Raw genomic sequence first — 57,671 nt, 5'->3', positions numbered from 1 at the left:
GCCAACCCGCTCGAGGCGGCGGCCAAGGAGAAGAACCTCAACTACGTCAAGCTCGACGGTGAGGTCGGCATCATCGGCAACGGCGCGGGTCTCGTCATGAGCACCCTGGACGTCGTCGCGTACGCCGGTGAGAACCACGGCAACGTCAAGCCCGCCAACTTCCTGGACATCGGCGGTGGCGCCTCCGCCCAGGTCATGGCGAACGGCCTCGAGATCATCCTCGGCGACCCGGACGTCAAGTCCGTCTTCGTCAACGTCTTCGGCGGCATCACCGCGTGCGACGAGGTCGCCAACGGCATCGTCCAGGCCCTCAAGCTCCTCGAGGACCGCGGCGAGAACGTCAGCAAGCCGCTGGTCGTCCGCCTCGACGGCAACAACGCCGAGCTCGGCCGGCAGATCCTCACCGACGCCAACCACCCGCTGGTCCAGCGCGTCGACACCATGGACGGCGCGGCCGACAAGGCCGCCGAACTGGCTCACGCCGCCAAGTAAGCACTCAGGACGAGGACACAACACACCATGGCTATCTGGCTCAACAAGGACAGCAAGGTCATCGTCCAGGGCATGACCGGCGCCACGGGCATGAAGCACACCAAGCTCATGCTCGGTGACGGCACCGAGGTCGTGGGCGGCGTCAACCCGCGCAAGGCGGGTCAGACCGTGGACTTCGACGGCACCGAGGTACCGGTCTTCGGCACCGTCAAGGAGGCCATCGAGAAGACCGGCGCCAACGTCTCCGTCATCTTCGTGCCGGAGAAGTTCACCAAGGACGCGGTCGTCGAGGCCATCGACGCCGAGATCCCGCTGGCCGTCGTGATCACCGAGGGCATCGCCGTGCACGACACGGCGTCCTTCTGGGCGTACGCCGGCAAGAAGGGCAACAAGACCCGCATCATCGGCCCGAACTGCCCCGGCATCATCACCCCGGGCCAGTCGAACGTCGGCATCATCCCGGGCGACATCACGAAGCCGGGCCGTATCGGCCTGGTCTCGAAGTCCGGCACGCTGACGTACCAGATGATGTACGAGCTGCGCGACATCGGCTTCTCGACCGCCGTCGGCATCGGTGGCGACCCGATCATCGGCACCACGCACATCGACGCGCTCGCCGCGTTCCAGGCCGACCCCGACACCGACCTGATCGTCATGATCGGTGAGATCGGCGGCGACGCCGAGGAGCGCGCGGCCGCGTTCATCAAGGAGAACGTGACGAAGCCGGTCGTCGGCTACGTCGCGGGCTTCACCGCGCCCGAGGGCAAGACCATGGGTCACGCCGGCGCGATCGTGTCCGGTTCCTCCGGCACGGCGCAGGCGAAGAAGGAGGCCCTGGAGGCCGCGGGCGTCAAGGTCGGCAAGACCCCGACCGAGACGGCGAAGCTGGCCCGCGAGATCCTCGGCGGCTGACCTCGGTCACGGCTGTCCGTAGTGAGCCGGTGGGCCCGTTCCCTCTGTGGGGGCGGGCCCACCGGCGTTCTCGCCCGCCCGGGCCACGGCGGTCATGTGACCTGCGGTACGAGCCGCTCCGGGCCGGCCTGCATCTGTGTGCGCAGCTTCTCCCGCAGCTCCAGCTCCTTCTCCGACAGCGGCCCCGGCGCCATCCTCGGCGGCACGCCTCGCACCGTCGTGCCCGGCGGCACCGGTGGCTCGTACTGCGTGGGAGCCGTGCGCAGCGTCAGTGCCGTCGTGCCGATGAGCGCCACCGTGAAGGCGATCGCGGCCCGGGTCCAGAAGCGGGCGCGGCGTTCGCTGCCGTCGCGCACCTCGACCGGCTTGGCCGCGCGCAGCCGCTCCGTGGAGGCCAGTTCGGCCAGGCGCCGATGGAGAGTGCCGGGGTCGGACAGGTCCGGCAGGCGGGCGGCGACCGCGGTGCGCGCGTCCAGGAGACGGTTCGCGGCGGCCGGGGTGCTCGCCTCCGTCTCGGCGGCCGTCTCGGGCAGGTCCAGGCCGACCCCGTCGTAGAGGACGAGCGTGCGGCGCTGGGTCGGCGGCAGCCGGAGCAGCACGTCCAGCAGGGCGCGGTCGAACGCGTCGGACGGCGGCGGTTCGGGATGCCGGTAGCGGGGGCGGAACCGGTGCCAGGGGGAGAGCGCGAAATCGTACGCCGTCGCCCGCACCCAGCCCGCGGGATCGCGGTCCCGGGCCACTTCCGGCCAGCGCTGCCAGGCGTGCTGGAAGGCCCGCTCGACGGACTCCCTGGCGAGCTCGCGGCGCCCGGTGAGCAGGAAGGTCTGCCGTACGAGGGCGGGAGCGCAGAAGGCGTACAGCGCGTCGAAGGCCTGGGCCGGGGTGAGCCGCCTCTCGTGCGGTGGTTCCCCGTCGTCCGGAAGGGCGGTGTCCGTGTCCTCGGGGGTGATCTGAAGTGCCGTCATGTCATCGACTTCCTCGGGTTCCTGACCCTCCGTCTTGTCGGCGACGGTCCGCAGCAGTTGGGCGTACGCCTCCCTCCTGCGGCCCCGCGGTGTCGTGCGGCCGCTCTCCCACGCGCGAACCGTCTCCCGGCTGACGCCCACCCGTTCCGCGACCTGAGCCTGCGTCAACGAGGCGGCCTCGCGCAGGCGTCGGCGCTCTTCGGGAGGGGGGAGCTGGGCTGCGGGGGTCTGCGTCACCGGGCGCCCTTTCGTACGAAAAAGTACATAAACATATATTGAGCGACACATCGGAGGTTCGCCTGTTACGACGGGAAAGCGCGTGTCGTTGGGAGCATGGCGAACGTGATCGAGATGACCGCTCGCAGAACGCCCCTGCTCACGCGCTTGCGCCGCCATTCGCCCGGCCTGGGCGCCAGCCTCTTCAGCGGTGCGGTGGCGGCCGGACTGGGGCTCGGTGTGTTCGCCGTGGTGGTGATCGTGCTGTGGATCAGTTCGCCGTACTCGGACAGCGGACCGGGCGGAGCGCTGCGGACCGCCTCCGTGCTGTGGCTGCTGGCGCACGGCGCGGAACTGGTCCGCACCGACACGCTCTCCGGCGTCCCCGCGCCGGTCGGTGTCACCCCGCTGCTGCTGCTCGCGCTGCCGGTGTGGCTGGTGCACCGGGCGGCACGGGACGCGGCGGCCGACGGCGGCGAGGGGGTGCCGCTGGCGTCGATCCGCACGGCGTGGGCCGGTGTCGTCCTCGGATACCTCGGGGTCGGCATGGCGGCCGCCGTGTACTCCGCCGGGGGCGAACTGCAGCCGTCCTGGCTGTGGACGGTGCTGCGGGTGCCCCTGGTCGCGATGACGGCGGCGGGCGTCGGGGTGTGGACGGCCTGCGAGCGGCGGCCCGAGGTCGTGGACGGTCTGGTGCTCGTGCTGCCGGCCCGGGTACGCCGACTGGTGCCCGGGGTGGAGGGGCGGGCCCGGGTCGGCACCGCGGCCCGGGCGGCCGGGGCGGGGGTGGCGGCGCTCGCCGGTGGCGGGGCGTTGCTGGTGGGCGGGGCGCTGCTGTGGAACGGCGGTGCCGTGCGGGACTCCTTCCTGGAGCTGACGCAGGGATGGTCGGGACGGTTCGCGGTACTGCTGCTGTGCGCGGCGCTCGTGCCGAACGCGGCGGTGTGGGCGGCGGCCTACGCGCTCGGGCCGGGGTTCGTGCTCGGGTCGGGGCATGTGGTGGGGCCGCTGTCCTCGGCACCGGCACCGCTGCTGCCGCCGTTCCCGCTGCTGGAGGCGGTACCGGAGACGGCCGTGGCCGGGCCGCTGCGCTGGGGGGTCGCGGTGGTGCCGGTCGTGGCGGGCCTGGTGGTGGGCTGGTTCGCGGCGGGATGGGGGGACGGCCTCGACGAACGGTCCGGCGGCGGGGACGGGTCCGCCACCGCTCGGCACCGGTCCGGCGGCGACACCTCCGCCATGGCGCGGACCCGGAGTGGACAGGGCTCGGCCTCGGACCGGTCCCGGGCCGGGCTGGGGTCCTCGACGGGCCGGTTCCACGCCGGGGAGCCGGCCCCGGCCGGCCGCGGCGGGTCCGCGGCTGCGCCGCCCGCCGTGACCTGGTCGCCCGGCCGGACCGCCATCACGGCGGTGCTGGCGGCGGGGTTCTGCGCACTGGCGATCGCCGTGCTGTCCACGCTGTCGGGCGGTCCGCTCGGCGTGGGGGCGCTGGCGCGGTTCGGGCCGGTGTGGTGGCAGACGGGGGCGGCGACGTTCGGGTGGGTCGCCCTGGTGGCGGTTCCGGTGGCGGTGCTGGTGCGCGGCTGGCGGTGCTGGGCGTGGCGGTACCGGGCGGAGTCGGTGGGCGACACGCAAGGCGCACGGATCGGCAAGCCCCGGGTGGGAACGCCGGGGGAGAGCGGCCCGCAGGACTCGGACCGTCCGCTGCGGGGCCGGTTGCCGCTGGTCGGTGGGTGGTTGCCGGGATCGGCGGAGCCGGGGGGTGCGGACGAGCCGGACGGAGCGGCGGCGGCCGGAAAGGGCGAAGGCCGGCCGACGGACGCGAACCCGGCGCCTTCGGCGCACGGTCGCAGGACGCCGGTACAGGACCACAAGGGTGCGGACCAGGCGGACGGCAAGGGCGTTCGGGCCACGGCGTACGGCGAGGACGCCCGGTACGAGGCGCTCACCCAGGACCTCCCGTACGCCACGTACGACCACGACACGACCTTCGAGCCGGACGACTTCCCCCTCACCGGCGCACCGTCGGTGCCCCCGCCGCCGGCACGGCGGGACGACGAGGCTCCGCGGCCGGCGGCGGCGCCCGGGGAACCCGACGCGGGGGACGGAGACGCGTCGGCGCCGCCGGCACCGAATCCGTCAGAGGCCCCGGCGGGACGGAACCAGAAGCCGGTCGTCCTGCAGAAGACAGGGAAGGGGCCGCAACAGAAGCCGCTCGCCCGGAAGGCAGTCAAGGAGCCGCAACAGAAGCCGCTCGCCCGGAAGGCAGTCAAGGAGCCGGAACAGAAGCCACCCGTTCCGCAGAAGGCAGCCGAGGATCAGCAGCCGAAGGCGCCGGTCCCGCACACGTCACCGGAGGCGGAGGAAGGACCCGCGGCAACCGGCGTGCCGGACGCACCCGTCACGGGGAAGGCGCCGGAACCGACCCCGGAAGAGACACCGGAGCCGGCCGCACGGGAGACCCCGGACTCACCGGACGCCCCGTAGCCACCCTTCCGGCGTCAGCTCTCCCCGCCCAGAACTCCCCGCAGTTCCTTCGGCAGATGCTCGTTGCACGACTGCTTCGCCTCATGGGTGAGCGCGTCGTCCCGGCAGGTGTAGTAGTCGCTGTAGACCACCTGCGCCGCGAACCCGGCCGCGACCACCGCGATGGCGAGGGACGCCGTGACCAGACCGCTCACCGCCGCCGTCGTCTGGGGGCGGCCGTTGTTCTGCGGGGCCGGGGTGTCCGGATCCGGGGTGCGCGGCTTGGCGCGGAGGCTGCTGATGCCCCAGTACAGGGCGAGCGCGCCCAGCAGCAGCGCCATGTACGGCCAGCTGAACAGGGCGAAGAAGAAGGCCCACATGCCGGACAGCAGGGCGTAGCGAGCCCGCCGCTGGGTCGGGTCGGTCGGGTCCCAGCGCATGCCGCTGCCCGGGCCGCCGTTTCCTCCGGGGCCGTCCTGTCCGCGCCGGGGGTTCTCGCCGAACCCGCCGGAGGAACGGCCCGGCTGGCGGTCGCTCCACTGGTTGCCCCACGGGGAGTCGCCGTTGCCCCGGTCGGAGCCCTGCGATTCGTCGTCGCCCGACGGGCGGCGCGGCTGCCACGGGCGGTCGGGCGTGCCCTCCGGCGGCGGTGCGAAGGGGTTGTCGTCCTGCCCCTGGCCGCCGTTGCCCTGCTGGTCGCCGTTCTGCCCGCCCGAGGGGGCGTCCGGCGGCGAGGTGGGGCGCTCCCGCAGCAGCACGCCGCTGTGCTCCCCTCCCGGCAAGGACTGCGGGCGGAGCGTGAGGAGTCCCAAGCTGCGGTCCGGCATCAAGTGAGCGTCTTCCCCTTGGTGAACGACTGATCCGACATGAGCTGTCATTTCGTGAACGCACAGCACCGCAACCGCGTTCCCGGGCCCAGCTCCCCCCAGACGCTACCTCCCGGCCACGCCACCGTCCCGTGGGGGCTCTCGGGAGTGCCGGTATCGTTGCTGACGGTCGGCCGCTTCGTAGACTTCCCCGTATCCCGGGGCGTGATGCATTCGTACGAATATACAAAGCGTCGGCCGCATGAAGAACGCACCCCCGAGAAAGGGCCCCACCGTGGCCGCCAAGCCCGTGGCCAAGCGCCTCGTCGTGCTGGTCTCCGGATCCGGCACCAACCTGCAGGCGCTCCTCGACGAGATCGCCTCCGTCGGTCCCGAGGCGTACGGCGCCGAGATCGTGGCCGTAGGTGCGGACCGCGAGAACATCGAGGGGCTGGCGCGGGCCGAGCGTGCGGGGCTGCCGACCTTCGTGTGCAGGGTCAAGGACCACGCCGGGCGTGAGGAGTGGGACGCCGCCCTCGCCGAGGCCGTCGCCGCCCACGAGCCCGACCTCGTGATCTCCGCCGGGTTCATGAAGATCGTGGGCAAGGAGTTCCTCGCGCGCTTCGGCGGCCGGTTCGTCAACACCCATCCGGCCCTGCTCCCCAGTTTTCCCGGCGCCCACGGCGTCCGTGACGCCCTCGCGTACGGCGCCAAGGTCACCGGCTGCACCGTCCACTTCGTCGACGACGGCGTCGACACCGGGCCGATCATCGCTCAGGGCGTGGTCGAGGTCCGCAACGAGGACGACGAGAGCGCTCTGCACGAGCGCATCAAGGAAGTCGAGCGAAGGCTGCTCGTCGAGGTCGTGGGGCGGCTCGCCCGCAACGGCTATCGCATTGAGGGACGAAAGGTAGTTATCCAGTGACCGCCGAGAGCAACAAGCGGGCCATTCGACGGGCGCTCGTCAGCGTCTACGACAAGACCGGTCTCGAAGACCTCGCGCGCGGCCTGCACGAGGCGGGCGTCGAGCTCGTCTCCACCGGCTCCACGGCCGCGAAGATCGCCGCCGCCGGCGTCCCGGTCACCAAGGTCGAGGAGCTCACCGGCTTCCCCGAGTGCCTGGACGGCCGCGTCAAGACGCTGCACCCGCGCGTGCACGCCGGCATCCTCGCCGACCTGCGTCTGGAGGACCACCGGCGGCAGCTGGCCGAGCTGGGCGTCGAGCCGTTCGACCTGGTCGTCGTCAACCTCTACCCGTTCCGCGAGACCGTCGCCTCCGGCGCCACCCCCGACGAGTGCGTCGAGCAGATCGACATCGGCGGTCCCTCGATGGTGCGCGCCGCCGCCAAGAACCACCCGTCGGTCGCGGTCGTCACCAGCCCGGCCCGCTACGCCGACGTCCTCGGTGCCGTCCGCGACGGCGGCTTCGACCTCACCACCCGCAAGCGGCTCGCCGCCGAGGCCTTCCAGCACACCGCGGCCTACGACGTGGCGGTGGCGAGCTGGTTCGCCTCCTCCTACGCCCCGGTCGACGAGTCGCAGTTCCCCGACTTCCTCGGCGCCACCTGGGAGCGCGAGAACACCCTGCGCTACGGCGAGAACCCGCACCAGCCGGCCGCCCTGTACGTGGACGCCGAGGGCGGCGGCCTGGCCAGGGCCGAGCAGCTGCACGGCAAGGAGATGTCGTACAACAACTACACGGACACGGACGCCGCCCGCCGTGCCGCGTACGACCACGCCGAGCCCTGCGTCGCGATCATCAAGCACGCCAACCCGTGCGGCATCGCGGTCGGCGCCGACGTCGCCGAGGCGCACCGCAAGGCGCACGCCTGTGACCCGCTGTCGGCGTTCGGCGGCGTGATCGCCGTCAACCGCCCGGTCAGCAAGGAGATGGCGGAGCAGGTCGCCGAGATCTTCACCGAGGTCATCGTCGCGCCGGACTACGAGGACGGCGCCCTCGAAGCCCTCGCCAAGAAGAAGAACATCCGCGTGCTGCGCTGCCCCGAGGGCCCCGGCAACCCCGTCGAGATCAAGCCCATCGACGGCGGCGCCCTCCTGCAGGTCACCGACCGCCTCCAGGCCGACGGAGACGACCCGGCGAACTGGACCCTGGCGACGGGCGAGGCCCTCTCCGCCGAGAACCTGGCCGACCTCGCCTTCGCCTGGAAGGCATGCCGCGCCGTCAAGTCCAACGCGATCCTCCTCGCCAAGGACGGCGCCTCGGTCGGCGTCGGCATGGGCCAGGTCAACCGCGTCGACTCCGCGAAGCTCGCGGTCGAGCGGGCCGGCGCCGAGCGCGCGCAGGGCTCCTACGCCGCCTCCGACGCCTTCTTCCCCTTCCCCGACGGCCTGGAGATCCTCACCGAGGCCGGCGTGAAGGCCGTGGTCCAGCCGGGCGGTTCGGTCCGGGACGAGCAGGTGGTCGAGGCCGCGAAGAAGGCGGGCGTCACGATGTACTTCACGGGGACGCGCCACTTCTTCCACTGACACGGAGCGCCGGCCTCGGCTGGACATCCGACCTGGGCGGCGCTGCGCGCCGATTCGGCTGCTACGTCGAACTGCGCAGCGCCGCCCAGGTGTTGGGGCCGACCTCGCCGTCCACCTCCAGGCCCTTGGCCCCCTGGAACTGCTTCACGGCGGCCTGCGTGGCGGTGCCGAACTCGCCGTCCACCCCCGACGAACCGACGCTGTAGCCGCGCTTGGTGAGCATGCACTGCACCTGGACCACGCGCTGGCCCTTGTCGCCGTAGTCGGTCAGCTCGGTACCGGAGTAGTACGTGCACTGGGAGTTCCAGGGCGGGGTGGCGGGCGTGGTGGGCGCCGTCGGGGTGGGAGTGCCGGCCGGGGTGCCGCCCCCGCCTCCGCCGTTGCCGGACGTGGCCGAGGCCGTGTCGCCGGGCGTCGGCCGTCCGCCGCCCTCGCCCGCGGCGGACGTCGCGCTCGCGCTCACGGACGCGACGGTTTCCGACTCCCGGGGCGCGGCCTTCTCCGACTCCTTCTTCTTGCCGGAGGGCGAGGCGGACTCGCCGGGCGGCGCCAACGCCTGCGCGCCGCCGGGGGCCGCGCTGTCGGTTGCCGTGGGCGGCGCCGAGGCCGTCTCGTCCATGGGCGGCCGGGTGAGCAGGAAGGCGCCGGCGGCGACGGCGCACACGGCGAGACTCGCGGCGACGGCGAGAAGAACCTTGCGCTTGCGGCGCGGACCGCCGCCTCCCTGGGCCGGGGTCCGGTCGGGTGTGGGGTGCTGCCAGGCCGGCGTGGGCGGAGTGGGCGATGCGTGTGCCGCGGGCACCGTGTGTGGCGTGGGTGACGTGGGCGTTGTGGGCTGCCCGAGCACCGGCCCCGCCCCGGAGGTGGAGCCGGGGAACATCGGCGGTGCCACCGGCGTGCGCAACTGCACGGTCTCCTCGACGGCGACCCGCTCCAGCACCTCGCAGGCCTGCTGCCGGCCGAGCAGCCGGGCGCTCAGCGCTTCGTGCCAGGCGGGCGGGGTGCCGTGCCGGTGCCCGGCGGCCGTGGCGGCCTCGATCAGCTGCCGGGGAAGGGGCCGCGCCGCGGGATCCTTGGCGAGGCACGCGGCCATCAGGGCGGCCAACGCCGGGTCCACGGCGGAGAGTTCGGACATGATGTCGCGCTTGGGCTCCTCGAACGCCACCCGGTGCATCACGTCGACGCCCGTGCCGTCGCCGAACGGGGCGTGCCCGGTGGCCGCGTAGATCAGGCTCCCGGCCAGCGAGAAGACGTCCGAGGCGGTGTCGCAGTGGCCCTCGCGGAGATACTCCGGCGCCATGAACGCGGGCGTGCCGACCCGGCTCCCGGTCGAGGTGATGGCGCTGCCGTCGGCGGCCTGGGCGATGCCGAAGTCGATGACGTACACGCCCTGCAGGGACAGGACCACGTTGGACGGCTTGAGGTCCCGGTGCACGACGTCGGCGGCGGCCAGCGCGGCCAGGGCCTGCCCGAGCTCCGCGACCAGCCGCCACACCCCGGCGCGCTCCAGCCGGCCGCACTCGCGGACCGCCTCGGCGAGGTTCAGGCCCGGCAGGTACTGCGTCGCCATCCACAGCAGCGAGTCGTCGAACCCGGTGCCGAGCAGCTGCGGCGTGCGCGGGGTGTGCACCCGGGAGTGCACGGCGGCCTCCCGTTCGAAGCGCCGCCTGAACCGGGCGTCCTCGGCGTACTCGGGCCGGATCACCTTCACGGCGGCGAGCCCGGCGGCGTTGTCGGCGGGCCGGGCGAGATAGACGTGCCCCATCCCGCCGCTGCCGAGCAGCCCGAGCGGGATGTACGGCCCGATGCGGCTGGCGTCGGACGGCCGCAGCGGCGTGGCACCCGCCTGCGCCAGGGCGGCGTCGGCGGATGCCGGGGCGGGCGACGGCGTGGACTGCCGCTGGTCTGTCATCGATCCCCCGACCGCTCTTCTTCCTCAACGTGCTCCGGTGTCACTCCGGTTGACGTGAGGCTACCGTGCCGGGCCGGGGCGGGAGCCCGGATACGGGACGCTCGGGGGAGTGGAGCCGGCCACCCTCCGGCCGCCCCGGCACGACGCGGGGCGACGGCTTCGGCGCGACAGGGCGCGTGGCGGCCTGCGGCCTTCCTCCGAGCGCGCGTGGCGGCCTGCGGCCTTCCTCCGAGCGCGCGTGGCGGCCTGCGGCCTTCCTCCGAGCGCGCGCGTCGGCCTGCGGCCTTCCTCCGAGCGCGCGCGTCGGCCCGCGGCCTTCCTCCGAGCGCGCGTGGCGGCCCGCGGCCTTCCTCCGAGGGCGCGCGTCGGCCTGCGGCTCTCCCTCGAGGGCGCGCGTCGGCCTGCGGCCCTCCTCCGAGGGAGCGCGTCGGCCTCCGGCCCTCCCCCGAGGGAGCCGGAGGCCGCCGGGCCGGCGAGATCGCGGGAAGGTGCGCCGGCCGGGAGCGCCCGTGGGGGGTACCCGACCACGGTGGCGCCGGTTTCCGGGCGAGCGGTACCTGAGAACTCCCAGGGTCACTTCTTGCCGGGCGGCGTGTACTCCTTGAGGTAGTGAGCGACGCGGGTGGCGTAGTCGCGGTACTTCGGGGGAACTCCACCCGCGTTGTTCACGACCTTGGTCGAGGTGCGGTAGGCGGCCGCCAGCAGGATCTGACGGTCGCCGGACAGACCGTTGCGGTGCAGCAGCGGCTCCATGTAGCAGAGGTAGCGGCCCACGGCCGGGATGGACTCGGCCGGGGTGAGGGGAGGCCGGGGGGTCTCCTGCGCGGGGACGCCGTCCGAACGGATCCACCAGCGCAGCAGGCTCGGCGTCCAGCGGGCGATGCCGTACTCGCCCTCCTTGCCCGCGGACGGGTCCGACAGGTCCGGGTCGAAGTTGCTCTCCGCCTTCAGCAGGGCGGCGATCAGCGCGGGGGTGACCTGGGGCCGGACACAGTCGTGGGCCGAGTCGACGATGAGGCGGCGGTAGGACACCGGGATGCCCTTGTCGGTGCGGAGTTCGGCGGCGCCGTACGTGGCGGCCGTGACCTTCGTGCCCGCGCCGCCCGGCGTCCCGCCGTCACCGCCGCCGTCGGCCCAGGAACTGATGCCGTACCCGAGGGCGGACACCGCCACCATCGCGGTCGCGGCGGCCAGCACCGACGTACGGCGGGAGCGGCGGCGGCCCAGGAGGGTCCGGGGCAGGCGCGGTGAGCGGCCCGTGCCGGCCGCCGCCTCGACCCGGCGCAGCAGGTCCCGGGTGCCGACGCGGCCCTCGTGCGTACGGGTGAGGCAGTCGCGGACGATCTCCCGCCAGAGGTCCGGGAGTTCGGGGGACAGTCGCAGGTCGTCGGTGCCGCGCGCATAGGCGGCGGCCGCGTCGCGGCGGGCCGTCGGGGTGCCGCCGGGCAGCGGGAAGGAGCCCGTCAGCAGCAGATGCGCGAGGACCCCGAAGGCCCAGACGTCCGCCGAGGGGCGGATCCGGCGGCCCCGCTCACCGATCTCCGACCACAGCAGCTCCGGAGGTGTGTAGTCGGGTGTGGAGAACGCGGGCGTGTACGCGTGCGTGCCCTCCAGCTCCGCCGCCATGTTGAAGTCCGCGAGCCGGGCCGAACCGTCCGCCATCAGCAGCACGTTGGCGGGCTTGAGGTCACCGTGCACCCAGCCCGCGTGGTGCAGCTGTGCCAGCCCCTCGCAGATCTGCGCGAGCAGCGCGGGACCGGCGGCGGGGCGCGAGTCCGCCGCGAGCAGGGTCGACAGGGAGCTTTCCGCCTTCTCCAGTACGAGGACGGTGGCGCCGTCGAGCGGAGGGTGGGCCGGGTCGTCGACGACGAGGGTGCCGTACATCCGGATCAGCCGCGGCTGCTTCAGCCGGCGGTACAACTCGACCTCGCGCTCGACGAGTTCGCGCAGGTGGGTGAGCTGGCGGGGGGTGCCGGTGCCGGTCGGCAGGAACTTCAGTGCCGCGGTGCGCGGCAGGTCCTCGGCGTCCCCGGTGCGTCTGGCCTCGTAGACGCTTCCGAACGCGCCCGTGGCGATCGGCTCCCGCACCTCCCACTCGCCCACCCGGTACCCCCTGGGCACCGGCACGGCGTAGGGCTCGGTCACCGGGCGACCCGGCCGGTCGCGGTCTCCCGGAGCACGACGAGGTCGTCCTCCCGTACGAGATCGAACCGGAGCGCCAGGGACACCAGTGACTCCTTCTTGCCGTTGAGGCGTGGGCCGGTGTCGGCCGTCTCCGGGCCGGGCTTGAGGCGCAGCTTCACGGCGAGGTAGTCGATGTTCCACTGCACCGACGTGCGCGAGGCGGCCGGCCAGGTCGGCCGCAGCCGGTCCACGACCTGGTCGACGGTGGGCAGCGCGGCGTGCGGTTCACCGCGCAGGCGGGGTTCGCACAGGGCGGCGAGGACCGCGAAGTACCGCTTCGTACGGTCCACCGAGAAGGCCGGTGCGGTGGTCGCCCCGTCCGGGCTGCCCTCGGAGCTGAGGTAGTCGTGGCGCGGCGCCCACACCTCGATCGCCAGCAGGTCGCCGGCCGCGGGCAGCACGATCCGCGAGAACTCGAACGGGATCGGCGCGTCCAGCCGCCCCGGCCCCACCTTGATGTGCTCGCCCGCGCCTTCCGGGTTCTCGACGACGTACGTCTGCTCCCGGCTGAGGTTGCTCAGTATCCAGAAGGCGCCCTGCGCGGTGATCTCACCGGCTCTGCGGGACACCCCGTCGTGCGGGATCGTCAGGCCGTTGTCGGAAACGGCTCGCCCGAAGCCGAGCCGCTCGCCGGGCGCGAGCCTGTGCTGGGTGGGTCGGTTCTCGTCCTCCGTGGTCGGCGGAGGTACCACGATGATGCTGTACAAGGTGCGTCTCCCCGTGCCTGACGGCTACCCACGTCAGAGTAGGACGACGCAGCCGGGCCGCGCCCCCCTCGAACAGGTGAGACACGGCCCTCGGCTGTTATTGGCGTGAAACCGTGCCCCGGCTACCACGGTTTCCGTGAAGGTCCGGTGTGCCTCAGTAGCGCGGGCGGTTGAACCACGCGGACGCCGCGCTGTTCACCATCGAGGCGAGGATGATGCCGGCGATGGCGAGGGAGATCAGACCGCCGAAGGTGGCGGAACCGTTCGCGCCGTTCACGATGTTGACGATGCCGCCGAGGATCATCAGCGACGCGTACACGATCGTCGTGACGCGGATGCCGCTGCCGCCGTTCTTGAACTTCACGCCCAGGAAGATGGACAGCGCGCCCAGGCCCAGGAAGAGAGCCGCGAGCAGGAAGCCGAGACCGGCCAGGCTGTCGGTGCTGTCACCCGAGCCCACGGTGTTGGAGGCGTCCTGGAGGGCGCCGACGGCGATACCCGCGAAGAGGCCGCCCAGGATCTGGAAGCCGGCGAGGATGAAGAGGAAGACACGTGCCGTCTTCATGAGGCCCGGCATCTGCATCGGCATCATGTTCCCGCCCGGGTAGCCGGGGTAGGCGGGCTGGCCCTGCGGGTAGCCGTAGGCAGGCGGCTGCTGCGGGTAGCCGTAGCCGGGCTGGCCCTGCGGCGGCTGCTGCGGGTATCCGGGCTGGCCCTGGGGAGGCGGGCCGTAGGGGTTGTTCGGGTCGCCGAAACTCATGGCGGTCTTTCCTCCGTTGTCCGAGTGCGGGGACGCGCGGCACGGTGCGGAGGAGAGTTGACTGAATGCGGTTCGTCCCCCCGGTACAGCCCGCGGCACTGCAGTCACATCGTTCTTTAGTCGGCTCTTACTTGTCCAGCCGCATTCCCTATGTGTTGTGCAAGTGCAACATCACTGATCATGGGCGGATACGGGCGCAGATGGGGTGACGCAGGCCACGCGGGACCCGGATTGGAACCGGGAGGGCGTCATCCAGGAAGATGGGAGTCATGACCGCCCAGATTCTCGATGGCAAGGCCACCGCAGCCGCGATCAAGTCCGACCTGACCGCCCGCGTGGCGGCGCTGAAGGAGAAGGGCGTCACGCCCGGACTCGGCACGATCCTGGTCGGGAACGACCCCGGCAGCCAGAAGTACGTCGCCGGCAAGCACCGCGACTGCGCCCAGGTCGGCATCGCCTCCATCCAGCGCGAACTGCCCGACACGGCGACCCAGGAGGAGATCGAGGCCGTCGTCCGCGAGCTGAACGAGGACCCGGCCTGCACCGGCTACATCGTCCAGCTGCCGCTGCCCAAGGGCATCGACGAGAACCGCATCCTGGAGCTGATGGACCCGGACAAGGACGCGGACGGCCTGCACCCGATGAACCTGGGCCGTCTGGTCCTGAACGAGCCCGCTCCCCTTCCGTGCACCCCCAACGGCGTCCTGACGCTGCTCCGTCAGTACGGCGTGGAGATCAAGGGCGCCGAGGTGGTCGTCGTCGGCCGCGGCGTGACCATCGGCCGCCCGATGCCGCTGCTGCTGACCCGCCGCAGCGAGAACGCGACCGTCACCCAGTGCCACACCGGCACGCGTGACCTGGCCTCGCACCTGCGGCGCGCCGACATCATCGTCGCCGCCGCGGGCTCCGCCCACCTGATCCGCCCCGAGGACGTCAAGCCCGGCGCGGCCGTCCTCGACGTCGGTGTCTCGCGCAACGCCGAGGGCAAGATCGTGGGCGACGTCCACCCCGGCGTCGCCGAGGTGGCCGGCTTCATCTCCCCGAACCCCGGTGGCGTGGGTCCGATGACCCGGGCGCAGCTGCTGGTCAACGTGGTGGAGGCGGCGGAGCGCAGTGTCGGCTGAACGGGGCGGCGGAAAGGCGGACGAGATCCACGACGTCGAGGAGAGCGAGAACACCGGGGACGTCGAGGAGATCGAGGACGTCGAGGACGTCGAGGAGATCGAGGTCCGGGATCCGGTGAGCGCGCCGGACGCGGAGGGGCGGCCCCGCCGGACCACCCGTCGCTTCCCGCTGTTCACCCGCGACACGGCACGCCCCGAGGGCGGCGGCCGCGCGGCGTCCGGTGATCTGCCGGCCCCCGCCCGGCAGTGGCCCGTGCTCCTGGTCCTCGGACTGGTCGGGGTGGGCCTGCTGGTCACCGCGCTCGACGTGTTCCGCGTCGGCACGCTGCTGATCGGCGGCGCTCTGCTGGCCGGTGCGGTGATGCGGTGGATGCTGCCGAGCGTCGGCATGCTCGCCGTACGGTCCCGGTTCACGGACATCGTGACGTACGGCGTGCTGGGCCTGACGATCGTGCTGCTGGCGCTGATGGCGCAGCCGGATCCGCTGCTGAGGCTGCCGTTCCTGAAGGACGCGCTGCACTTCACGGTGGAGAACTAGGAGAACCGGGACGGGCTTCCGTCCCTCACGCGTGACGGCGGCCCGTCCTCTCCCCCGAGGAAAGACGGACCGCCGTCTGCGTCAACCCTCGGGCACGCCTGAGGCGCTGTTCAACGCCTGTCAGTGCGCTGTGGCACGGAAGTGACCGTTCCGCTACGTCGGACTCGTCGGGGAACCAATGCGCCGTGTCGTGTCGTCACCCGATCGGGTCCGGTTCGGAGGTGAGCGATGGGTGCGTGGCAGCCGCTGCCCGACGATCTGCCGTCGGAGGTACGGCACTTCGTGGAGCAGTTGCGGCAGCTCAAGGACCGTACGGGCCTGAGCCTGGTCGCGCTGGGCGCGCGCACCGCGTACAGCAAGTCCTCCTGGCAGCGCTATCTCAACGCCACCCAGCCACCGCCCCGGCAGGCGGTCGTCGCGCTGTGCCGGGTCGCGGGGATCGGCAAGGACGAGGCGGAGCGCTTCGGGGTCCGGTGGGAACTGGCCGTGCAGGCGTGGCCGAAGCCCGTCACGGTGCCGGGGAAACCGGAGGGTGCGGCACGGGACGCCGGCGGCGCGGAGGTCCCGGGGGAGCCGGCCCGGCCGTCGGGCGGGCGTGAGGATGACGAGGAGTACGAGGACGACCCCACGCTGCCCTGGTGGGACGCGCCGCCGAAGAAGTCGGAGCCGCCGTCGCGCCGGCTGCTGGTGGTGGCCGTGGCGCTCGCCGTGGCGCTGGTGCTGGCGGCCGTGCTCGGGGCCGTTGCGCTGGGGTGAGTCCGCCGGGGCCGACGCGTCCGACTTGCCCGGATGTCATGCATGTGGCGTGAGTGCTCTTTTATGTGCCTTCTGTGTGTCGATGTGTTGACAAGTTCGCGGATTTGCAAGGAATTCGTTCGGTAAGCGGGCTAGCGTGGTCGATCGGGACGTCCGGGGCGTCCCGCTTGTCTGTAAGGGCTTACTGCCAGGGTTGTGTCCGCCGGCGAGGGGAGCCGATGGAACACTGGACGCGGTCCTGCGGGCGTGCGACGGTGCATGCCCACGGTCCCAATGCTCCCGTGCGCCCCCACCCCGGGAACTGAGATCCTTACCTGGCGCATCCCTGTGGGTAGCCACATCGGGGACTCGGCAGAGGGCACCACGCGCGGGGAAACGCGAGAAACACCAGCACGAACCGGGGGGAAGAGGGGGGAAGCAATGCCTCGTTGGAAGACCTTGCCGGATGAACTCGATCCGCAGGTCAGGGAGTTCGCGAGCCAGCTGCGTCGGCTCGTGGACCGCAGTGGTCTGAGCATCGCGGCGCTGGCCGACCGCACGGGATACAGCAAGACGTCCTGGGAGCGGTACCTGAACGGGCGGCTGCTCGCGCCCAAGGGTGCCATCGTGGCGCTCGCCGAGGTCACCGGCACGAATCCCGTTCATCTGACGACCATGTGGGAGCTCGCCGAGCGTGCCTGGAGCCGCTCGGAGATGCGTCACGACATGACCATGGAGGCGATCCGGATCTCTCAGGCCCGCGCGGCGCTGAGCGAGTTCGGGGCGCCGCCCGCGGGCGCGAAGGTGAGCAAGCCCGCACGGCGCGGCGGCAGCGCCACGGCCGTGCCCACGCCCGGCGTGGCGGGTCCGGCCGGTGTGGCGCCGACCGTTCCGCCGTCCGTGCCCGTGCAGCCCACGGCGCCCGAGACGCGTGACGCCGCGGTCCGCGACGCTCCGGCACGGGGTGCGGGCGGGGACGACGTCCGTGACTCCGGAGGCAACTCGTGGGGTCTGGCGGGGTATCGGGGCCCGTCGCCGACGGGCGGCACCCGTGCGACGGGAGCGGCCACGGCGTCCGGCGCGTCCGGTGTGTCCGGGCCGTCCGCCGCGGAGTCGGGGGCCGCGTGGACGCCGGGGACGCCGAGTCCGTACGGCGAGCCTCCGCAGGGACCCCGCGGGCGGGCCGGGTCCTCCGGCGGGGGCGGCGGGAAGCGCCGGCTGACGATGTTCCTCGCGGGCGTCGTCGGGGTCCTCGTCGTGATCGCGGCGGTGTTCTACCTCACCGACGGCGGCAGCGGGAAGAAGGACGAGGAAGCCACCAAGTCGCCCTCGCCGACCGCCTCGGCCGACACCGACCTGCCGGTCGGCGTGAAGTGCAGCGGCGCCTCCTGCACCGGCAAGGACGCGGAGGCCATGGGGTGCAGTGGTGACCTCGTGACGACCGCCAAGACCGCGACCGTCGGCACGGCCGTGGTCGAGGTGCGCTACAGCAAGACGTGCGGCGCGGCGTGGGGGCGCATCACGCAGGCCGCGCAGGGCGACGAGGTGGCCGTGACGGCCGGCAAGGCGAAGGAGACCGGGTCGATCACGGTCGCCGGCGACACGATCGCGTACACGCCGATGGTGGCCGTGAAGGACGCGGGCGAGGCGATCGCCTGCGCGACGCTGGCGGCGGGCCCGGAGGGCTGCACGCCGTAGCCGGCCGAGGACGACGACGAGGTGACCGAGGGGGCGCGGCCCCTTCGGTCACCGTTCGCGTTCCAGGGGGTGCCCACGGGGCTGCCCCGCGGGCGCTCCGTCCCCTCGCCGCGGCCGTTCCGTACCGGCGAAAAGAATTCCGGTGAGGCAGGAATGCGACGGCGCAGAGTGGGCACGCGCACCGTACCCCCACGGGAGTCCGGCATCGGTACCCCCACCGGGCGGCCGCCCGGGAATTCCTCTCCCGAACCGGGCGGCCGCCTTCTTTTGTGGGACCCGCGGACGTTCTGTGGGGTGGGCCACACCGACCCGGCCGTGCGGGATCCCGGAGGCGCGATAGCCTGACCGGTGGATCTCTCGACGCCAAGAGATCGATCATCTCTACGTCCCGCACCCCTGGGGCAGAGCCGCCCCACCGCCAGCTGTCATACGGAGAACGCCATGACCCGCACTCCCGTGAACGTCACCGTCACCGGCGCGGCCGGCCAGATCGGTTACGCCCTGCTCTTCCGCATCGCCTCCGGCCAGCTGCTCGGCGCGGACGTGCCGGTCAGGCTGCGACTTCTCGAGATCACGCCGGCGCTCAAGGCGGCCGAGGGCACGGCCATGGAGCTCGACGACTGCGCGTTCCCGCTCCTGCAGGGCATCGACATCAGCGACGACCCGAACGTCGCCTTCGACGGCGCCAACGTCGCCCTCCTCGTCGGCGCCCGCCCCCGCACCAAGGGCATGGAGCGCGGTGACCTCCTGGAGGCCAACGGCGGCATCTTCAAGCCGCAGGGCAAGGCCATCAACGACCACGCCGCGGACGACATCAAGGTCCTCGTCGTCGGCAACCCGGCCAACACCAACGCGCTCATCGCGCAGGCCGCCGCGCCGGACGTACCGGCCGAGCGCTTCACCGCGATGACCCGCCTCGACCACAACCGCGCGCTGACCCAGCTCGCGAAGAAGACGGGCTCGACGGTCGCCGACATCAAGCGCCTGACGATCTGGGGCAACCACTCCGCCACCCAGTACCCCGACATCTTCCACGCCACCATCGCCGGCAAGAACGCCGCCGAGGTCGTGAACGACGAGAAGTGGCTCGCCGAGGACTTCATCCCGACCGTCGCCAAGCGCGGCGCGGCGATCATCGAGGCCCGCGGCGCCTCCTCCGCGGCCTCCGCCGCCAACGCCGCCATCGACCACGTCCACACCTGGGTCAACGGCACCGCCGACGGCGACTGGGTCTCCATGGGTATCCCGTCCGACGGTTCCTACGGCGTGCCGGAGGGTCTCATCTCCTCCTTCCCCGTCACCACCAAGGACGGCCAGTACGAGATCGTCCAGGGCCTGGACATCAACGAGTTCTCCCGCGCCCGCATCGACGCCTCCGTGCAGGAGCTCGCCGAGGAGCGCGAGGCGGTCCGCTCCCTCGGTCTCCTCTGACGGCCACAGGCCGGCTCTCACGTGTGATCCCCGGGTGGCTTCCGCCGCCCGGGGATCATTGCGTCCAGGTCCTCACGTCCGCTCGCCTCCCTCTCCTACGACCAGCTCCGCCAGGTCCAGGAACGCGTTCAGCGTCGGTGTCCGCAGTTGGTCCAGCTGCCGGAAACCCGGAGCGTGCAGGGTCTTGTCGAACGGGACGGCCACCACCTGGTCGGCGCCGATGTCGAAGCGTGCGGCGAGGTTGGCCGGCACAGGGCGCCCGGACAGCCCCTCGACCTGGGTCACCACCACGATCGCCTCGTCCGCCAGCTGCCGGCGGCCGCCGGCGCGCAGCCGGTCGAGGATGCGCCACGCGGCGTCGAAGAACCAGCCGGCGGTGCCGCAGCACAGGATCAGCCGGTCGGTGAGATCGAGGACCGTGTCGGCCGACCGGTCGAGCCGCAGGGGAGCCCAGTCGGTGAGGACGAAGGAGTAGTAGGGCGCGACGCGCGTCAGAGCGTGTGTGTACGCCTGGGCGTGGACGAGGTTAGGACGGACGTGGCCCGGCGGGTACGCCGCGACCTCCAGCCCCGACGACAGTCGCGTGGTGTGGGAACGGACCTCCTCGTACGACGCCCCGGTCGGCAGGTCGGCCAGATCGCGCACAGTGGCCGGGTTCCGTGGTGTGAGGAAGGCACCGAGCGCGGCCTCGTCGGCCGCCCCGTCGAGGGCGAGTACGGGCTCGCCCCGGACGGCGGCGAGCAATGAGCCCAGAGCCATGGTCGTGGTGGCACGGCCGCTGTAGTGGTAGGCGCCGATCAGGGTGACGCGCCGAGCGTGACTTAGTGGCCTGCGCAGACGGGCCAGCCGCGCTTCACGTTCGCGGCGTGCGGTGGCGAACCTGGGCGAGCGGATCGGAGGTGCCGCGGGGGGCGGCACGGCGGCCGGCGGGAGGGCGAGTGGTACCCGCGCGGCCCGTTGGGCGCTGGAGCCGGGCTGCCGTGCCGGGACGTGCTCGTGGGCGATGTAGTTGGCCAGAACGTCCGCGACCTCGCCGGCGGTGGGGCGCTCGGCCGGCTCCGTGCCGAGGCAGCGCAGCACGACCCGCCGCAGCGGCGCCCAGGTGTCGCCCTGCCACAGGTGCATGCCCTCGGGCTGTCCGGGCAGCTCCCAACCGGCCTTGCTGCTGACCAGTTGGAGCAGTTCGCCCAGCGCGCGCACATTGTCCTCGGAGGTCGGCATGGGGCCCGTGCCCAGGTACCGGCCGGCCACCGCACAGTCGGACAGGTCGGCGATCATGACGGTCCGCCGCAGCACGAAGATGTTCTCGGCGCTGAGATCCACCGGCACGATCTCGTGGACGTGGCACAGCGCCAGGGCGCTCGCCAGATGCCAGCCGACGAGGAGCGCGGTGAGTTTGTCGAAGGGGGCGGAGCCGGTCCGATGGGCCTGGTTGAAGAGCTCCGCGAGTCGCGGCGGCGGCCGCGTCCCGGTGTCGCCGTGGACCGGGGCCGTGGCCAGCCAGAGTGTGTCGCCGTCGCTCCCTCGGGCGAGCACCGCGGGAGCGTAGTGCCCGTCGAGCGCCTGCAGAGCCGCAGACATCTGCATGATCAGCTCGGATGCGTCCAGAGGGAGATCAGGGCGCGCGAGGTGGACCATGGCCTGGGTGCCCCGCCGGTCGATGGCGTCGAACTCCACCGTCCGCCGCAGCCGTCGACGGGCACGGAGCCGGTACTGGCCCAGCCGTCGGGGATCGTCGTCGGTCAGTGGCTGCCAGCCGTCCGGGGAGGTGTTCCGCTGTTCCGGGCCCCGCTCCAGCCCGTGTACCCCCGGGTCGAAGGACACCCCGAACCGGGTCAGCAGACGCCGCTCGACGCTCGTGAACGGACGGTGCGACCCGGGCAGCTGTGCGGAGCCGTCCGGATGGGCGAGCCAGGCCGGGAAGTCGGGTGAGTTGCCCGCGAGTTGCTCCAGACGCCGGCCGATGCTGCGGCTGGTGCGCAGGAGTTCGGACTGCGGGACCGCGTCGAGGAGCACCGACCGCGACGCGTCGGAGAAGTCGAAGACCTGGTGCTTGGCGGGCAACGGGCCCGGCACCGGTGCGGGATGCGGCCGCATGAGCCCGCCGAGGAAGACCTCCGCGAGGTGCGAGGTCCGCGCTCGCCACGGGACCGCCGTCTGCACGAGTCGCATGACCGGCACCGTGAGCGGCGACACGGCTGCCAAGTGGGCGGCGAGCCGGTACGCCTCCGGGCTGGCCGCGTCCCGGAAGTGCTGGGCGTCACCCGGGCCGGAGGGCGCGGTGACCGTGTCGCCGTACCGGCGCGGTCGGGTCAGCAGCGGCAGTTCGACCGTGGCGCCGGGTGAGGCGAGCAGGTGGGACCAGTTGCGCAGGGACCAGGCCGTCGGTTCCAGAACCGGGACCGGTACGCCGTCGAAGCGGGCGAGGTCGGGCGGCAGGACCGGATCGGTGATCTCCCAGGAGGTGTTGGCGCCGCCGATCCGCCGGGTCGTGGCCTGCCAGCGCTCCGCCTGAATGCCGGATCCCTCCCACAGGTCGGGCGGCAGGGTGTGCAGGAGGGCGGTGGGGCCGCGGGAGGCCCAGAGGGACAGCAGTTCGTGCAGGGCGCCACCGCGCCAGGCCGTGCCCATGCCGTCGCTGACGACGAGGACGAGAGTGCGGCCCGACGGGTCGCCGACCGCGCTCAGCGGTACGGGGGTGCTGTCGCGGCGGAACGGGCGGGCGCGCAGACGTGGCTCGTCGGAGCTGCGCGTGTCGAGCCCGAGGACGCGAGTGATGGCGAAGGCGCCGAGGCGTTCGAGGAGGGTGCGGAGTTCGGCCCCGAGGCGGTGCCACAGCAGCATCGACAGACCGTCGTCGATGAGGAGCACGAGATGGAGCCAGCGCTCCTGTACGGGGCGCAGCACCACATCGGGAAGCAGGGTCTCGGCGAGTTCGGTGGCGGTGGCCTCCTCGTCGATCTCCAGCCGGTGCGGGCTTGCCTGGCGGCGCCGCAACGGCCGCAGCGCACGGCCGAGTTCGAGCTCACCGGTCAGGGCCTTGTCCTCGGGGACACGTACGGGGAGCGCCTTGCTCGGCCCGGGTTCCGGCCGCAGCCGAATCTCCGGGATCGTCGGCAAGGGCTGCCGGGCGGCGGCGTAGAGGGAGGGCGCGGTGAGGTCGGGCAGGTCCGGGTCGTCGGGATCGGGGTCCGGCGCTGACCGGGACGGCACGGTCTCGTCCGGTGTGTCGGAGGCCGGTGACTGCTGCGGCGGCTGCTCCGCGCGTACGGGCCGGCTCAGCGGGGCCTGCGTCCCACCGGGCAACCGCCGTGCCAGCCACAGCACGTCCAGCACCTGATCAGCGTCGAGATCCTGTCCGGCGGCCGCCAGCACCCGTAATGCCTGGGTGAGCCGCGCACCACCTCCGCCCGCACTCACGGCGCCCCCACCCGCCTGACACCCATGACCGTCACAGTGCCCCGGTCAGCTGGTGCAGAACGGCGTCCAGCAAGCCCTCCGCGTCCAGATCGATCCCACCGTTGCGCAGGAACACCGCGTTGAGCAGTTGGTCCGTGGCCAGTTCGCCCGGCGCGCGGCGGCGCAGGAAAGCCTCGATCAGGTCGTCCGCGTCGCGCAGGGCGTCCTCGCCGAGGTGGGCGGTGACGATGGCGCGCAGGCGGGCCTCGTCCGGTACCGGGAGGGCGAGCCGGACGCAGCGGCGCAGGAAGGCGGGCGGGAACTCGCGTTCGCCGTTGCTGGTGATGACGACGACCGGGAATTCGGCACACTGCACCCGGCCTTGATGGACCATCACTGATCCCCGGTGGTCGGCGGTCCGGACCTCGATGTCGGCCATGTCCTCCGGAAGACGGGTCAGTTCGGGGATGTCGAAGTAGCCCTCCTCGAAGACGGTGAGCAGGTCGTTGGGCAGGTCGACGTCACCCTTGTCCATCTCGTCGATGAGCAGCGCCCTCGGGGACGCGGACGGGACGAGCGCGGAGCCCAGCGGGCCCAGCCGGATGAACGTACCGATCGACGGCTCGCGTTCGCCGCGGTCGCGGCTCAGGGTCGTCTCCCGCAGACGGCCGATCGCGTCGTACTGGTAGAGCGCCTCCCGTACCGTCGACCGGCTGTTGATGGACCAGCGCAGCAGCCCGCCCAGCCGCAGCTCGTGCGCGACCGCCCGGGCCAGCGACGACTTGCCGGTGCCGGCCGGGCCCGTCACCAGCAGGGGGCGGCGCAGATGCAGCGCGGCGTTGACGATGTCGGCGTGCTCCGGCTGGATCAGATACGGCAGTTCGGGGCGGACGGCCGGTGTCGGGCTGAACCGGCGCCAGGGCGGCGCCGAGGGCAGAATGACGTCGCGGGGGACGCCGTCGCCGCGGAAGAGGCGCCAGTCGGCCTCGGAGGCGGAGGTCATGCGCTCTCCTGTGGTTCGCTCAGGTGCAGTCGGGGCACGGTGCGGTCGGCGTCCGCCCAGGCGAGGACCGGGCGGCCGGGGAACTCGGGGGCGCGGGTGCCCCGGGCATTGGCCCGGTAGACCCGTACCCCGTCGGGCAGTTCACGGGTGGCGACATCCGCCATGTGCTTGGTGACGTGCGAGGGCGTGTCCCGGCCGCGGTCCCACACCACCACCGGTATGCCCACCGCGAGGCAGATCTGAACGATGGCGTCGCGCGGCCCCGGCGGCACGTCGACCGATACCCGGACCGTGTCCAGTCGGCCCATCAGCTCGTAGTAGACCTGGTGCGGGTCCTGCGTCGGGTCCGAGACGACGAGCGTCTCGCCGGAGTCCAGCTGTCTCCACCGCTCTCGCCAGTCGGGAAGGAAACGCTCGTGCCGGCGCAGGAGTTCCGGACAGTGCACGACCAGGGGGAATTCCACGCCGAGCACCCCGGGCACGACCTCGCCGGGTACCTGGGCCGCCCACTCGTCGACCGGCAGGTTCAGATCGGCGCGGTCCACCAGCACCTCCACCAGCGGCCGCCCGCCGTCCTCGGCGGACGGCGTGAGCGCCTCCAGGACGCGCAGCAGCTCACGGGCAGCCTGGGACGCCGCGTACGAGGCGCTGCTGTCCGCCGACACCTGCCGGAGCCCGGTGCCCTCGTCGCACCAGATGCGCAGCCGGTGCCGCCCTCGCCCGGCTCGCGCCACCTGGACCAGGACCCGCTTGCGCGGGGCGCGGCCGCGCAGCATGCGGGCCCAGTCCTGGGCGTCCGAGCGCCGCTCCCGAAGCGCTGCCTCCGGGATACCGAGCCGTACCCGCACACCGTCCGACCACAGCCGCAGCTCCGCCTGCCGGGGCGGCGGGCACAGCACGGCGACGTACTCGACGACCCTCAGCAACGCCGGGACCCGGACCTCGCCGTCGTCGGAGTAGCCGTCCCCGGACAGCTCCTCCAACCTGTCCAGCAGCACGTCCAGGGTGCCTCCGTCGGCCGGGACGGTGACCCGTTTGGCGGCCTCGCGCACCGCCTCGGGGATCCGTTCCAGCACCGGACGGTCGACCTTGCGCAGCAACTGGTGCATCCGGTGGCGTTCGCGTGGGGAGAGCAGCAGCGGGATCCGGGAGAGCCGGCCGGCGATCAGCACCCGGTCGGTGGCCGCCGGGTTCCTGGGCCGCAGGATCTCGGTGAAGGCCGCCAGGGCGCGTGGGTGGCGGAGGAGAAAGGTCACGAACTCCTCGATGGGCGGCGGGCTGACGGGGCTGCCCTGCCCGACGTCGCACGCGAGCGCCAGCTGGCGGGCGGTGTCACCGAGCGAGTACGGCGACGGCAGGGCGTTGCGGACCGCGTTCACGAGCATGCCGAAGGCGGGATCGTCCGGGTCGGTGTCCTCGGTCTCCCCGGCGCCCTGGCCGAGGAGGACGCCGAGGGGCCGCAGCTCGGCCTCGATGCGCTGCCAGGGGATGCCCCAGCTGCGCCGGATCAAGTGCTGTGGGCTGTGCGGCAGCGGGACGCCGCCCGCGTCGCAGGGCGGCATGAAGTGCGCGGCGACGAGTCCTACGACGGCTCCGTCCTGCTCGGACCACAGGGGGCCGCCGCTGTAGCCGGGGCCGACCGCCATGCCCGTGCCCTCGCCGTCGAGATAGCCGATCGGGCCGTCGAGGGCGGCGACTCGCAGATCGGCGAACGTCGCGCTGTGCCCGCTGCCGTGCCAGGCGCGCACCTTCTGGCCGGGGACCATGGCCGTACGGCGATCGGGCGCGGGCGCCCAGCCGGGCGGCGCGTCGATCCGCAGCACCGCCAAGTCGCCCTGCCACTCACCGGCGCCCTCCCGCACGGCTCCGCCGTCGCGGGCACGCGGCTCGATCCAGTGCGCCACGCGTGCGGGGTACCGCTCGGTCTTCCGCACTCCTTGCACCTCGACGAACAACTCGTCGAGTCCGGGCGGCCGAGGCTCGAACATCGACCTGCCCAGAGCGTCGTTGACGACATGGGCGCAGGTGAGCACCGTGTCGACGCCGAGTACGACCGCCGCGCCCGCCGTCTTGCCGTCGGCCGTCCGGCGCAAGGTCGCCACCCGAGGTCGTGCCTCGTCTGCGGGCACCGTCCCGATCTGCTTGAACCACCCCACGGTCACTCCGCGCCGGGCGTCGGCTTCCAGCTGGCGCTGACGGTGAGGTGCGCCTGCCCGTTGCCGCCGACGATCCCGAGCTTGAGGTCCTGTCCCACCTGCACGCCGAAGGTCACACTGATCTCGCTGGGCGGATTCGGTACGGCCGACGCGGCGTCGTGCACCTCCTGCAGCAGCGGCCCGAGCGGTCTGAGCGCTCCGCGCAGCGCCCCGGCCGCGAGATTGGCGACGGTTCGACTCCCGCCCGTGGCGACGGGGACGGCCTGCCCCATGCCCTCGGGGAGGTCGTCGTCCCGCACGGGCCGGGGTTCGGGGGCTGCCGTCGAGGGAGCGAGCAGGAACCTTACGGGCGTCCCGTCGTCGAACTCTGATTCCAGATAGGTGGACACGCCGACATTGTGACGTAAGTCCCCTGTCCGGAAGCAGAGTTCACCAGGGCCGACGATTTCTGCGTTCGGCAGCTGCTTGCGGGTACGCCGCATGGTCACGCGGCCGACCGGACGAGCGGTCGGCCGCGTGACCATGCGGCGTACCGCACCGCTCACCTCGCCCGACGCACCGTCCCCTCACCTCGCCCCCACCACCCCCTCACCCCGGCCACAGCCCAAACCCGAGTTTTCGCCAACTCTCCATCCGCTGACCGAATCCCGGTGTCGGCGCGAGTCCTTGTTCGAGTGTCGGTTCTGACCTCACGATCGTTCCCCCGGGTGGGGGCGCGGCGGGCGGCGGCGGGCGTGGGTGGCGGCGGGTGGCGCTCGACGGGGGCGCGTGGTGACGAGGCGACCAACCTGGCATTCCGTAACTACCGGCCAGTACCCCCGCTATGGCGCAATCCGCTCGGCGTGAACCTTCGCCCTGCCACCATCGACACCCATCGAAAATCCAGGCGTCAGGACTGCGGGGGACTGGCCATGGGGCTGCTCGGAAATGAGCTGGCGTTCGCACAGACGCTGACTCCCCAGGAACACGAGGGCGTCATGGCTCTCGGCCATCACAAGCGCTATCCGGCCGATGCCCATCTCCTCACCGAGGGCGACCGGTCCAGTCACGTCGTGATCATCATTCGGGGGTGGGTGACCGTGTCCGTGGCCACGGACCGTGGGGCCACCCGGCTGATACTCGGCCTGCGCGGCCCGGGTGAACTGCTGGGCGAGATGGCCGCGCTGGACCAGCATCCCCGCAGCGCCACCGTGCGCGCGCTGGGCCCCACGGAGGCCCAGGTCATATCCGGGGACGCGTTCCGCCGCTTTCTCGCCCTGCACCCCCGGGTGAGCGGTCTGGTGATACGCCAGCTCACCTTCCGGCTCCGCAGCGCCGACCAGGAGCGGTCCGCGCTCGCCTCGCTCACCGTGCTCCAACGCCTGGCCGGCCGGCTCATCGAGCTCTCCGGAGCCGACACCTCCGGCCCCTACGCCCCGTCCGCGGCGGCCCCGTCGGGCGGCACCGCCGTCTCCGGCCCCGTCGTCCAGCTGGCCCAGGACGAACTGGCCGCGACGATAGGCGCCACCCGAGAGGCCGTCGCCAAGGCCCTGCGGCTGCTGCGCACCCAGAACATCGTGCGCACCGGCAACCGGATGGTGGAGATCCTCGACCCCGCGCTGCTCGCCCTTCTCGCGGACGGTCATCAGGAGTAGACCCACACCCCGCCGTGTGTAAACGGCTACAGACGCCTCCCCGTCCGGGACCCACCCTGAGAGGGCGGACCCTTCCGGACCCATCCGGACCTTCGCCGGCGACCCGCCACGGGCCGTCCGGACGGCCGTCACCGGAACCCCCGTCGCCGCGGCCGATCGCAACGGACCGGCTCACCGGCACGGGGCACGAGCCGGCACCGGGCACGACCCGGCACCGGCCTCGGCTCGGGACCGGTGGTCGGTATCGGTCAGCGGCACCGGCCGTCGGCACCAGCCGTCGGCACCAGTCATCGACAGCACTCATCGGCAGCACTCTCCGGCAGTACGAACCATCTCGTCGGCAAGCGAACAGACCATGCAGGGGGCACGGGTGAACCACGACGCAACCGAACTCAGCGAGGCGCACTACGAGTTGGTGATCAGCGTCGACGCCAGACGTTCCGGCGAGTACGACGACGTCGACAAGCCGCGTATGCGCGCCCGGATCTACCGGGTGCTGGAGACGGCCTTCACCCACGCCAAGGTCGCCCGGGACGCCCTGCACCTGGAGGACCGCGGCGACGGCGTCCTGGTGTCGGTCGCCGGGCGGATCGCGGCGAGCCGGCTGCTCGGCCTGTGGCTGGTCGAGGTGCACGAGAAGCTGCGGGACGAGAACCGCGACCTGGCCGTCCCGCTCGGGCTGCGCGTCGGCATGCACGTCGGCCCGGTCCGGCACGACGAGCGGGGCATCAGCGGCCGTGCCGTCGACCTCGCCTGCCGGCTGGCCGACTCCTCCGTCGCCCGGCGCCTCCTCGACGCCGAGAAGGCGGACCTCGTACTGGTGACCTCACAGTCCCTGTACGAGGACGTGGTCAGCGCCGGCGGCAAGTTCATCGAGCCCGCGCACTACGCCCCGGCCCGGCTGGAACTCAAGGAGGGCGAGGTCACCGCCTGGTTCCAGCTGCCCGGGCGGCCCGCCCCGGCCATCCCCGAGGCCGCGCCGCCTGCGGCGCCCACGGGGGCCGGACTTCCCGTCGCGGAGAGCCCCCTCGACGAGGGTGACGAGGACGACTTCGAGGCCGTGGCCATGGACGGCCACAGGCCCGGTCACGTCGGCATTCATCAAAACGTCAGGCGCGACGCCTTCCATAACGAACACAACGTCTACCACGGCACCGTGCAGATGGGCGGGTCCGGCAACCAGGCCACCGAGCAGGGGAGGGGCTGAGCCGAGTGAGCGACGACGAGCAGGGCGGCGGGGCCGACGACGCCCCCGAGCAGCCCGCCGGGGGACGGTCGTCCGACGACGGAAGGAAGGGCGACGACAAGAAGGGCGAGGACCGCAAGCGGGACCGGGACGACCGCAGGCGCGACCGGGACCGGGACGGCAGGAAGGGCGGCGACGACCGCAAGCAGCAGCGCGAGGACCGGGACAAGGACCGGGACAAGGACAGGGGCCGGGACCGGGACGACGACGGCGACTCCGACGAGGAGAAGTCCGCCGAGGACGAGGAAGCGGAGAAGGAGAAGGAGCGCGAGAGGGAACGCGAGCGTGCCGCGGGCCGGTTCAAGGAGCGCACCCGTGACCCCCTCGCCGACGACGAGGGCGAGGAGGGGCCCACCGACCTCGCCGCCGCAGCGCGCACCCGCCGGGCCACGCGGCAGCTGTTCGACGTCCGCCGGGACCTGATCAGCTTCGCCCACTCACGGCTCCAGAGCGCCCACATCGGCGACAACATCAACCTCATGCTGGGCGCCCGCCGCCCCGGCGCCGGCATGCGCAGCGGTCCCGTCCCCGAGGAGGAACTGCGCAGGCTGCGCCGCGCGCACGTGCCGCCGGAGGGGTACGTACGGCTGCGCAACGCGCTGCGCGCCCGGCGCCTGCTGGTGCTCGGTGCCGCGCCCGGCACGGGACGGACGAGCACGGCGCTCTCGCTGCTCGACGAGGTCACCACCTCCGCGGCCAACGGCGCCGACGAGGAGTCCGCCGCCCGTCTGCGCCGGGTCGACTCGGACGGCGGGATCCGGCAGTTGGCCGAGACGCTCGACGGCGAGGGCGGCCAGGCGTGGCACGGCACCGGTCATCTGCTGGAGCTGTCCCTGAACCGGCCCGACGCGCTGCCCCCGGACGAGTTGGACCTCGACGAGCTCGCCGCGGCGCTGGCCCGCCGGGAGGCCTTCGCGGTGATCGTCGTCACCGTCGGCTCGGCCGCGAACCCGCTGCTCGCCGGGCGCTACGGCATGCTCTGCCCGCCCGCGCCCACCGACGAGCTGCTCACCACCCGGCTGCGCGAGCGGCTGGAGGAACGTACCGCCGAGGCCCGGGAGGGCGAGGTGTCCCTGGACGCCCTGCTGGCCCGCGCGGCGGACCTCGCGGCCCGGGACGAGGTCACGGACGCGGTCGGCCTGACCGATCTGCGGCCCGCCGAGGCCGAGTTGCTCGCGTCGCTGCTGGCCGGGCACGTGCTGGGGGACGTCTCCTACGGCGATCTGCTGTCCGGCTGCCGCAGCATCGCCGCCGAGCAGGCCCAGGAGTGGTTCGCCGGCGTGGACCGGGCGCTGACCGCGCCGTCGGCCGAGCCGGAGCGGCCGGACCGGGCACGGGCACGCTCGGGCACCGCGACCCTGTTCCATCCGGTGGCCTTCCGGATCGCGCTCGCCGTGCTGGGCGGTGCCTCGCACAGCGCCGTGGCCGCCGCCGCCCACCTGCTGACCTGGGAACTGTCGGTGCAGTCCGACCCGGACAACACCCCGGCCCGCCCGCTGTTCTGCGACGACCCGGAAGCGGACGTCGCGCTCTCGCGCGCCGGACTGACCGACGGCAAGGTCGAGGTGGACGGCCACGACGTGCCCGCCCGGCTGATCCACTACCGGGGTTCCGCCCTGCCGTCGGCCGTGCTGACCGAGCTGTGGGACCGGCACTTCCCGGTGCGGGCGCCGGTGGTGCGCTGGCTGCGGCTGCTCGCGGACGACCCGCGCTCCCAGGTGTGGATGCGCGCCGCGGTCGCCGCGGGGGAGCTGTGCGTACGGGACTTCGACCACGGCTACACCGAGCTGGTCCGCCCGCTCGCCGACGCCACCACCAACCGCCGGCTGATCTTCGCGGCCACCACGCTGGACCAGGCCGCCGGGCACGACTCGCACCGCAGGGCCGTGCACAAGCTGGTCGGCGACTGGAGCAGGAAGGGCACCGCGTCGCAGCGCTGGACCGCGGCCTGGGCGCTCGGCTACGGCAACGCCGCCGCGACGACCGACGACACCCTCGACGCGCTCGCCAGGATCGGGGTCCGCGACGACGGGGAACTGGCCGGCGTCGCCTCCCACAACGTCGTACGGCTGCTGGTGCTGCCGGACGCGGCGGAGGTGCTGGAGCGGATGACCGAGTGGACCCACCACAAGCGTGAGCCGTACCAGGACCTGGGGCTCGCGGCCACCGTGCGGCTCGCCCTGACCACGGTGGACGAACTGCTGATGGATCCCGACTCGCTCGTCGAGGACAGCGACTCACCCTGGGGCGACCGCGGGGACTGGCCCGTCCTGCTCGCGCTCGCCGCCCTGCGGCCCGAACTCGTGCCCGCGATGGCCGACTTGATGTGGACCGCCCTGAACACGGCGCGGTCGAAGGACGTGGCGATGGACTCGCTGGAGGAGCTGCTGCGCTCGGCCGAGCGCAAGAGCGGCGCCGAGTGGACCAGGCCGGGGCTGGCGGCGCTGCTGCCCGCGCTGGCGACCGAGGAGCACGACCGGCGGCGGCTGGACTGGCTGCTGCGCCGAATGATGAACGACCCGGAGAAGCCGCTCCCCGAGCCGAAGGCGCGCGCCCTGTGGTGGCTCGCCGTGGAGCCGGAGGACAGGCCGCGCCAGGCAAGGCCGCGTCGGGACTGGACGCGCGAGGAGGAGAGGTATGGCTGAGAACGAGGACGGGGCGCCCGGTCAGGAGGAGCCGGAGGGCCCCGAACAGACGGGGCCCGCGGGCCCGTTCGTGCGGGACTTCAACCCGCTGACGGACGGCTATCCACGAGTGAGCCCGCGCTCGGCGCTCGTGCAGTTCTACCGGAACGGCGGCTACACGGTGAAGCGGGCCTCCGGGGTCCAGCACGTCGACAAGCCGGTGCTGGCCCGGGTGCACAGCATGTGCGAGATCGCGCTCGGCACCTATGTGACGCCGCTGCAGATGGAGCTGCCGGCCGCCGGAGGCACCACCTTCTTCAAGGCCGAGGTGGACATCGAGTGGTCGGTGACCGACCCCCATCTGGCCGCCCTGGCGGTCGTCACCGACGTAGCCAACCGGCTCACCTCCCCGGTCCTCGAACGGCTGCGTGAGGTCACCACGACCTACCGGGTGACCGAGGCCGAGCAGGCGAACCGCGCGATCACCCGCGAGTGCGCGGGCGGGCGCTGGGCCGACCTCGGCTCCGAACTCGGCCTGCGGGTACGGCTGTACGTCCGGCTGCGGGTGGACGACCGCACCATCGAGCACGCCGACGAGGAGCGGGACGCGCACGCCCAGGCCAAGGTGATCCGGCTGCGGCAGGACTCGTACCGGCGCATGCTGCAGGGCGGCGAGCTGGAGCAGCTCAGCTTCATGCTGGCGGCCGACCCCGAGGGCGCCAAGGACTTCCTGGAGAAGATCCGGCAGGAGGGCAGGCAGGACGAGAAGGACCGGGTCGCCCGGCTGTTCGCCATGGCCCAGCGGGGCGAACTCGCCACCGTGGACGTGGAGACGCAGGTCCTGAACCTGCTCAACCAGGGCGACGGGCGGCCCATGGTGGGGCCCATCGGGACCGTGCCCGCGCGCCGGCCCCGGGAGCTGGAGGGGGCCGCCGGCGACCGGCCGTTCAACCCGGACTGGGCCTCGGACGAACCACCCAGGCGCCGGCCCCACCGGGCGGCACCGCGCCGGGGCGAGCCCGACGGCTACGGACGCAACGGGTACGGAAGCGACGCGTACGGAAGCGACGGTTACGCGGGCGACGGACACGGAAGCGACGGGTACGGGGGCGACCGGTACGCAGGCGCCGCGCACGGAGGTGACCGCTACGGATCCGACCGGCGCGGCCCCGGACGGGGCGGTCCCGACCGCGGCGAGCCGTACGACCCGCGGGACGACGCCGAGTTCGGCGATCCCCGGGCCCGCGGGCGGACGACGTACCGCGCGGAGCCGTACGCCCCCTACGGGCGTCACGACGACGAGCCGCGCTCCCGGGACGCGCGCCAGGGCCGCCGCCCGGGTCCCTCCGCGGACCACGACGACGGGCCCCGCTACGACGACGGGCCCCGCTACGGCGACCGGCCGCGCACCTACCGGCCGGGTCCGTCCCCGGACCATGACGACGAGCCGCCCTACGGCGACCGGGCCCGGACGGGCCGGCCGGGTCCGTCCGCGGACCACGACGACGAGTCCCGCTTCACCGACCGACGTCCGGCCCACCGGGGGGAGCCCTATCGAGCCGACGACGAGGTCGAGGTACGGCGGCTGCCGCGGCGGCCGGAACTCGGGCCCGCGCGACCGGCCCCCGGCGACGGGCCGGAGGACGAACCGCGCTCCGGTGACCGGCCCCGGACCTACCGGCCCGAGCCGTACTACCCGGACGAGGAGCGGGAGCGGTCGCGCCGCCGCAGACGAGCCGAGGACGACGGTTGGTCCTGGGCGGAGGAGGACCGATGAGCGCCGAGGGCGGCGCACGGACTTCCCCCGACCCGGTCGTGCCCGTGCCGGACGGGGGTCGGCACTGCAACGACCGGGCGGGGGAGCGCATCGTCGCCGAGCGGTTGCTGGCGACGGTGCGGGAGGATCTCGGCCGCGCCGACTCCAAGGCGGCCGTGCTCCTCTCGGGGACGCTCGCGCTGCCCGCGTTCCTCGCGGGGTGGCGCGGCGCCCCCGGCTGGGACGGGCTGGGCGACCTGACGCTGGTCCTGTCCGGGGTGCTCTGGGCCGTGGCGGTGGCCGCGCTGGTCGCGGCGCTGATGCCGCGCACCGGGACGGTCCGCGGCGGGGACGGGGTGACGTACTTCGGTGACCTGGTCGGTTCCCGCGATCTCGCGGGGCTGACCGCCCGGGTCGGCGAGGCCGGGCGCGACCCGGCCAAGTGGCTCCTCGTCCAGGCCGTGGACGTCAGCTCGATCCTGTCCGCCAAGTACCGGGCCATCCGCTGGGGGGTGGGCGCGCTCGCCCCGTCGGCGGCGCTGGCCGTGGTCTGGGGACTGACCTCGGGCTGATCACCGAGGGCGCACGCGTGATGGGTGTACCACCGCGCACGCGCCAACGCACCGCCGCACCCGGCACGCACGCGCACCAGCGGCGACGCACACCGCGTCACCACCTACACGCCACAAGTGAATCAAGAACCTCCGGATCGAACTTCCGGCACGAACGCCAAGCACGAACCGCAGGCACGAGCACGAGGCGCGAACGCCAAGCACGAGCACCTAGCACGAGCACCAAGCACGAACCGCAAGGCACGAACGCGAAGCACGCACCGCATGAACGAACTTCACGCACGTATGTCGAAGACCGAGGGGACGGCCGTGGGAAGAGTCACGGGAAGACGGCAGACAGGAAGGCCACGGGTGCGCCGCGCCGCGGCCTCGGTGCTGGGCGGCACCGCGGTGTTCGTGTCCCTGCTGGCACCGGCCGGTCAGGATCCGGTGCCGGCGGCGGACGCCACCCCCGCGTTCCCGGCGGTCAACTACGCGGTGGCCGTGGACGAGTCGGCCAGCCTCACACCCGAGGACCTGAAGGCCGAGAAGGCCGCCGCCAAGCGCATCGCGCTCGGTGACGTCTCCTCGTCCTCGCAGGTCACCGTGTTCGGCTTCGCCGCCGCGGAGAAGGCCGGCCAACGCGTGGTGGACCCGGTGTGCCCGCGCACCACGCTGGACGCCGCCGGCCGCGAGGAGGTCGGCAAGTGCGTCGACGACCTGCGCGGCCGCAAGAAGAGCGAGGGCACCGGAACCGACCTCCCGACCGCCATCCGGCAGGGCGTGGACGACCTCACCGACGGCTCCGACGCCTCGGTGCCCCGGGTGCTGTTCCTGCTGACCGACGGGAAGATGGACGTCGAGGACAGCTTCAAGTACGGCGACCCCGCGCACCGCGCGGCCGAGGGCGAACGCCAGTTGAAGGCGGCGCTGAAGGAGGCCGCCGCGCAGAACGTCCAGATCTGGCCGCTGGGCTTCGGATCCGACCCGGACAAGAAGCAGCTCGACCAGATCGCCGCCGGCGGCTACCGGAAGGGCTGCGTCGAACTGCCCTCCGCGACGCCGAAGGCCCACAAGGTCGACGGGGCCAAGGACGTCGGCAGCACGCTGGAGCGGATCTTCGCCGCCGCGCACTGCCTGCGCCACGAGGAGGGCCCCAGCAAGCGGCCGCCGGCCACCCTGGAGATCGGCATCTCCCCGCTGGCGACGGTCGGCAGCATCGTCGTCGACAAGGGCGACCCCGAGGTGCGGATCAGCTACATCGACCCGGCCGGCGACAAGATCCCCACCACCTCCGGGCGATACAAGGGCTCCCGCTTCGAGCTGGCCGGCGGCACCGGCACCGTGGAGGCGCTGAAGATCGTCGACCCGCTGCCCGGCACCTGGAAGGTGAAGGCCGAGGCCCCGGAGGGCCACCGCTCGCTGCCCGTCGCCGTCAGCGTGCTCTGGCAGGGCGAACTGCGCGGCGCCATCACCATGGACCCGCCCTCGCCGCAGGCCGGCGAGAAGGTCACGGTCACCATGCGGCTGCAGACGCGCGAGGGCTACGAGATCAAGGACCCGCGCGACTACGAAGGGCTGCGCGTGCGCAGCGAGCTGACCGGCGACGGCTTCTCCGCCCTGGCGCTCGACCTCGCCGACGACGGCAAGAGGCCCGACCCCGACGCCAGCGACGGCTCCTTCACCGGCACGGTGACCATCCCCGAGGACGCCGACGGGACGCTCACGGTGAGCGCCACGCTGACCGCCTCCGGGCTGAGCGCCGACACCCGCAGCGAGACCGGCAAGATCGCGCCCGGCGACCTGCCCGTGAAGGCACCGCTCGAACTGCCCGAGGGCAGCACCCACCCCGGCGGCACGGTCACCGGCACGGTCGACGTCAGCAACACCACCGACGCCCCGCACACCCTGCGGCTGTCCGTCGCCGACGTGAAGGACGGGCTGCTCACCGTCGAGCCGAAGGAGATCACCCTCAAGCCCGGCGAGCAGGGCACCCGCGAGGTCACCGTCCGGGTCTCCCCGAAGAGCGCCTTCGGCGACCGCCTCGGCGACGGCCTCGACCTCTCCGGCACCTTCACCGTCGTCGACACCACCGACGACGACCGGACCCTCGAACGCGCCCCGGTCTCGGTACGGGTCACCCCCGAACCGGGGCTCTGGGACAAGTACTGGTGGGCGTTCGTCTCCGGCGCCGTCGTGCTCGCGCTCGCCGTCGCCGCGGTCGTGGCCTGGCTGGGCCTGCGCAAGCGCCGGCGCAACCCCTCCGGGCTGATCCTGCACCTGGTCTCCGCCGACGGCACCGTCGTCAACGAGCACCGCGCCGGGCACGGCAACAACAAGCAGTGGTACGAGTTCGCCGTCGCCGAGGCCCACCGCAGCCCGCGCATCGAGCGGCGCGCGCACGGCCCGTACGCCGTCCGGCGCAGGCGGGAGGGCGGCGCGGTGGTGCGCAAGGGCAGCAGCCGTATCCCGCTGCCCACCCACGGTCAGGTCCAGCTGACCGACACGCTGAGCCTCGCGCTCGGCGGGACCCCCGGCCAGGGACCCCGCCCGGCTCAGGGCGCCTTCGCCGGCGGCGGCGACCCGGGGCCGTCTGCCCCGGGCGGCGGCGCCTACGACGACTTCCTGTGACCTGAGGGGCGGACCGGACCCGGCACCCCCGGCCCGCCCCCACCACATCGCACCGCCGCGCGGCCGGCCCGCCGCGCGGCATCACCGACGTACCCAGCACAGACCTGCGGCCCCGTCGGCCGTACAGCGGGGAGGAAACCATGAAGATCTTCCAGCCGATGCTCTTCGTCGGCCTGGGCGGCACCGGCGGGCTCGTCGGCGCCGAACTGGAACGCAGACTGCGCGCCGAGCTGTGCGGACCCGACGGCATGGCGCTGCACCGGCAGAGCGGCCACGCCCCGTTCCAGCTGCCCGACTGCCTGCAGTTCGTGTACGCCGACTACAGCGAGAGCGACCTGCAGCGGCTGCCGCAGTTCAACGTGGACCCGTCGCTGCGGGCGGCGTACGCCCGCACCTCGCGGGCCACCCACAACCTGCTGCCGAACTTCGACGCCTCCCCGGAGGTGACCAAGATGCTCCGGGCGGTGCTGCGCGACGAGGTCGCCGACTGGCTGCCGCCGCGCACCGACGAGCCGAAGGTCACCCCGCTGCACGCGGGCGCCGGCCAGTTGCCGACCGTCGGCCGGGCGGCCCTGTTCGCCACGCTCCGGCACGGCCTCGGCCCGGTCCTGGAACCGCTGCTCCAGGCCATCGACGCGATCGCCAAGTCGGCGGGCGAGCTGAGCGAACTCGGCGGCGGCAAGGTCAACGGCTGTGACGTGTTCGTCGCCTTCTCGGTGGCCGGCGGCACCGGCGCCGGGATCTTCCTCGACTACCTGCACCTGATCAACCACGCGTTCCAGCTGCGCCGCTTCGACGGCGTGAAGATCTACCCGCTCGTCGTCATGCCCTCGTCGTTCTCCGCGGCGACCGGCGGCGGGCGCGAGGCGGAGCTGAACGCGGCCCGGTCCCTGGTCGACCTGTTCCGGCTCGTGGACACGCAGAACGCGCCCTCCGAGGGCCACGAGATCGGCGATCTGGACCAGGAGCTCGGGCTCGGCGTCCGCTACCCCGGCGCCACCCCGATCCGGCTGCGCACCGGCATCCTGCCCACCGCGTTCCTGTTCAGCCCCACCGCCGGCATCCGCGCCGACGACCTGCGCCGCTCCATCGTGTCCCTGGTGATGTCCCTGATCGGCACCGAACTCGGTGACGGCCGCGCCCGGGGCCGCAAGATGGCCGCCGACGACGACTTCCAGACCTTCGCGGCGAGCTTCATCAACCGGGGCGTGCAACGTAGCGCTGTCTCCCCGACCGGCATCGGCCGACAGGGCGTGTCCACCAGCCTGGTCGCCTCCATGACCGCGCCCATGGACCAGCTCGCCGACCTGGTGGCCGGGCGGCTGCTGCGGCTCGCGGTCACCGACCTCGTGGAGGCGCCGCGCGCCGCGCTGCGGGACGAGGCGGTGCCGATGATCCGGCAGCTGTTCGCCGACTCCCACCTCGAAGAGCTCTGGGAACGCAAGCAGTTGCCGGTGCCCGAGCCCGAACCGCTGCCGCGCGGGGGCCGCAGCATCGAGCAGGCGCTCGGCGAGCGCATCGCGGACATGCAGCGGCTGCTGTCCGACCTGCGGTCCGAGGCGGAGCGCGCGGCCATCGCGATGGCCGACCGGTTCGCACCCCGCCCCGCCATCGACAAACTGCTCCAGACCGTGGACCCCTTCCTCGCCGAACGCATCGTCAGAGGCGTCCCGGACAGTGAGGAACCCATCGCCCGGCTCGGTTTCCTCGGCATGCTGGACCATCGCGCCCGCACCCCGCAACGCCCGCCCGGGGTGACCGAGCAGCCACCCAAGATCCCCCGGATCAAGGGCCAGTTGGGCGGCCTCGCGCCGGCCCGCTGGGGCGACGACGACGTCCAGGCCGCCATCGAGGAGCAGAACGCCTGGTACCAGTGGCGCTGCCGGCTGGTGTGGCACGAGGCCTGGCGCGAGCAGCAGATGCACTGGCAGCCGCAGGCCGACGCCGCAGGCACCGACCTCGGGCGGCTGGTCAGCGCCTTCCGCCGGCACAGCGACCAGGAACGCAAGAGCGCCCAGCAGAAGGGCCTCGAACTGTACGAGGACCGCACCGGCATCTCGTACCTGCTGCCGCCGCAGCGCACCCTCAACCACTTCTACGAGGATGTCGTCACCCGGCTGATCCGACGGGAGGGGCTGCGCGAGAACGACGACGAGTCGGCGCTGCTGCTCAAGCTGGTCGACGGCGACACCTGGCGGCAGGTCCACGGGCTCAGCCGGCGCGACCCCGAGGGTGCGGTGGCCCGCGTCAAGGGGCAGCTGGAGGCCCGGATCACCCGGCTCTTCGCCGAGAGCGGGGCGCACCTGGAGGAGCGGCCGCTGCTGCCGTCCATGGGCACCCTGCTGGCCGCCGCGGCGGGTGACGCGGACGCCAAGGACCAGGTCAGCAAGGAGGCCCTCGACCTGTTCGGCCGGAAGCTGACCGGGCTGCTGCCGGTCGGGTTCACCCCCGAGGGCACCGGACTTCTCCGCGTCCTGGTGACCTATCCGCGGGTGCAGGCCGTGGAGGAGGTGCAGGAGTTCCTCGGCAAGACGCTGCGGCTGCCCTCGGACGCGAAGAACTCCGTGGAGTACCGGGGCGTGGACAGCGACTCCATCACCGTCGTCCTCTTCCGCAGCGAGATGAGCCTCACCCAGGTGCCCGAGGCCCGCAAGGTGCTGCGCCAGTGGGCCCGCGCCAAGGACAACGAGCAGGCCCAGGACGTGCTGCGGTGGCGGCAGCGGCTCGGCTACCGGGACAGCTGGATGGTCAGCAGCGAGGAGGACCGGCGGGTCATCCTGCACCGTCTGCTGTGCTGCATGTGGAACGGCCAGGTCGACGTCGTCGACGGCGACCCCGCCTCGCCGGACCGCATCCGGCTGCGGCTGCACCCCGACAAGGGCGCGCACGTCCCCGGCGTACGGCTGCGGCTCGGGGACTTCCCCGGCGGAGTGTCCAGCTGGGCCGAGCTGATGCGGTCCTACGAGCGCTGGACGGTGCTGGACGACGAGCGGATCGTCGAGGACTACTGCCGTGAGCTGATGGGGGCCCAGCCGGTGGGCCTGGCCCGGGCCGGCACCGAACCGCACCCGCTCTTCGTCGACCTGGTCGAGAAGGTCGCCCCGCGCCAGCTGGAGCTGCTGGCGGAGCGCCGGGAGCAGGGCGGCGAGCGGGTCGAGGGCTGGGTGCGGCCCCTGTGGGAGTTCTGGGCGGAGACCCTGCCCGCCGCGCTGGACACCGAGTTCGGCGACCAGCGCGCGGTCCAGCCGACCCTGCGCACCCTGCTGGAACACGTCCGCGGCGGCACCCCCACCGGCCCGCGCACCCGTGACGGCTACGCGCCGCCCCGGCGCCCGGCAGCCGACGAGGACGACTGGGGCACGGCACCGGTACCGCCGCCCGGCCGCGCGCGGGACGACGACTACGACCACCCGTCCGGCGCGGGCAGGTCGTACGACTCCGACCGCCCGTACGGCGACGAACGCGGCGAGCCGGAACGGGAGTCCCACGACACCTGGACCGACCGCCGCGACACGACGACGTCCTCCCGCCCGGGCACCACGAACGGGTCCCGCCCGGGCCACACGACCGGGTCCCGCGGGGGCAGCACGAACGGCTCGCGAGCGAACAGCCGAACCGGGGCCGGTGACGAGTACGGTCGCGCGGCGGGCGGCGGTGACGAGTTCGGCCGGTCCGGCGGTGAGCGGGACGAGTTCGGCCGGTCCGGCGGTGACCGGGAGGGCTTCGGCCGGTCCGGCGGTGAGCGGGAGGGTTTTGGCCGTTCGGGCGGTGAGCGGGAGGAGTACGGTCGCGCGGCGGGGGACCGTGACGAGCCCGGCCGGGCCGGGGGCGACCGGGACGAGCCCGGCCGGGCCGGGGGCGACCGGGACGACTTCGGCCGGGCCGGGGGCGACCGGGACGACTTCGGCCGGTCCGGGGGTGAGCGTGACGACTTCGGCCGGGCCGGTGGGGAGCGTGACGGCTTCGGTGGTTCCGGCGGTAGCCGTCGGCACGACGACTACGTCGATCCCGACCTGGACGACCGCCGGGACGCGGACGGGCGCGACGGGCCGGGTGGCCGGCGGCGGGCGCCCTGGGACGACGAGCCCGCCGACCCGCGCCGGGGCAGCACCTGGGGCGGCGAGGACGGGTCCGGCGACTCCGGCCGGAGCACCCCCTGGGACGGTGACGCGCAGTGAGCACGCCTCAGGCCTTCCGCACCGTCATCCACCTGGACCTGCGCGCCGGGGCGGCGGCACTGCACAACCCCCCGGCCCTTCGGGCCAGGGTCGCCCAGGAGCTGGGCCGGGCCGGGCTGCCGGAACCGGACGACCCGCTGTTCCTGGTGGTCGACACCCCGGCCGGGCTCAACGACCACCAGACGCAGTACGAACTGCTCACCGGCTACCGGGCGGTGGGCGAGGTCCGGCTGCTCGTCCTGCTGGTGGGCAGCGCGCCGGGCTCGTTCGCCGGCGAGGAGGGCGGCTTCCAGCCCGACCGCAGACTGCTGCGCCCCTCCGTGCTGCGGGCCTCGGGCAGCGGTCTGCTGTGGGCCGGCGATCTGCGCTCCGCCCGCACCGCGCTGGAGCAGCCCGCGCCCGACGACCCCGACGCGCTGGCGGTCCTGGTGGACGTGCTGTCGGTCCCGGACGTCTACCTCAGCGTGCTGGACGGCATCCAGGCACTGCCCGGGGCCGTCGCCGCGCCCGGCGTACGGCTGCTGGAGCAGGACCTGCCGCCGGAGGTGCGCGACCGGGCCTGGCGCGACGCGCTCACCCGGTTCGCCGGGGCCGACGACGACCTGGCACCGGACGTGGTGCTGACGGCGTCCTCCGGAGCGGATCTGCCGGAACCGCTCCGGGGGTTGGTGGCCGGCCGCAGGGACCGGGATCCGGGGCACCGGGAGCCCGGCGGCATCGCCGACGACGCCCACCGCGCCTGCGCGGACGCCCTCGACTACGCCGACGACGCGATGGCCGGACTGCGGACCCTGCCCGGCCTGCTGCGGGCCTCCCGCCGGGAGACGTTCGAGGCAGAGGTCGACCAGGCGCGCAAGGCGCTCGACAACTACCGGGACCTCGTCACCACGGCCCTGCGCAGCGGCGGCGGCACGGCACCGTCCGCCGCCGAGTCGGCGACCCGGCTGGCCGCGCTCGGGCTGCGGGTGCCGTCGGCCGAGGGCATGGGGGAACGGATCGGCGAAGGGCTGCGGGAGTTCGCCCTGAAACTGCTGGGGCAGGGGCTCGCGCTGCGCTCGGTGGCACAGCGCTTCACCGGCCTCGCCGGCCGGGTGGAGCCGCTGCCCGGCTCGGCGCTGCTGCCCAGGCTCGCGCCGCACTCCGCCGATGAGGTGGCCCGGCAGACGGCGGGAGCGGCCGGCACCGAGGTGCCCGGGCTGCCGGTGGCCGGACCGCTCGCGGCGGCAGGGGCGGCCCTGCTGGGCGCCCTGTGGTCGGGGCCGTTCCTCGCCCTCGCGGTCCTCGTGCCGCTGCTGTTCGTCGGCATGGCGACCCTCGGGGCGGCCCGGCTGCGGGGCGCGGGGCGCCCGGGCCGCTGGGCCGTGGCGCCGAGGGTGGCGGCGTTCTGCGGTGCCGCGGTCGGCGCGGGCGTGGGGTACGCGACCGACTCGCCCGTCTGGATGGGCACGATCGGGCTGCTGACCGGACTGGGGATCGCGGTGGAGACCGTACGCCGGCTGTGGCGGGCGGCCGCCGCGGCCTGGGTGCCCGGTCACACGACGGCCGTGCTGCGCCACGCCCTTGACGGCCTGGACGGGCTGCTGGCCGAGGCGGTCCGCGAGCACTGGGCCGTCGAGGAGCGCCTGTACTGCGCAGACGCCGCCCGTTCCGTGGCCGGGATGCTGCGGGCGACGGCCGCCGCGGCGGAGGCCGAGGCGGTGCCCGAGCCGGCGCGGCTCGCGGCCACCGCGGCGTCCGGCGCCCCGGGTGCCGGGGGGCTCGCCGACGACGACTGGCTCTCCAGCGACTCCGACCTGGAACCGGACGAGGGCTACGCCGGGGCCGAGGACGGGGACGGCGACTGGGCGAGCATGTACGCCTGGGAGGACGGCGAGCCGTGGGGCGAGGCCGGGGAGGACAAGAGCCGCGAGGGGGAGCGGGCGAGGAGTTCCGGCACCGCCTGGGGGGAGCGGCCCAAGGAGGTGCCGCGCTGGCTGGAGCGGGAGAGCGGTGAGGGCGGGCCGGAGCTGGTCGCCACCCTGTCCGCGGATCTGACGGACGCCGCTCTGGAGGCCATGAAGCACTACTGGGGCGCCGTCGAGCGCGGCCAGGCCGGTGCGCGTGCCGTGCGGCGCACCGAGGAACGGGTCCGCGAACTGCTGTCCACGGCCCGGCATCACCTCCAGCACAACGGGGTGCTGGCGCCGCCGCCGTTCGCCGCCCCGCGCCGCGTCCGCGCCACCTCGGCGAACCTGCTCGGCACCGACCCGTACGGGCTGGCCGAGCTGGTCGGCGCGGACGCCGACCGGCAGGCGGTGGTGCAGCTGTCCACACCCGAGCAGGGCACGCTGCTCAGCCGCGACCCGGCGTCCGCGACCTGGCTCAGGTTCGCCCCGAACGCTGTACGCGACGAGGTCGAGAAGTCCTGGCGGGCCAGCGGTTCGGTGCATCCGGAGCAGGTCGTGTGGACGTCGTCGGGCCGCTACGCGGGGCTGGTGCGGCTCACCCCGCTGCGGCCGGGCGTGGTGCACACCGTCCGGGCCCGCCACGGCTCCGGCCCCGACGGGACGGACCCGGCGCGCACGGATCAGTTCGGCACGCCCAACCCGTACGAGCGGGGGGACGAGCACGAGCGTAGGGACACGTACGACCGGGCCGATTCCTACGACCGGGCCAATTCCTATGAACGGGCCGATGCTTACGAACGGGCCGACGCCTACGACCGAGGCGACGCCTACGACCGAGGCGACGCCTACGACCGGGGCGACACGTACGACCGGGCCGAGCCGACGAACCCGTACGACCGGGCAGACGGCTACGACCGGGCGGACGGCTACGGCCGGACCGGTTCGAACGACGGCACGGCCCCGTACGACGACGCCCGCACGGACGCCGACGACTGGCTGGCCTCGGACGACTGGGCGGGGTCCGGCGAGCGCGGGGACAGCGGCCGGGAGGGCGGCGCCCGAGGGGACGGCGATCCCTGGTGACCGGCACTCCGCCCTCCGACGCGCCGCAGCCGGAGCCTCCCGGCCTGGCGGGCACGCAACCTCCCGGCCTGCCGCGCACGGAGCCCTTCGGCCCGCCGCACATGTACCGACGAAAGGACCGCCGGTGACCAGCACCACGCAATCCCGTCCGCCGGGGCCGGGCGGGCCGCCTCCGGACAAGCTCTCCTTCACCGTGCCGTCGGGACGCCGGCGCGTCACACCGGTGCGGGTCGGCCGGGAGTTCCGCCGCGACCGGCTGCTGCCCCAACTGCTGCGCAAGGCCGTGCTCGACGACGACGGCCAGCAGTGCGTGCAGGTACGGCTGAGCGCCAAGGACGCGGCGAACCCGGCCGCGCGCGCCCTGCTGGACACCGAGGCGGGCACCGCCGTCCAACTGCTCCAGGCGCTCGGCGACACGGAGTACGCGGCGCTCTTCCCCCGGCTCATCGGCCACGAACTGGACACGGCCGAGCCGTTCCTGCTGTACGAACCGCCGCGCGGCACCGCCGTCTCGCGGATCCATGTGATGGGCGCGGCCGACCAGGAGGTCTTCACCCGCGACCTGATGCTGGCCCTGTGCCTGCTGGAGGGCCAGGGCCTGGTGCCGCGCGGCATCTCGCCCGCGACCGTGCTCTGGGACGGCGCGAAGGTCCAGCTGTGGGGACTGGAGTCGGTCACCCGGATCGGACGTCCGAGGCGTCCGTGGGGCCGCTCCCCCTTCTGCCCGCCCGAGCAGCGCGGCGGCGAGGGACCGGCCGACGCGCGGGACGCGGTGTGGAGCGCCGCGCAGGTGCTGTACCGGCTGGCGACGGGGCGGCCCGGACCCGCCGACCGGCCGCCCCCGGACCTGGGCGACCACCGCAAGCTGGACCAGACGCTGCGGGACGCCTTCGCCCCGAGGGCGGCCGACCGGCCGACGCCCGCGCAGGTCCTCGACCTCGTGGCGCCGGGTGCCGCCCGCCGCGTCCGGCTCGCGGTGCCCCCCGACGAGACCCGCCCGCACCACGACGCCTTCGAGGAGGCGCTGCGGCTCAAACGACAGGCACCCGCCGCCCGTTCGCGCGCGGGAGCGGGCTCCGAGCAGACCGGTGCCGAGGTGCTCTGCCCGTACTGCCTGGAGTCCATCCGGCTCGACCTCGGCAAGCTGTTCGTCACCGACAGCCGGATGCAGTACAAGCCGCTGGACCTCAAGGGCATCAACAACCCGGTGCGGCGGACCGACATCATGCGCGGCGCCGTCCAGAAGTGCACGGCGGACCCGGAGTTCCCCGCGCACTACATCCCGGTTCCCTATCTGACGTACGGCCGCCCGCTGACGGTCGCGATGGTCGGCCAGTCCTCCACCGGCAAGAGTCATCTGCTGACCCAGATGATCGCGGCGATCACCGACGGCGGTCTGGAGCCGTTCGGCCTGAAGTGGCAGTCCGTCAACCCCGAGCAGCACGCCCGGTTCGTACGCGACCGGGTGCAGCCGCTGCGCAGCGGCAAGGTTCTGGACCACACCCCGGCGCTGGGCATGGACGACTTCGCACGCTTCGTGGAGTCGCTGCTGATCACCGACGCGCGTGGGCGGGTGCGCCCCGTCGCCTTCTTCGACCTCGGCGGCGAGGACCTCGTCCGTACGGACGCCGCGCTGCGTTTCCTGCTCGGCGTCGACGCCCTGGTGTTCGTCGTCGACCCGGCGCTGGCCCTGCCGCTGCCGCAGCTCGACCACGCCAGAGAGCGCTGGGACGTGGAGGTGAACCGGGACGGCGACCTCGCGTTCGGCACGGTCCTGGACCGGCTGCCGAAGAGCGGCGGGTATCTCGACGTGCCGGCCGCGATGGTGCTGGGCAAGGCCGACCTGCTCAGGTTCCAGCCGCCCGTCGACCGGTGGCTGACCCGGCCGCCGGCCGACTCGCTGGACCCGGCGCTGATCCGCGAGGAGAGCCGGGACCTGTACGGGCTGCTGCGCCGGCACGCGGGCCAGGCGTGGCTGCGCCCCTTCGACGCGATCCGCCGGTGCACCCTGCACATCGCGTCGGCCACCGGCGGCCAGGAGGACCAGGGCCGCTATCCCGCGGGGGCGGGACCCCGCCGGGTGCTGGAGCCGTTGCTGTCGCTGTTCGCCCTGCACGGGCTGATCGAGGTGCCGGGGGGCGCCGACGCGCTGGCGGTGGGCGAGGCGCCCGCGCTGGAGGCGGTGCCGTGGGAGGACGCCGCGCGGCCCGGACGGGCCGAGGGATACGAGACACCGGAAGGGACCGAGGAGCCCGAGGGGTCCGAGGGAGGGGAATTTCAGTGAACGACTTCCAGGACCGGGGCCCGGTACAGCAGGTCGTCTACCGCTGGGACGGCAACCACGGCCGCCAGGGCACCGGCATGAACGCCGTCGCCCATTCCTGCGACGCCGAGCGCGCCGAGGAACTCGGCCGGGAACTGGGCCCGTTGCTGTGGGTGTCCGGTGCGGCGGCCGCCCGGCCGAGCGTCGTGCGCACGCTGTCCGGCGACGGCGCTGTTCTGCTGGTGCAGCGCTGGCCCACCACCGACCGGGGCGGGCGGCCCAGCACCGTCAGCCATGTCCTGGTCGGTGACCGCGGCACCCTGAAGGTGCGTCAGTGCCTGGGGCTCGCCTACGGCGGCTGGAGCAGCCGGGAGAAGGCCGAGACGGTCTCGGGGAAGAAGGACCCGATCGAGAGCGCGAAGCTCGACGCGCTGGCGCTCAAGCGGTTGCCGGAGATGCTGGACCGGCTGCCGTCGGTCAACCACGCGCTGACCCTGACCGCGGCGGAGTGGCTGCGCGATCCCTCCCAGCGGCTCTCGCTGCTGCTGGAGGAGGAGAAGGGGCACCCCGGCTGGCCGGACCAGAACGCGGTGCCGCTGGTCTACCTCGGACTGTTCCTGCTCTTCGGCCCCTGGCTGGAGCAGCAGTGGACCTTCGCCACGTACGACACGGCGGACAGCCACCCCCTGCGCCTCACGTCCGTCCCGCGCTGGGAGCCGGACACCGGCGGCTCGGGCCCGCTGGCCCGGGTCAGGGGCGGCAGACCGGCCGGCTCCAGGTTCGAGCTCTGGGCGGGCTCCGCACTCGTACGGCACCTGCTTGCGCACCCGGGGGCGGACGCCGGCGTTCCGCAGCTGGTCGACGAACTTCGCGGCGGCGCGGCACTGGACTGGGAGCGCCGACGGGCCCGCCTCAAGCAGATCCTCGGCACCGACCGCACACCGCCGAACGGCACGAGGATCCCCGCGCCGGCGCCCGCGCCGCGGGCGGGTGAACCGGGGGAACCGGGGCGCCGGCCGGGTGCCGGGCGCGTGGCACCGGAGCAGTCGGTGGAGACTCCCGTCCGCGACCGGGACCGGGGGGACCGCGACCGCGACCGGGACCGGGGGGACCGCGACCGGGACTGGGACCGCGACCCGGCCCGAGCCGCGGTCACGTCGGAACCGAACGGAACCGCGTACGCCTCCGAGGCATACGCGGAACCGCCCCGCCCGGATCTCCCGGCGGAGTCGCGCACGGACCCGTACACCCGCCCGGGCCTCCCCACGGAGTCGCGCACGGACCCGTACGCGCGCCCGGATCTCCCGGCGGAGCCGCGCCCGGACCCGTACGCCCGCCCGCACACCCATGCCCACCCGCACCCGCACCCGCATCCGCACCCGCACGCGAAGCCCGCCCCCACGCCGTCTCCGCCCACGCCGGCTCCGCCCACCCCGTCCCCGCCCTCGGCGCCGCCGCCCGTGGCGTCCGCGCATCACCTTCACCAGCCCGCCCTGCACCGGGACCTGTGCGGCTTCCGGCGTGGCGACGGCATGGGGCAGAGCATGCTGCTGGCGGAGTTGCGCGGGCAGCCCGACGAGGTGCTGCTGCACGAGCTGCGGACGCGGGAACTCCCCGCGCAGTCCGTGGAGTTGCTGCTGGACGTGCTGGCGGATCCGCACCGGGCGGACGCGCGGCCGCTGGAGCTGCGGCACGAGCTGTGCGCCGAAGTGCTGGAGAACGACCTGTACTTCACGCCGCACGGGCCGGGCGCGGACGGCAGGTCGGGAGCGGACCGGGCGTCCCGGGCGGCCCGCCTGTTCGGCTGGGCCGTCGCGCCGCTGGCCAGGGACGAGCGCCATCTGCGTCAACTCCAGGAGCTGCTCTACCGGTTGAGCCGCGATCCGCACCCCACCACGGGCAACTGGCTGCGGCAGAGCATCATCGACCCGCCGGGCGGCCGGGTCCCGGACCTGCCGCCGGTGGTGTGGAGCCGGCTGCTGTCGAACGCGCTGACGCGGATCGACAAACCGCCGCAGTCCGTGCCGCCGCCGGTCCACTCCCTGCCGTCGCCCCACACGGCTCAGGCGCCGATGACACCGCCGGCGCAGCCGCCGTCCCTGGCACCGGGGTCGTTCATGGACAGGCTCCTCGGCGGATGGGGCACGGCGGGCTGTCTGCTGGCCGGCGGGCTCGGCTTCTGCGCCGTCGCCATCCTCATCGTGATCGTCTGGTTCCTCAGCTGACGGATCCGCTCAGGACGCCAGCCGCTTCTCGAACCAGTGGCTGGCGTAGACGTTGTCGTCGTACGCCGGGATGGCCGTGTAGCCGCACGCCCGGTACATCGCCTGCGCCTCGGTCAGCGCGGCATGGGTGTCGAGGCGTACGACGGTCAGGCCGCGTGCGACGGCCTCCTGTTCGAGCGCGTCGAGCAGCCGGCGCGCGAGGCCGAGGCGCCGGGCGGCGGGGTGCACCCAGACGTGGCGGATCTCGCCGACGCCGGGTTCGAGGCGCCGTAGCGCGCCGCAGCCCACCGGCCGGTCCTCCTCGTAGGCGACGAAGAACGCGCCGGCGTTGCCGGACACCTCCTGCGGCCGTACGAGGTCGCACTTGTCGAAGCCTTCGGGGAACCGCTCGTCGATGTCGGCGGCGTAGCCGTCCAGGCAGGCCAGGGCGTCCGGGTCGGCGCCGTCGGCGAGGGCGACGGTGATGCCGGCGAGGCGCAGCAGGCGCTGCGCGGTGGCCATGGCGCCGGCCAGCTCGGCCCGCTGCGGTGCGCTGAGGCCGCCGAGCAGCCCGGCGACGACCACGCTCGCCCGCCGGTCCTGCTCCTTGACCTCGACCCGCCCGGCAGGCGTCAACTCGATCATGCGCAGCCGGTTGTCGTCCGGGTGCGTGCTCAGCGTGACCATGCCCTGGGCCTGGAGCGCCTTGGCCATCCGGCTCAGATACCCGGCGTCCAGACCCAGCCGGCTCCGGAGTTCGCGCAGGGACATCCCGTCCCCGATCTCGAAGAGCAGCCGCGCCTCGCCGAGCGGGCGGTTCTGGCCGAGGTAGTGGTCGTCCAGCACGCCGATGCGGCGCGTGAAGTAACGGTTGAAACGGCGGAACGCCGTCACATGGTCCGTCGACACTGGCTCCATAGTTCTTTGACTTTAGTCAAAGGTTTCTGCGGCGTCCATGGCGTCGGCGACTTCCGTGGCATGAATCTTGGTCTGATTCGTTCCGTTTTGCCCGCATGTTCAGTGACACAGCGCACTTTCGGCCGCGGATCGCGCATGCATCCGTGGGCCGGGGGCAGGCGCACTCGGTCCCCCTGGGTGACACATGTGTGACACAGGGGCTCTGAACAGGAACGGAAGGCAACACCGATCATGGCGGACAGTACGGAACTTCAGGCGCGCGGCACCATCCACGTGGGAGGGGAGTGGCGGTCGGCCGTCTCCGGCGCGACCCGCGAAATCCTCGACCCCGCGGACGCGACGCCGTTCGTGGTGGTCGCCGAGGGTGACGAGAAGGACACCGACCTGGCCGTGGAGGCCGCTCGCCGCGCCTTCGACGGCGGCCGGGGCGCGTGGCCGCTCACGCCCGTCGCCGAGCGAGCCGCCCTGCTGCGCCGCGTGGCCGACCTGCTCGTGCGCGACCGCGAGGAGCTCGGTCTGCTGGAGAGCCGCGACGCCGGCAAGACCCTCGAAGAGGGCCGGGTCGACATCGACTGCGTCGCCGACGCCTTCCGCTACTTCGCCGACCTCGTCGCCGCCGAGGCCCCCGGCCGGGTCGTCGACGCCGGCTCGCCCGACGTCCACAGCGTCGTCGTGCACGAGCCGGTCGGCGTGTGCGCGCTGATCACGCCCTGGAACTACCCCCTCCTCCAGGCCAGCTGGAAGATCGCGCCCGCGCTCGCCGCCGGCAACACCTTCGTCGTCAAGCCCAGCGAGATCACCCCGCTGACGACGATCGCCCTGATCGAGCTGCTCGTCGAGGCGGGACTGCCCGCCGGGGTCGCCAACATCGTCACCGGGCCCGGCCACTCCGTCGGCGCCCGGCTCTCCGAGCACCCGGACGTCGACCTCGTCTCCTTCACCGGTGGCCTGATCAGCGGCACCAAGGTGGCCCAGGCCGCCGCGCCCGGCGTCAAGAAGGTCGCCCTCGAACTCGGCGGCAAGAACCCCAACGTCGTCTTCGCCGACGCCTGCGCCACCGACGAGGACTTCGACACCGCCGTCGACCAGGCCCTCAACGCCGCCTTCATCCACAGCGGCCAGGTCTGCTCCGCGGGCGCCCGCCTGATCGTCGAGGAGTCCGTCCGGGACCGCTTCGTCGCCGAACTCGCCCGCCGCGCCCAGCGGATCCGCCTCGGCCGCGGCACCGCCGACGGCGTCGAGTGCGGCCCGCTCGTCTCCGAGCAGCAGCGCGCGAAGGTCGAGGCGTACGTCGAGTCCGCGCTGAAGGAAGGCGCCGTACTGCGCTCCGGCGGCAAGCGCCCCGAGCCGTCCGAGGCGCGCCCGGAGAGCGGCTACTTCTACGAGCCGACCGTCCTCGACCACTGCCACCGCGACATGCGCGTCGTACGTGAGGAGGTCTTCGGCCCGGTCCTCACCGTAGAGACCTTCCGCACCGAGGACGAGGCCGTCGCCCTCGCCAACGACACCGAGTACGGCCTCGCCGGCGGCGTGTGGACCGCCGACGCCGGACGGGCCCGCCGGGTCGCCGGCCGACTGCGCCACGGCACGGTCTGGATCAACGACTTCCACCCCTACCTCCCGCAGGCGGAGTGGGGCGGCTTCGGCAAGAGCGGGGTCGGCCGCGAACTCGGCCCCGCCGGACTCGCCGAATACCGCGAGAGCAAGCACGTCTACCAGAACCTCGCGCCGAAGCCGGTCCGCTGGTTCGCCGGCTGACTCGGAACCGACCGATCCGCAGCTGACCCAAGGGGCGCGGGGAACTGCGCGACCAGCCACCGCGCACCCGCACCCGCACGACCACAGCAACTTCCACGGCGCTCACGGCCCACCCCGACGCGGCGTCACGGAAAGTCCCTGGAGCTACTCCCATGTCCCAGAACACCCACGTCTACGACTACGTCGTCATCGGCGGCGGCACCGCAGGTTCCGTCATCGCCTCCCGGCTGACCGAGAACCCCGACACCACCGTCGCCGTGATCGAGGGCGGCCCCAGCGACGTCGACCGCGACGACGTCCTCACCCTGCGCCGCTGGATGGGCCTGCTCGGCGGCGAGCTGGACTACGACTACCCGACCACCGAGCAGCCGCGCGGCAACTCGCACATCCGGCACAGCCGCGCCCGCGTGCTCGGCGGGTGTTCCAGCCACAACACCCTCATCGCCTTCAAGCCGCTGCCGTCCGACTGGGACGAGTGGGAGGAGGCCGGCGCCAAGGGCTGGGGCGCGGTCCCGATGGAGGCGTACTACGCGCGCCTGAAGAACAACATCGTCCCGGTCGACGAGAAGGACCGGAACGCCATCGCCCGTGACTTCGTCGACGCGGCGCGGAGCGCGCTCGGCGTCCCGCGCGTCGAGGGCTTCAACAAGCAGCCCTTCACCGAGGGCACCGGCTTCTTCGACCTCGCCTACCACCCGGAGAACAACAAGCGTTCGTCCGCGTCGGTGGCGTATCTGCACCCGGTGATGGACGAGCGGGACAACCTCACGATCCTGCTGGAGACCTGGGCGTACAGGCTGGAGCTCGACGGCACCCGCGCCAAGGGCGTGCACGTGCGCACCAAGGACGGCGAGGAGGTGCTGATCCGGGCCCGCAACGAGGTCGTCCTGTGCGCGGGCGCCGTCGACTCGCCCCGCCTGCTGCTGCACTCCGGCATCGGGCCCAAGGCCGACCTTGAGGCCCTCGGCATCCCGGTCGTCCACGACCTGCCGGGCGTCGGCGAGAACCTGCTCGACCACCCCGAGTCGGTGATCGTGTGGGAGACCGACGGGCCGATTCCGGAGAACTCCGCGATGGACTCCGACGCGGGCCTGTTCGTGCGCCGCGACCCCGAACACCAGGGCCCCGACCTGATGTTCCACTTCTACCAGATCCCGTTCACGGACAACCCGGAGCGCCTCGGCTACGAGCGGCCGGAGTTCGGCGTCTCGATGACCCCGAACATCCCCAAGCCCAGGAGCCGCGGCCGGCTGTACCTGACCAGCGCCGACCCGTCCGTGAAGCCCGCGCTCGACTTCCGGTACTTCACCGACGAGGACGACTACGACGGCCGCACGCTCGTCGACGGGATCAGGATCGCCCGCGAGATCGCCCGGACCGAGCCGCTGGCGAACTGGCTCAAGCGCGAGGTGTGCCCCGGCCCCGACGTCACCGGCGACGAGGAGCTCAGCGAGTACGCGCGCAAGGTCGCGCACACCGTGTACCACCCGGCCGGCACCTGTCGCATGGGTGCCGCCGACGACGAACTGGCCGTGGTCGACCCGCAGTTGAAGATCCGCGGCCTGCAAGGAATTCGTATCGCCGACGCCTCTGTCTTCCCGACGATGACCGCCGTGAACCCGATGATCGGGGTGCTCATGGTCGGTGAGAAGGCTGTCGACCTGATGGGAGGTGAGGCGTGATGAGTACCACGACCCTCAGCACGACGCCCGAGACGCCCGAGACCCGTAAGCCGCCGACCGAGAAGCCCGTCTTCTCCGTCGAGGGCCTGTGGAAGGTCTTCGGCCCCAAGGCCCACCGCGTCCCCGACGACCCGGACCTGGCCGCGCTCGACCCCGCCGCACTGCGGGAGCGCACCGGCTGCACGGCGGCCGTCCGTGACGTCTCCTTCGACGTCCGCAAGGGCGAGGTCTTCGTGGTGATGGGCCTGTCCGGCTCGGGCAAGTCCACCCTGGTCCGCTGTCTGACCCGCCTCATAGAGCCGACGGCGGGCACCATAGCCATCGACGGCGAGGATGTCCGCGCGATGGACAAGGCCCGCCTGCGCGAACTGCGCCGCCACCGTGCCGCGATGGTCTTCCAGCACTTCGGCCTGCTCCCGCACCGCACGGTCCTGGACAACGTGGCCTACGGCCTGGAGATCCAGGGCGTCGGCAAGGCGGAGCGCCGTGAGCGGGCCGCCGCGGTGGTGGCCAAGGTCGGCCTGGAAGGCATGGAGCACCGCAGGCCGGGTCAGCTCTCCGGCGGCCAGCGCCAGCGCGTCGGCCTCGCGCGGGCGCTCGCGGTGGACCCCGAGGTCCTGCTCTTCGACGAGCCGTTCAGCGCGCTCGACCCGCTGATCCGGCGGGACATGCAGGAGGAGGTCGTGCGCCTGCACCGCGAGGAGGGCCGCACGATGGTCTTCATCACCCACGACCTCAGCGAGGCCCTCAAGCTCGGCGACCGCATCGCCCTGATGCGCGACGGCCGCGTCGTCCAGCTCGGCACGCCGGAGGAGATCGTGGGCTCCCCGGCCGACGACTACGTCCGCGAGTTCGTCCGCGACGTCCCGCGCGAACAGGTCCTGACGGTACGTACGGCCATGCGCAACGCGTCGGCGGACGAGGCCGGCCAGGGCCCCGCCCTCGCGCCGGACGCGACGGTGTCCGAGGCCATCGAGGCCGTGGCGCGCACCGGTTCCCCCGCCCGGGTCATGGAGGGCGGCCGCTGTCTCGGGGTGGTCGACCACGAGCGGCTTCTCGGCGTCGTGGCAGGGACGGAGCAGCCAGTCACAGCGGGGACGGAGCAGCCCAAGGAGGCCGTGTGATGGCCACTGTCACCGCCGCCGCCCCGCGCACGGCCCTGCCCTCATTCCTCAAGCACCCCGTCGTCCGCAAGCTGCTGCTGCTCGCGCTCGCCGCCGCGGTCCTCGTGCCGCTGGCCAACGCCCGCTGGGCGAGCGGCAGCTGGCCGGGCGCGCTGACCGTCGACGTCTCCGAACCGCTGACCAAGGTCAGCGACTGGATCATCGACAACCGCGACAGCCACCCGCTGTTCCTCTACTTCCTCGGGCACATCAGCAACGCGGTCGTGATCTGCGTACGCGCCGTGTATTTGGTGCTGCTCGCGGCCGGGTGGGCCGGCGTCACCGCCGCCGCCTCCCTCCTCGCCTGGCGCGTCGCCGGCCCGCGGCTCGCCGCCGGCACCGGCCTCGCCTTCCTCGCCTGCGGGTTCCTCGGCATGTGGGTGCCGACCATGCAGACTCTCGCGCTGATGGTCGTGGCGGTCCTCGCCTCGGTCGTCGTGGGCGTGCTGCTGGGTCTCGCCGCCGGCCTGTCCGACCGGCTGGACCGGATGCTGCGCCCCGTCCTGGACACCATGCAGGTGCTCCCGGCCTTCGCCTACCTGCTGCCCGTCGTCCTGGTCTTCGGCATCGGCGTGCCCGCCGCCGTCCTGGCCACCGTCGTCTACGCGGCCCCGCCGATGGCCCGCCTCACCGCCCTCGGGCTGCGCGGCGCCGACAAGGAGGTGCTGGAGGCGGTCGAGTCGCTCGGCACCACCGCACGGCAGCGCCTGCTGACCGCCCGCATCCCGCTGGCCCGCAAGGAACTCCTCCTCGGCCTCAACCAGACGATCATGATGGCGCTGTCGATGGCCGTCATCGCCTCCGTCATCGGCGCCGGCGGCCTCGGTGACCGCGTCTACCAGGCACTGGCCTCGGTCGACGTCGGCGCCGCGCTCGCGGCCGGCATCCCGATCGTGCTGCTCGCCGTCGTCCTGGACCGGGTGACCGGCGCGGCGGGGGAGAAGCTCGGCGAGGAACCGCAGCCCAACGGCCGCAGGCTGTGGCTGTACGCCCTCGCCGGCACCGTGGCCGTCGCCGTCGCCGGACGACTCGCCGGACGCCTCGACTGGCCCGACGCCTGGGTCCTGGGCATCGCCGAGCCGGTCAACCGCGCCGTCGACTGGATGACCGACCACCTCTACACCGGTGTCCCCGTCGTCGGCGGCACCGCCGACTGGGCGGCCCACTTCACCACCTGGGTCCTCGACCCCGTGCGCGACGGCCTGCTGTGGCTGCCCTGGTGGTCCGTCCTGCTCGTCGTGGCCGCCCTGTCCTGGCTGATCGGCACCTGGCGCACCGCGCTGACCGCCGTGCTCGCCATGGCCGCGATCGGCGTGCTCGGGGTGTGGAAGCCGTCCCTCGACACGCTCTCCCAGGTCCTCGCGGCCGTGGCCGTCACCCTGGTGCTCGGCTTCGCGACCGGCATCGCGGCGGCCCGCAGCGACCGCGTCGAGCGCGCGCTGCGCCCCGTCCTGGACGTCTTCCAGACGATGCCGCAGTTCGTGTACCTGATCCCGGTGGTCGCCCTGTTCGGCGTGGGCCGTGCCCCCGCCGTGGCGGCGGCGGTGGTCTACGCGCTGCCCGCCGTCGTGCGCATCACCACCCAGGGCCTGCGCCAGGTCGACCCGGCCGCCCTGGAGTCGTCCCGCTCGCTCGGCGCGACCCCCGCCCAGCAGCTGCGCCAGGTGCAGCTCCCGCTGGCCCGCCCGGCGCTGCTGCTCGCCCTGAACCAGGGCGTGGTCCTGGTCCTCGCCGTCGTCATCATCGGCGGCCTGGTCGGCGGAGGCGCGCTCGGCTACGAGGTCGTCGCCGGCCTCGCCCGGGGCGACCTGGCGACCGGTCTGGTCGCCGGTGCCGCGATCGTCTGCCTCGGCCTGATGCTGGACCGGGTGACCCAGCCCACCGAACGCCGCGCGAAGAAGGGAGCGTGACATGCGCATCCGTACCACCACCGCCGTAGTGGCCGGCGTGTCCTCGCTGGCCCTGCTGACCGGCTGCGGCGCCGCCGACATGACCAAGCAGGCCTCGCCGTTCGCCAACGCGCAGGGCGCGAAGACCGTGACCCTGTCCGTGCAGTCCTGGGTCGGCGCGCAGGCCAACGTGGCCGTCGCCCAGTACCTCCTGGAGCACGAACTCGGCTACCGCGTCGACACCGTCCAGGTCGACGAGATCCCCGCCTGGGACGCGCTCAGCCAGGGCCGGGTCGACGCGATCATGGAGGACTGGGGCCACCCGGATCAGGAAGAGCGGTACGTCAAGGACAAGAAGACGATCGTGCCCGGCGGCGACCTCGGCGTCACCGGACACATCGGCTGGTACGTCCCGACGTACTTCGCGAAGAAGCACCCGGACGTCACCGACTGGAAGAACCTCGACAAGTACGCCGACCAGATGCGCACCGCGGAGAGCGGCGGCAAGGGCCAGCTGATGGACGGCTCGCCGTCCTACGTCACCAACGACAAGGCGCTGGTGAAGAACCTGGACCTGGACTACCAGGTGGTGTTCGCCGGTTCGGAGGCCGCGCAGATCACGCAGATCAAGCAGTTCGCCAAGGCCGAGAAGCCCTTCCTGACGTACTGGTACGAACCCCAGTGGCTGTTCAAGAAGGTCCCGATGACCGAGGTGAAACTGCCGGCGTACAAGGAGGGCTGCGACGCGGACCCGGAGAAGGTCGCCTGCGCCTATCCGCACACCCCGCTGCAGAAGTACCTCAACGCCGACTTCTCGAAGAAGGGCGGCACGGCGGCGGCCCTGCTGAAGAAGTTCCAGTGGACGACCGAGGACCAGAACGAGGTCTCCCTGATGATCGCCGAGCAGAAGCTGTCGCCCGAGGAGGCGGCGAAGAAGTGGGCGGACAGCCACGAGTCCACATGGAAGGCGTGGCTGTCCTGAACCGCTAGCGCAGGTCCGCGGCGAGCGCGCGCAGCGCCCGCGCGGTCTCGCGCTGGAGTCCCGGTCCGAACGTGATCCGGGTGGCCCCGAGTTCACCGAGCGCGGTGGGCGAGGGGTCCCCGGTCACGGTGCCGTGCACATTGACCGGCCCCTGGATGCCGGACCGCAGCAGCGGCAGGACGTCGGCGGGCGCGCCGATCGGATACACGCAGTCGGCGCCGGCGGCGACGTACGCCGCGGCCCGCTCGATGGCCTGCTCGGCGGCCTGCTTGGGGTCGGTGTCACCGGGCGCCCGGATGAAGGTGTCGATCCGGGCGTTGACGAACAGCCGGTCGGCGGCCGCGCGCCGCACCTCGGCCAGCCACTCGGCATGCGCGCGCGGGTCCTTGAGCACGCCGCCCTCGGAGTCCTCCAGGTTGCACCCCACCGCGCCGGTCTCCAGCAGCCGCTCCACCAGTTCCCCGGGCGCGATCCCGTATCCGCCCTCGATGTCCGCCGACACCGGCACGTCGACCGCCCGGACGATCCGCGCGACCGCCGCGAACATCTCGTCCGCCGGGGTGTGTCCGTCCTCGTACCCGAGACTGGCGGCGACGGCCGCACTGGGTGTCGCGAGCGCCGGGAACCCGGCCTCCACGCAGACGCGGGCGGAGGCGGCGTCCCAGGGGCCCGGCAGGACCAGCGGGTCGCCGGGCGCCGTGCGGCGGTGCAGTGCGCGGAAGGTCTCGGCCTTGCTCTCGGTGCGGCCCACGCTGTCGGTCACGGTGTGTATCCCCCTGGTGGAATGCGGCGGGCGACCATCACCCGGTTCCAGTTGTTGATGGCGACGATCAGCCCGACGAGATGGGCGAGTCGCGGCCCGTCGAAGTGTGCCGCGGCCCGGTCGTACACATCATCGGGCACGAACCTGTCCGTGAGTACGGTGACCGCCTCGGTCAGCGCCAGCGCGGCACGCTCCCGCTCGTCGAACAGGTCCCCGGCCTCCTCCCAGGCCGCCAGTATGTCCAACTGCCGTTCATCCACCCCGAGTTCCCGCGCGATGCGCAGATGCATGTCCAGGCAGAACGCGCAGTGGTTGAGCTGCGAGGCCCGGAGCACGACGAGTTCGGCGAGGGCCGGGTCGCCGAGCCCCTGCTTCGCGGCGGCGCTGACCGCCGACATCGCCCGCGCGACACCGGCGTCGAGCCGCTTCGTGCGGACCGTCACCGGAACTGCCCCGGCTGGTAGTGCCCCGG

Annotated in this window: 39 protein-coding genes (2 of these 39 cut by a window edge); 25 read left to right on the top strand and 14 right to left on the bottom strand. The window is 73.1% G+C overall.

Annotation, left to right across the window (positions count from 1 at the left end):
- Positions 1 to 492: the 3' portion of an ADP-forming succinate--CoA ligase subunit beta gene (gene sucC, locus ACGFW6_RS30955; RefSeq protein ID WP_393517070.1), read on the top strand. It extends 690 nt beyond the left edge of the window; only the last 492 of its 1,182 coding nucleotides appear in the window; the start codon falls outside the window, past its left edge; it ends in the stop codon at positions 490 to 492.
- Positions 493 to 519: 27 nt separating this feature from the next.
- Positions 520 to 1,404, top strand: a complete 885-nt coding sequence (gene sucD / locus ACGFW6_RS30950) for a succinate--CoA ligase subunit alpha (RefSeq protein WP_393517067.1) — start codon at positions 520 to 522, stop codon at positions 1,402 to 1,404.
- Positions 1,405 to 1,496: 92 nt separating this feature from the next.
- On the opposite strand, the gene ACGFW6_RS30945 is transcribed toward sucD, so the two are convergent.
- Entirely contained in the window at positions 1,497 to 2,606 is a 1,110-nt protein-coding gene (locus ACGFW6_RS30945) for a helix-turn-helix domain-containing protein (protein WP_393517064.1), read from the bottom strand.
- Between the two features lie 105 nt (positions 2,607 to 2,711).
- On the opposite strand from ACGFW6_RS30945, the gene ACGFW6_RS30940 reads away from it, so the two are divergent.
- Positions 2,712 to 5,069, top strand: coding sequence for a DUF6350 family protein (locus ACGFW6_RS30940; protein ID WP_393517135.1), 2,358 nt, complete (start codon positions 2,712 to 2,714; stop codon positions 5,067 to 5,069).
- Positions 5,070 to 5,083: 14 nt separating this feature from the next.
- Here ACGFW6_RS30940 and ACGFW6_RS30935 read toward each other — a convergent pair whose 3' ends face one another.
- A complete protein-coding gene (locus ACGFW6_RS30935) occupies positions 5,084 to 5,875 on the bottom strand; it encodes a hypothetical protein (protein ID WP_393517061.1) in 792 nt (263 codons plus the stop codon).
- A 274-nt stretch (positions 5,876 to 6,149) separates the two neighbouring features.
- Between ACGFW6_RS30935 and purN the strand changes: the two genes are divergently transcribed.
- Positions 6,150 to 6,779: a phosphoribosylglycinamide formyltransferase gene (gene purN, locus ACGFW6_RS30930; RefSeq protein WP_393517132.1), complete on the top strand. Its 630-nt coding sequence runs from the start codon at positions 6,150 to 6,152 to the stop codon at positions 6,777 to 6,779.
- Positions 6,776 to 8,341 carry a bifunctional phosphoribosylaminoimidazolecarboxamide formyltransferase/IMP cyclohydrolase gene (purH, locus tag ACGFW6_RS30925; protein ID WP_393517059.1) on the top strand — a complete coding sequence of 522 codons (1,566 nt, stop codon included), beginning with the start codon at positions 6,776 to 6,778 and terminating at the stop codon, positions 8,339 to 8,341. The genes purN and purH overlap by 4 nt, the downstream gene beginning before the upstream one ends.
- A gap of 61 nt (positions 8,342 to 8,402) precedes the next feature.
- Here purH and ACGFW6_RS30920 read toward each other — a convergent pair whose 3' ends face one another.
- The 4 genes from ACGFW6_RS30920 to ACGFW6_RS30905 all read right to left on the bottom strand — a co-directional run bounded on the left by ACGFW6_RS30920 (position 8,403) and on the right by ACGFW6_RS30905 (position 13,904).
- The gene (locus ACGFW6_RS30920) at positions 8,403 to 10,253 is read right to left on the bottom strand and encodes a protein kinase (RefSeq protein WP_393517056.1); all 1,851 of its coding nucleotides are present in this window, start codon (positions 10,251 to 10,253) and stop codon (positions 8,403 to 8,405) included.
- A gap of 573 nt (positions 10,254 to 10,826) precedes the next feature.
- Complete coding sequence (locus ACGFW6_RS30915; RefSeq protein ID WP_393517053.1) at positions 10,827 to 12,398, bottom strand: serine/threonine protein kinase; 1,572 nt, start codon at positions 12,396 to 12,398, stop codon at positions 10,827 to 10,829.
- Entirely contained in the window at positions 12,395 to 13,144 is a 750-nt protein-coding gene (locus tag ACGFW6_RS30910; protein ID WP_393517050.1) for an FHA domain-containing protein, read from the bottom strand. The genes ACGFW6_RS30915 and ACGFW6_RS30910 overlap by 4 nt, the downstream gene beginning before the upstream one ends.
- 154 nt (positions 13,145 to 13,298) lie before the next feature.
- A complete protein-coding gene (locus ACGFW6_RS30905; protein ID WP_393517047.1) occupies positions 13,299 to 13,904 on the bottom strand; it encodes a hypothetical protein in 606 nt (201 codons plus the stop codon).
- A gap of 269 nt (positions 13,905 to 14,173) precedes the next feature.
- On the opposite strand from ACGFW6_RS30905, the gene ACGFW6_RS30900 reads away from it, so the two are divergent.
- The 5 genes from ACGFW6_RS30900 (at position 14,174) to ACGFW6_RS30880 (ending at position 19,430) form a co-directional block, all read left to right on the top strand.
- Positions 14,174 to 15,028 carry a bifunctional methylenetetrahydrofolate dehydrogenase/methenyltetrahydrofolate cyclohydrolase gene (locus tag ACGFW6_RS30900; protein WP_393517044.1) on the top strand — a complete coding sequence of 285 codons (855 nt, stop codon included), beginning with the start codon at positions 14,174 to 14,176 and terminating at the stop codon, positions 15,026 to 15,028.
- A 70-nt stretch (positions 15,029 to 15,098) separates the two neighbouring features.
- The gene (locus ACGFW6_RS30895) at positions 15,099 to 15,566 is read left to right on the top strand and encodes a DUF3017 domain-containing protein (protein ID WP_393517129.1); all 468 of its coding nucleotides are present in this window, start codon (positions 15,099 to 15,101) and stop codon (positions 15,564 to 15,566) included.
- A 228-nt stretch (positions 15,567 to 15,794) separates the two neighbouring features.
- Complete coding sequence (locus ACGFW6_RS30890; protein ID WP_393517042.1) at positions 15,795 to 16,322, top strand: helix-turn-helix domain-containing protein; 528 nt, start codon at positions 15,795 to 15,797, stop codon at positions 16,320 to 16,322.
- Positions 16,323 to 16,742: 420 nt separating this feature from the next.
- Positions 16,743 to 17,999: a DUF2690 domain-containing protein gene (locus ACGFW6_RS30885; RefSeq protein ID WP_393517039.1), complete on the top strand. Its 1,257-nt coding sequence runs from the start codon at positions 16,743 to 16,745 to the stop codon at positions 17,997 to 17,999.
- Between the two features lie 441 nt (positions 18,000 to 18,440).
- Positions 18,441 to 19,430 carry a malate dehydrogenase gene (locus ACGFW6_RS30880; RefSeq protein ID WP_393517036.1) on the top strand — a complete coding sequence of 330 codons (990 nt, stop codon included), beginning with the start codon at positions 18,441 to 18,443 and terminating at the stop codon, positions 19,428 to 19,430.
- A gap of 72 nt (positions 19,431 to 19,502) precedes the next feature.
- On the opposite strand, the gene ACGFW6_RS30875 is transcribed toward ACGFW6_RS30880, so the two are convergent.
- The 4 genes from ACGFW6_RS30875 to ACGFW6_RS30860 are packed head-to-tail and all read right to left on the bottom strand — an operon-like array spanning position 19,503 to position 26,377.
- Complete coding sequence (locus tag ACGFW6_RS30875; RefSeq protein ID WP_393517033.1) at positions 19,503 to 22,850, bottom strand: SAV_2336 N-terminal domain-related protein; 3,348 nt, start codon at positions 22,848 to 22,850, stop codon at positions 19,503 to 19,505.
- A 31-nt stretch (positions 22,851 to 22,881) separates the two neighbouring features.
- Positions 22,882 to 23,832: an AAA family ATPase gene (locus tag ACGFW6_RS30870; RefSeq protein WP_393517030.1), complete on the bottom strand. Its 951-nt coding sequence runs from the start codon at positions 23,830 to 23,832 to the stop codon at positions 22,882 to 22,884.
- Positions 23,829 to 25,988 carry a trypsin-like peptidase domain-containing protein gene (locus ACGFW6_RS30865; RefSeq protein ID WP_393517027.1) on the bottom strand — a complete coding sequence of 720 codons (2,160 nt, stop codon included), beginning with the start codon at positions 25,986 to 25,988 and terminating at the stop codon, positions 23,829 to 23,831. Before ACGFW6_RS30865 ends, ACGFW6_RS30870 begins: the two co-directional genes overlap by 4 nt.
- 2 nt (positions 25,989 to 25,990) lie before the next feature.
- Complete coding sequence (locus ACGFW6_RS30860; protein ID WP_393517024.1) at positions 25,991 to 26,377, bottom strand: CU044_2847 family protein; 387 nt, start codon at positions 26,375 to 26,377, stop codon at positions 25,991 to 25,993.
- Positions 26,378 to 26,899: 522 nt separating this feature from the next.
- Between ACGFW6_RS30860 and ACGFW6_RS30855 the strand changes: the two genes are divergently transcribed.
- From ACGFW6_RS30855 to ACGFW6_RS30810, 10 genes are all read left to right on the top strand, one after another.
- Positions 26,900 to 27,622 carry a Crp/Fnr family transcriptional regulator gene (locus ACGFW6_RS30855; RefSeq protein WP_393517126.1) on the top strand — a complete coding sequence of 241 codons (723 nt, stop codon included), beginning with the start codon at positions 26,900 to 26,902 and terminating at the stop codon, positions 27,620 to 27,622.
- Positions 27,623 to 27,992: 370 nt separating this feature from the next.
- Positions 27,993 to 28,829, top strand: coding sequence for a hypothetical protein (locus ACGFW6_RS30850; RefSeq protein WP_393517021.1), 837 nt, complete (start codon positions 27,993 to 27,995; stop codon positions 28,827 to 28,829).
- Positions 28,830 to 28,834: 5 nt separating this feature from the next.
- Positions 28,835 to 31,513 (top strand): hypothetical protein, encoded by a 2,679-nt coding sequence (locus ACGFW6_RS30845; RefSeq protein ID WP_393517018.1) that lies wholly within the window; start codon positions 28,835 to 28,837, stop codon positions 31,511 to 31,513.
- Entirely contained in the window at positions 31,506 to 33,269 is a 1,764-nt protein-coding gene (locus ACGFW6_RS30840; protein WP_393517015.1) for a hypothetical protein, read from the top strand. The genes ACGFW6_RS30845 and ACGFW6_RS30840 overlap by 8 nt, the downstream gene beginning before the upstream one ends.
- Complete coding sequence (locus ACGFW6_RS30835; protein ID WP_393517012.1) at positions 33,266 to 33,820, top strand: Pycsar system effector family protein; 555 nt, start codon at positions 33,266 to 33,268, stop codon at positions 33,818 to 33,820. The genes ACGFW6_RS30840 and ACGFW6_RS30835 overlap by 4 nt, the downstream gene beginning before the upstream one ends.
- Positions 33,821 to 34,171: 351 nt before the next feature.
- Positions 34,172 to 36,430, top strand: a complete 2,259-nt coding sequence (locus ACGFW6_RS30830) for a VWA domain-containing protein (protein ID WP_393517009.1) — start codon at positions 34,172 to 34,174, stop codon at positions 36,428 to 36,430.
- A gap of 140 nt (positions 36,431 to 36,570) precedes the next feature.
- Positions 36,571 to 40,608: a tubulin-like doman-containing protein gene (locus ACGFW6_RS30825; protein ID WP_393517006.1), complete on the top strand. Its 4,038-nt coding sequence runs from the start codon at positions 36,571 to 36,573 to the stop codon at positions 40,606 to 40,608.
- Positions 40,605 to 43,577 carry a hypothetical protein gene (locus tag ACGFW6_RS30820; protein ID WP_393517003.1) on the top strand — a complete coding sequence of 991 codons (2,973 nt, stop codon included), beginning with the start codon at positions 40,605 to 40,607 and terminating at the stop codon, positions 43,575 to 43,577. Before ACGFW6_RS30825 ends, ACGFW6_RS30820 begins: the two co-directional genes overlap by 4 nt.
- Positions 43,578 to 43,701: 124 nt before the next feature.
- The gene (locus tag ACGFW6_RS30815; protein WP_393517000.1) at positions 43,702 to 45,861 is read left to right on the top strand and encodes a hypothetical protein; all 2,160 of its coding nucleotides are present in this window, start codon (positions 43,702 to 43,704) and stop codon (positions 45,859 to 45,861) included.
- On the top strand, positions 45,858 to 48,065 hold the full coding sequence (locus ACGFW6_RS30810) for a hypothetical protein (RefSeq protein ID WP_393516997.1): 2,208 nt from the start codon (positions 45,858 to 45,860) through the stop codon (positions 48,063 to 48,065). The genes ACGFW6_RS30815 and ACGFW6_RS30810 overlap by 4 nt, the downstream gene beginning before the upstream one ends.
- Positions 48,066 to 48,074: 9 nt before the next feature.
- On the opposite strand, the gene ACGFW6_RS30805 is transcribed toward ACGFW6_RS30810, so the two are convergent.
- Positions 48,075 to 48,962 carry a GNAT family N-acetyltransferase gene (locus ACGFW6_RS30805; RefSeq protein WP_393516994.1) on the bottom strand — a complete coding sequence of 296 codons (888 nt, stop codon included), beginning with the start codon at positions 48,960 to 48,962 and terminating at the stop codon, positions 48,075 to 48,077.
- A gap of 231 nt (positions 48,963 to 49,193) precedes the next feature.
- Here ACGFW6_RS30805 and ACGFW6_RS30800 point away from each other — a divergent pair, with 231 nt between their 5' ends.
- From ACGFW6_RS30800 to ACGFW6_RS30780, 5 genes are all read left to right on the top strand, one after another.
- Entirely contained in the window at positions 49,194 to 50,720 is a 1,527-nt protein-coding gene (locus ACGFW6_RS30800) for an aldehyde dehydrogenase family protein (RefSeq protein ID WP_393516991.1), read from the top strand.
- 152 nt (positions 50,721 to 50,872) lie between these two features.
- Complete coding sequence (locus tag ACGFW6_RS30795) at positions 50,873 to 52,402, top strand: GMC family oxidoreductase (RefSeq protein WP_393516988.1); 1,530 nt, start codon at positions 50,873 to 50,875, stop codon at positions 52,400 to 52,402.
- Positions 52,402 to 53,526, top strand: coding sequence for a glycine betaine/L-proline ABC transporter ATP-binding protein (locus tag ACGFW6_RS30790; RefSeq protein ID WP_393516985.1), 1,125 nt, complete (start codon positions 52,402 to 52,404; stop codon positions 53,524 to 53,526). The genes ACGFW6_RS30795 and ACGFW6_RS30790 overlap by 1 nt, the downstream gene beginning before the upstream one ends.
- Positions 53,526 to 55,475: an ABC transporter permease gene (locus tag ACGFW6_RS30785; protein WP_393516982.1), complete on the top strand. Its 1,950-nt coding sequence runs from the start codon at positions 53,526 to 53,528 to the stop codon at positions 55,473 to 55,475. The genes ACGFW6_RS30790 and ACGFW6_RS30785 overlap by 1 nt, the downstream gene beginning before the upstream one ends.
- Position 55,476: 1 nt before the next feature.
- Positions 55,477 to 56,436, top strand: coding sequence for an ABC transporter substrate-binding protein (locus tag ACGFW6_RS30780; RefSeq protein WP_393516979.1), 960 nt, complete (start codon positions 55,477 to 55,479; stop codon positions 56,434 to 56,436).
- A 4-nt stretch (positions 56,437 to 56,440) separates the two neighbouring features.
- Here the strand turns inward: ACGFW6_RS30780 and ACGFW6_RS30775 are convergent, their stop codons facing one another.
- The 3 genes in view from ACGFW6_RS30775 to ACGFW6_RS30765 are tightly spaced (each overlapping or abutting the next) and all read right to left on the bottom strand, a layout consistent with a single transcriptional unit that may run on beyond the window.
- A complete protein-coding gene (locus tag ACGFW6_RS30775) occupies positions 56,441 to 57,199 on the bottom strand; it encodes an isocitrate lyase/phosphoenolpyruvate mutase family protein (protein WP_393516976.1) in 759 nt (252 codons plus the stop codon).
- Positions 57,196 to 57,642 carry a carboxymuconolactone decarboxylase family protein gene (locus tag ACGFW6_RS30770; protein ID WP_393516973.1) on the bottom strand — a complete coding sequence of 149 codons (447 nt, stop codon included), beginning with the start codon at positions 57,640 to 57,642 and terminating at the stop codon, positions 57,196 to 57,198. The genes ACGFW6_RS30775 and ACGFW6_RS30770 overlap by 4 nt, the downstream gene beginning before the upstream one ends.
- Positions 57,639 to 57,671 carry the final stretch of a carboxymuconolactone decarboxylase family protein gene (locus tag ACGFW6_RS30765; RefSeq protein WP_393516970.1) on the bottom strand. Its footprint extends 480 nt past the window's final position, so 33 of the gene's 513 nt are visible here — the last part of the coding sequence; the start codon falls outside the window, past its right edge — the gene reads right to left on this strand; the stop codon is at positions 57,639 to 57,641. Before ACGFW6_RS30765 ends, ACGFW6_RS30770 begins: the two co-directional genes overlap by 4 nt.

It is taken from the genome of Streptomyces sp. Y7 (assembly GCF_043195415.1).
Lineage (GTDB): Bacteria > Actinomycetota > Actinomycetes > Streptomycetales > Streptomycetaceae > Streptomyces.
Note: the sequence above shows the minus strand (reverse complement) of the source record. Positions and strands in the feature narration are given on the sequence as shown.

Coding starts and splice junctions, on each gene's coding strand:
- ACGFW6_RS30855 (WP_393517126.1), top strand. CDS start 26,900: ATGGGGCTGCTCGGAAATGAGCTGGCGTTCGCACAGACGCTGACTCCC.
- ACGFW6_RS30905 (WP_393517047.1), bottom strand. CDS start 13,904: ATGAGTTTCGGCGACCCGAACAACCCCTACGGCCCGCCTCCCCAGGGC.
- ACGFW6_RS30920 (WP_393517056.1), bottom strand. CDS start 10,253: ATGACAGACCAGCGGCAGTCCACGCCGTCGCCCGCCCCGGCATCCGCC.
- ACGFW6_RS30880 (WP_393517036.1), top strand. CDS start 18,441: ATGACCCGCACTCCCGTGAACGTCACCGTCACCGGCGCGGCCGGCCAG.
- ACGFW6_RS30790 (WP_393516985.1), top strand. CDS start 52,402: ATGAGTACCACGACCCTCAGCACGACGCCCGAGACGCCCGAGACCCGT.
- ACGFW6_RS30840 (WP_393517015.1), top strand. CDS start 31,506: ATGGCTGAGAACGAGGACGGGGCGCCCGGTCAGGAGGAGCCGGAGGGC.
- ACGFW6_RS30900 (WP_393517044.1), top strand. CDS start 14,174: ATGACCGCCCAGATTCTCGATGGCAAGGCCACCGCAGCCGCGATCAAG.
- ACGFW6_RS30785 (WP_393516982.1), top strand. CDS start 53,526: ATGGCCACTGTCACCGCCGCCGCCCCGCGCACGGCCCTGCCCTCATTC.
- ACGFW6_RS30835 (WP_393517012.1), top strand. CDS start 33,266: ATGAGCGCCGAGGGCGGCGCACGGACTTCCCCCGACCCGGTCGTGCCC.
- ACGFW6_RS30885 (WP_393517039.1), top strand. CDS start 16,743: ATGCCTCGTTGGAAGACCTTGCCGGATGAACTCGATCCGCAGGTCAGG.
- ACGFW6_RS30935 (WP_393517061.1), bottom strand. CDS start 5,875: ATGCCGGACCGCAGCTTGGGACTCCTCACGCTCCGCCCGCAGTCCTTG.
- ACGFW6_RS30870 (WP_393517030.1), bottom strand. CDS start 23,832: ATGACCTCCGCCTCCGAGGCCGACTGGCGCCTCTTCCGCGGCGACGGC.
- ACGFW6_RS30800 (WP_393516991.1), top strand. CDS start 49,194: ATGGCGGACAGTACGGAACTTCAGGCGCGCGGCACCATCCACGTGGGA.
- ACGFW6_RS30825 (WP_393517006.1), top strand. CDS start 36,571: ATGAAGATCTTCCAGCCGATGCTCTTCGTCGGCCTGGGCGGCACCGGC.
- sucD (WP_393517067.1), top strand. CDS start 520: ATGGCTATCTGGCTCAACAAGGACAGCAAGGTCATCGTCCAGGGCATG.
- ACGFW6_RS30780 (WP_393516979.1), top strand. CDS start 55,477: ATGCGCATCCGTACCACCACCGCCGTAGTGGCCGGCGTGTCCTCGCTG.
- ACGFW6_RS30890 (WP_393517042.1), top strand. CDS start 15,795: ATGGGTGCGTGGCAGCCGCTGCCCGACGATCTGCCGTCGGAGGTACGG.
- ACGFW6_RS30795 (WP_393516988.1), top strand. CDS start 50,873: ATGTCCCAGAACACCCACGTCTACGACTACGTCGTCATCGGCGGCGGC.
- ACGFW6_RS30805 (WP_393516994.1), bottom strand. CDS start 48,962: ATGGAGCCAGTGTCGACGGACCATGTGACGGCGTTCCGCCGTTTCAAC.